60 protein-coding genes (2 of these 60 running past the window's edge) are annotated in these 57,671 nt (G+C 27.9%); 40 read left to right on the forward strand and 20 right to left on the reverse strand.

The features are described 5' to 3' along the window. The 4 genes in view from ACNI3D_RS07040 to ACNI3D_RS07055 are tightly spaced (at most 27 nt apart) and all read right to left on the reverse strand, a layout consistent with a single transcriptional unit that may run on beyond the window. Positions 1-116 carry the 5' portion of a carbohydrate ABC transporter permease gene (locus ACNI3D_RS07040; protein WP_419768774.1) on the reverse strand. 748 nt of this gene lie to the left of the window's left edge, so 116 of the gene's 864 nt are visible here — the first part of the coding sequence; the start codon lies at positions 114-116; the stop codon falls past the left edge of the window. Between the two features lie 8 nt (positions 117-124). Then, a complete protein-coding gene (locus ACNI3D_RS07045; RefSeq protein ID WP_419768775.1) occupies positions 125-1,393 on the reverse strand; it encodes an ABC transporter substrate-binding protein in 1,269 nt (422 codons plus the stop codon). A gap of 27 nt (positions 1,394-1,420) precedes the next feature. Continuing rightward, complete coding sequence (locus ACNI3D_RS07050; RefSeq protein ID WP_419768776.1) at positions 1,421-2,494, reverse strand: ABC transporter ATP-binding protein; 1,074 nt, start codon at positions 2,492-2,494, stop codon at positions 1,421-1,423. Between the two features lie 12 nt (positions 2,495-2,506). Next, positions 2,507-3,271 (reverse strand): DeoR/GlpR family DNA-binding transcription regulator, encoded by a 765-nt coding sequence (locus ACNI3D_RS07055; protein ID WP_419768777.1) that lies wholly within the window; start codon positions 3,269-3,271, stop codon positions 2,507-2,509. A gap of 203 nt (positions 3,272-3,474) precedes the next feature. Between ACNI3D_RS07055 and ACNI3D_RS07060 the strand changes: the two genes are divergently transcribed. The 15 genes from ACNI3D_RS07060 to ACNI3D_RS07130 all read left to right on the forward strand — a co-directional run bounded on the left by ACNI3D_RS07060 (position 3,475) and on the right by ACNI3D_RS07130 (position 23,011). Beyond that, positions 3,475-4,071, forward strand: coding sequence for a TetR/AcrR family transcriptional regulator (locus ACNI3D_RS07060; protein WP_129099839.1), 597 nt, complete (start codon positions 3,475-3,477; stop codon positions 4,069-4,071). Beyond that, positions 4,055-4,990: an NADH-quinone oxidoreductase subunit B family protein gene (locus ACNI3D_RS07065; protein ID WP_419768778.1), complete on the forward strand. Its 936-nt coding sequence runs from the start codon at positions 4,055-4,057 to the stop codon at positions 4,988-4,990. Before ACNI3D_RS07060 ends, ACNI3D_RS07065 begins: the two co-directional genes overlap by 17 nt. Beyond that, a complete protein-coding gene (locus ACNI3D_RS07070; RefSeq protein WP_419768779.1) occupies positions 4,977-6,329 on the forward strand; it encodes a nickel-dependent hydrogenase large subunit in 1,353 nt (450 codons plus the stop codon). Before ACNI3D_RS07065 ends, ACNI3D_RS07070 begins: the two co-directional genes overlap by 14 nt. A 280-nt stretch (positions 6,330-6,609) precedes the next feature. Further along, a complete protein-coding gene (locus ACNI3D_RS07075) occupies positions 6,610-7,857 on the forward strand; it encodes a hydrogenase small subunit (protein ID WP_419768780.1) in 1,248 nt (415 codons plus the stop codon). Continuing rightward, positions 7,857-9,593 (forward strand): nickel-dependent hydrogenase large subunit, encoded by a 1,737-nt coding sequence (locus ACNI3D_RS07080; RefSeq protein ID WP_258238620.1) that lies wholly within the window; start codon positions 7,857-7,859, stop codon positions 9,591-9,593. Before ACNI3D_RS07075 ends, ACNI3D_RS07080 begins: the two co-directional genes overlap by 1 nt. 19 nt (positions 9,594-9,612) lie before the next feature. Then, positions 9,613-10,305, forward strand: a complete 693-nt coding sequence (locus tag ACNI3D_RS07085; protein ID WP_419768781.1) for a cytochrome b/b6 domain-containing protein — start codon at positions 9,613-9,615, stop codon at positions 10,303-10,305. Between the two features lie 104 nt (positions 10,306-10,409). After that, complete coding sequence (locus ACNI3D_RS07090) at positions 10,410-10,985, forward strand: HyaD/HybD family hydrogenase maturation endopeptidase (protein ID WP_419768782.1); 576 nt, start codon at positions 10,410-10,412, stop codon at positions 10,983-10,985. Beyond that, positions 10,982-12,526, forward strand: coding sequence for a Kae1-like domain-containing protein (locus ACNI3D_RS07095; protein ID WP_419768783.1), 1,545 nt, complete (start codon positions 10,982-10,984; stop codon positions 12,524-12,526). Before ACNI3D_RS07090 ends, ACNI3D_RS07095 begins: the two co-directional genes overlap by 4 nt. Positions 12,527-12,849: 323 nt before the next feature. Next, entirely contained in the window at positions 12,850-14,007 is a 1,158-nt protein-coding gene (locus tag ACNI3D_RS07100) for a hydrogenase small subunit (RefSeq protein ID WP_419768784.1), read from the forward strand. Between the two features lie 2 nt (positions 14,008-14,009). Continuing rightward, positions 14,010-15,740 carry a nickel-dependent hydrogenase large subunit gene (locus ACNI3D_RS07105; RefSeq protein WP_419768785.1) on the forward strand — a complete coding sequence of 577 codons (1,731 nt, stop codon included), beginning with the start codon at positions 14,010-14,012 and terminating at the stop codon, positions 15,738-15,740. 10 nt (positions 15,741-15,750) lie between these two features. After that, complete coding sequence (gene cybH / locus ACNI3D_RS07110; RefSeq protein WP_129099849.1) at positions 15,751-16,440, forward strand: Ni/Fe-hydrogenase, b-type cytochrome subunit; 690 nt, start codon at positions 15,751-15,753, stop codon at positions 16,438-16,440. Next, positions 16,437-17,000: a HyaD/HybD family hydrogenase maturation endopeptidase gene (locus tag ACNI3D_RS07115; protein WP_129099850.1), complete on the forward strand. Its 564-nt coding sequence runs from the start codon at positions 16,437-16,439 to the stop codon at positions 16,998-17,000. Before cybH ends, ACNI3D_RS07115 begins: the two co-directional genes overlap by 4 nt. Then, positions 16,984-18,642: a hypothetical protein gene (locus ACNI3D_RS07120; protein ID WP_419768786.1), complete on the forward strand. Its 1,659-nt coding sequence runs from the start codon at positions 16,984-16,986 to the stop codon at positions 18,640-18,642. The genes ACNI3D_RS07115 and ACNI3D_RS07120 overlap by 17 nt, the downstream gene beginning before the upstream one ends. 9 nt (positions 18,643-18,651) lie before the next feature. Continuing rightward, positions 18,652-20,868: a carbamoyltransferase HypF gene (gene hypF, locus ACNI3D_RS07125; protein ID WP_419768787.1), complete on the forward strand. Its 2,217-nt coding sequence runs from the start codon at positions 18,652-18,654 to the stop codon at positions 20,866-20,868. A gap of 175 nt (positions 20,869-21,043) precedes the next feature. Beyond that, positions 21,044-23,011, forward strand: a complete 1,968-nt coding sequence (locus ACNI3D_RS07130; protein WP_419768788.1) for a methyl-accepting chemotaxis protein — start codon at positions 21,044-21,046, stop codon at positions 23,009-23,011. A 14-nt stretch (positions 23,012-23,025) separates the two neighbouring features. Here the strand turns inward: ACNI3D_RS07130 and ACNI3D_RS07135 are convergent, their stop codons facing one another. Both ACNI3D_RS07135 and ACNI3D_RS07140 read right to left on the reverse strand, forming a co-directional pair. Further along, positions 23,026-23,229 carry a YgaP family membrane protein gene (locus ACNI3D_RS07135; protein WP_419768789.1) on the reverse strand — a complete coding sequence of 68 codons (204 nt, stop codon included), beginning with the start codon at positions 23,227-23,229 and terminating at the stop codon, positions 23,026-23,028. A gap of 97 nt (positions 23,230-23,326) precedes the next feature. After that, positions 23,327-23,623 (reverse strand): DUF3817 domain-containing protein, encoded by a 297-nt coding sequence (locus ACNI3D_RS07140; protein WP_129099855.1) that lies wholly within the window; start codon positions 23,621-23,623, stop codon positions 23,327-23,329. A gap of 98 nt (positions 23,624-23,721) precedes the next feature. On the opposite strand from ACNI3D_RS07140, the gene ACNI3D_RS07145 reads away from it, so the two are divergent. After that, positions 23,722-24,255, forward strand: a complete 534-nt coding sequence (locus ACNI3D_RS07145; RefSeq protein ID WP_419768790.1) for a hypothetical protein — start codon at positions 23,722-23,724, stop codon at positions 24,253-24,255. 4 nt (positions 24,256-24,259) lie between these two features. On the opposite strand, the gene ACNI3D_RS07150 is transcribed toward ACNI3D_RS07145, so the two are convergent. Further along, the gene (locus ACNI3D_RS07150) at positions 24,260-24,916 is read right to left on the reverse strand and encodes a hypothetical protein (protein WP_419768791.1); all 657 of its coding nucleotides are present in this window, start codon (positions 24,914-24,916) and stop codon (positions 24,260-24,262) included. Positions 24,917-25,000: 84 nt separating this feature from the next. Here ACNI3D_RS07150 and ACNI3D_RS07155 point away from each other — a divergent pair, with 84 nt between their 5' ends. Continuing rightward, positions 25,001-25,339 (forward strand): DsrE family protein, encoded by a 339-nt coding sequence (locus tag ACNI3D_RS07155; protein ID WP_375723445.1) that lies wholly within the window; start codon positions 25,001-25,003, stop codon positions 25,337-25,339. Here ACNI3D_RS07155 and ACNI3D_RS07160 read toward each other — a convergent pair. Further along, positions 25,326-26,474, reverse strand: a complete 1,149-nt coding sequence (locus ACNI3D_RS07160; protein ID WP_419768792.1) for an MFS transporter — start codon at positions 26,472-26,474, stop codon at positions 25,326-25,328. The genes ACNI3D_RS07155 and ACNI3D_RS07160 overlap by 14 nt on opposite strands. A 115-nt stretch (positions 26,475-26,589) precedes the next feature. Between ACNI3D_RS07160 and ACNI3D_RS07165 the strand changes: the two genes are divergently transcribed. The 15 genes from ACNI3D_RS07165 (at position 26,590) to ACNI3D_RS07235 (ending at position 39,367) form a co-directional block, all read left to right on the forward strand. Beyond that, positions 26,590-26,982 (forward strand): NifB/NifX family molybdenum-iron cluster-binding protein, encoded by a 393-nt coding sequence (locus ACNI3D_RS07165; RefSeq protein ID WP_419768793.1) that lies wholly within the window; start codon positions 26,590-26,592, stop codon positions 26,980-26,982. Between the two features lie 120 nt (positions 26,983-27,102). Further along, positions 27,103-27,882, forward strand: a complete 780-nt coding sequence (gene hypB / locus ACNI3D_RS07170; protein ID WP_375723447.1) for a hydrogenase nickel incorporation protein HypB — start codon at positions 27,103-27,105, stop codon at positions 27,880-27,882. A 1-nt stretch (position 27,883) separates the two neighbouring features. Then, on the forward strand, positions 27,884-28,165 hold the full coding sequence (locus ACNI3D_RS07175; RefSeq protein ID WP_129099862.1) for a HypC/HybG/HupF family hydrogenase formation chaperone: 282 nt from the start codon (positions 27,884-27,886) through the stop codon (positions 28,163-28,165). A 5-nt stretch (positions 28,166-28,170) separates the two neighbouring features. Further along, positions 28,171-29,295, forward strand: a complete 1,125-nt coding sequence (gene hypD / locus ACNI3D_RS07180) for a hydrogenase formation protein HypD (RefSeq protein WP_419768794.1) — start codon at positions 28,171-28,173, stop codon at positions 29,293-29,295. 188 nt (positions 29,296-29,483) lie between these two features. Then, positions 29,484-29,729 (forward strand): VF530 family protein, encoded by a 246-nt coding sequence (locus tag ACNI3D_RS07185; protein WP_419768795.1) that lies wholly within the window; start codon positions 29,484-29,486, stop codon positions 29,727-29,729. A 7-nt stretch (positions 29,730-29,736) separates the two neighbouring features. After that, a complete protein-coding gene (locus ACNI3D_RS07190; RefSeq protein ID WP_419768796.1) occupies positions 29,737-30,732 on the forward strand; it encodes a virulence RhuM family protein/type II toxin-antitoxin system death-on-curing family toxin in 996 nt (331 codons plus the stop codon). Beyond that, entirely contained in the window at positions 30,725-31,723 is a 999-nt protein-coding gene (gene hypE, locus ACNI3D_RS07195; protein ID WP_419768797.1) for a hydrogenase expression/formation protein HypE, read from the forward strand. The genes ACNI3D_RS07190 and hypE overlap by 8 nt, the downstream gene beginning before the upstream one ends. Positions 31,724-31,843: 120 nt before the next feature. Next, the gene (gene hypA / locus ACNI3D_RS07200; RefSeq protein ID WP_129099866.1) at positions 31,844-32,185 is read left to right on the forward strand and encodes a hydrogenase/urease nickel incorporation protein HypA; all 342 of its coding nucleotides are present in this window, start codon (positions 31,844-31,846) and stop codon (positions 32,183-32,185) included. A 91-nt stretch (positions 32,186-32,276) separates the two neighbouring features. Next, positions 32,277-34,172: a sensor domain-containing diguanylate cyclase gene (locus ACNI3D_RS07205; protein WP_419768798.1), complete on the forward strand. Its 1,896-nt coding sequence runs from the start codon at positions 32,277-32,279 to the stop codon at positions 34,170-34,172. Between the two features lie 80 nt (positions 34,173-34,252). After that, entirely contained in the window at positions 34,253-35,374 is a 1,122-nt protein-coding gene (locus ACNI3D_RS07210) for an ABC transporter substrate-binding protein (RefSeq protein ID WP_258238628.1), read from the forward strand. Between the two features lie 123 nt (positions 35,375-35,497). Next, a complete protein-coding gene (locus tag ACNI3D_RS07215) occupies positions 35,498-36,394 on the forward strand; it encodes a branched-chain amino acid ABC transporter permease (protein ID WP_129099869.1) in 897 nt (298 codons plus the stop codon). Between the two features lies 1 nt (position 36,395). After that, a complete protein-coding gene (locus ACNI3D_RS07220) occupies positions 36,396-37,436 on the forward strand; it encodes a branched-chain amino acid ABC transporter permease (RefSeq protein WP_419768799.1) in 1,041 nt (346 codons plus the stop codon). After that, the gene (locus ACNI3D_RS07225; RefSeq protein WP_129099870.1) at positions 37,433-38,200 is read left to right on the forward strand and encodes an ABC transporter ATP-binding protein; all 768 of its coding nucleotides are present in this window, start codon (positions 37,433-37,435) and stop codon (positions 38,198-38,200) included. The genes ACNI3D_RS07220 and ACNI3D_RS07225 overlap by 4 nt, the downstream gene beginning before the upstream one ends. Further along, a complete protein-coding gene (locus tag ACNI3D_RS07230; RefSeq protein WP_129099871.1) occupies positions 38,193-38,891 on the forward strand; it encodes an ABC transporter ATP-binding protein in 699 nt (232 codons plus the stop codon). Before ACNI3D_RS07225 ends, ACNI3D_RS07230 begins: the two co-directional genes overlap by 8 nt. A gap of 74 nt (positions 38,892-38,965) precedes the next feature. Then, on the forward strand, positions 38,966-39,367 hold the full coding sequence (locus ACNI3D_RS07235; protein WP_129099872.1) for a TerB family tellurite resistance protein: 402 nt from the start codon (positions 38,966-38,968) through the stop codon (positions 39,365-39,367). Here the strand turns inward: ACNI3D_RS07235 and ACNI3D_RS07240 are convergent. After that, positions 39,364-39,735: a VOC family protein gene (locus ACNI3D_RS07240; RefSeq protein ID WP_419768800.1), complete on the reverse strand. Its 372-nt coding sequence runs from the start codon at positions 39,733-39,735 to the stop codon at positions 39,364-39,366. The genes ACNI3D_RS07235 and ACNI3D_RS07240 overlap by 4 nt on opposite strands. Before the next feature lie 87 nt (positions 39,736-39,822). Here ACNI3D_RS07240 and ACNI3D_RS07245 point away from each other — a divergent pair, with 87 nt between their 5' ends. From ACNI3D_RS07245 to ACNI3D_RS07265, 5 genes are all read left to right on the forward strand, one after another. Continuing rightward, a complete protein-coding gene (locus ACNI3D_RS07245) occupies positions 39,823-40,023 on the forward strand; it encodes a hypothetical protein (protein ID WP_129099874.1) in 201 nt (66 codons plus the stop codon). Further along, the gene (locus ACNI3D_RS07250; RefSeq protein ID WP_419768801.1) at positions 40,013-40,228 is read left to right on the forward strand and encodes a hypothetical protein; all 216 of its coding nucleotides are present in this window, start codon (positions 40,013-40,015) and stop codon (positions 40,226-40,228) included. The genes ACNI3D_RS07245 and ACNI3D_RS07250 overlap by 11 nt, the downstream gene beginning before the upstream one ends. Next, entirely contained in the window at positions 40,225-40,686 is a 462-nt protein-coding gene (locus ACNI3D_RS07255; RefSeq protein ID WP_419768802.1) for a type II secretion system protein, read from the forward strand. Before ACNI3D_RS07250 ends, ACNI3D_RS07255 begins: the two co-directional genes overlap by 4 nt. After that, entirely contained in the window at positions 40,683-42,533 is a 1,851-nt protein-coding gene (locus tag ACNI3D_RS07260) for a primosomal protein N' (RefSeq protein WP_419768803.1), read from the forward strand. The genes ACNI3D_RS07255 and ACNI3D_RS07260 overlap by 4 nt, the downstream gene beginning before the upstream one ends. A gap of 73 nt (positions 42,534-42,606) precedes the next feature. Beyond that, positions 42,607-43,794, forward strand: a complete 1,188-nt coding sequence (locus ACNI3D_RS07265) for a tetrahydrodipicolinate N-succinyltransferase N-terminal domain-containing protein (protein ID WP_419768804.1) — start codon at positions 42,607-42,609, stop codon at positions 43,792-43,794. A 58-nt stretch (positions 43,795-43,852) separates the two neighbouring features. Here the strand turns inward: ACNI3D_RS07265 and ACNI3D_RS07270 are convergent, their stop codons facing one another. From ACNI3D_RS07270 to ACNI3D_RS07300, 7 genes are read right to left on the reverse strand one after another with little or no spacing between them, the layout of a single operon-like run. Further along, positions 43,853-45,688, reverse strand: a complete 1,836-nt coding sequence (locus ACNI3D_RS07270; protein ID WP_129099878.1) for a GGDEF domain-containing protein — start codon at positions 45,686-45,688, stop codon at positions 43,853-43,855. Positions 45,689-45,732: 44 nt separating this feature from the next. Then, positions 45,733-47,037 carry a murein hydrolase activator EnvC family protein gene (locus ACNI3D_RS07275; RefSeq protein ID WP_419768805.1) on the reverse strand — a complete coding sequence of 435 codons (1,305 nt, stop codon included), beginning with the start codon at positions 47,035-47,037 and terminating at the stop codon, positions 45,733-45,735. Beyond that, positions 47,030-47,848: a cell division protein FtsX gene (locus ACNI3D_RS07280; RefSeq protein ID WP_129099880.1), complete on the reverse strand. Its 819-nt coding sequence runs from the start codon at positions 47,846-47,848 to the stop codon at positions 47,030-47,032. Before ACNI3D_RS07280 ends, ACNI3D_RS07275 begins: the two co-directional genes overlap by 8 nt. Then, positions 47,835-48,497, reverse strand: coding sequence for a cell division ATP-binding protein FtsE (locus tag ACNI3D_RS07285; RefSeq protein ID WP_013135204.1), 663 nt, complete (start codon positions 48,495-48,497; stop codon positions 47,835-47,837). The genes ACNI3D_RS07280 and ACNI3D_RS07285 overlap by 14 nt, the downstream gene beginning before the upstream one ends. Continuing rightward, positions 48,484-49,686 (reverse strand): tRNA (guanosine(46)-N7)-methyltransferase TrmB, encoded by a 1,203-nt coding sequence (gene trmB, locus ACNI3D_RS07290; RefSeq protein WP_419768806.1) that lies wholly within the window; start codon positions 49,684-49,686, stop codon positions 48,484-48,486. Before trmB ends, ACNI3D_RS07285 begins: the two co-directional genes overlap by 14 nt. Position 49,687: 1 nt before the next feature. Continuing rightward, complete coding sequence (locus tag ACNI3D_RS07295; protein ID WP_419768807.1) at positions 49,688-50,962, reverse strand: fibronectin type III domain-containing protein; 1,275 nt, start codon at positions 50,960-50,962, stop codon at positions 49,688-49,690. Continuing rightward, positions 50,910-51,872 carry an RluA family pseudouridine synthase gene (locus ACNI3D_RS07300; RefSeq protein ID WP_419768808.1) on the reverse strand — a complete coding sequence of 321 codons (963 nt, stop codon included), beginning with the start codon at positions 51,870-51,872 and terminating at the stop codon, positions 50,910-50,912. The genes ACNI3D_RS07295 and ACNI3D_RS07300 overlap by 53 nt, the downstream gene beginning before the upstream one ends. A gap of 19 nt (positions 51,873-51,891) precedes the next feature. Here ACNI3D_RS07300 and ACNI3D_RS07305 point away from each other — a divergent pair, with 19 nt between their 5' ends. Both ACNI3D_RS07305 and speB read left to right on the forward strand, forming a co-directional pair. Further along, positions 51,892-52,998 (forward strand): FtsW/RodA/SpoVE family cell cycle protein, encoded by a 1,107-nt coding sequence (locus tag ACNI3D_RS07305; protein ID WP_129099884.1) that lies wholly within the window; start codon positions 51,892-51,894, stop codon positions 52,996-52,998. Then, positions 52,998-53,849 (forward strand): agmatinase, encoded by an 852-nt coding sequence (gene speB, locus ACNI3D_RS07310; RefSeq protein WP_419768809.1) that lies wholly within the window; start codon positions 52,998-53,000, stop codon positions 53,847-53,849. Before ACNI3D_RS07305 ends, speB begins: the two co-directional genes overlap by 1 nt. 13 nt (positions 53,850-53,862) lie before the next feature. Here speB and ACNI3D_RS07315 read toward each other — a convergent pair whose 3' ends face one another. The 4 genes from ACNI3D_RS07315 to ACNI3D_RS07330 form a co-directional block, all read right to left on the reverse strand. Next, positions 53,863-54,870: an alpha/beta fold hydrolase gene (locus ACNI3D_RS07315; RefSeq protein WP_129099886.1), complete on the reverse strand. Its 1,008-nt coding sequence runs from the start codon at positions 54,868-54,870 to the stop codon at positions 53,863-53,865. A 104-nt stretch (positions 54,871-54,974) separates the two neighbouring features. Further along, the gene (locus ACNI3D_RS07320) at positions 54,975-55,574 is read right to left on the reverse strand and encodes a TetR/AcrR family transcriptional regulator (protein ID WP_419768810.1); all 600 of its coding nucleotides are present in this window, start codon (positions 55,572-55,574) and stop codon (positions 54,975-54,977) included. Positions 55,575-55,664: 90 nt separating this feature from the next. Continuing rightward, on the reverse strand, positions 55,665-56,585 hold the full coding sequence (locus ACNI3D_RS07325; protein ID WP_419768811.1) for a methylenetetrahydrofolate reductase: 921 nt from the start codon (positions 56,583-56,585) through the stop codon (positions 55,665-55,667). Between the two features lie 48 nt (positions 56,586-56,633). Further along, positions 56,634-57,440 (reverse strand): energy transducer TonB, encoded by an 807-nt coding sequence (locus tag ACNI3D_RS07330; RefSeq protein WP_419768812.1) that lies wholly within the window; start codon positions 57,438-57,440, stop codon positions 56,634-56,636. A gap of 57 nt (positions 57,441-57,497) precedes the next feature. Between ACNI3D_RS07330 and hemL the strand changes: the two genes are divergently transcribed. Then, positions 57,498-57,671: the beginning of a glutamate-1-semialdehyde 2,1-aminomutase gene (gene hemL / locus ACNI3D_RS07335; protein ID WP_419768813.1), read on the forward strand. It continues 1,107 nt past the right edge of the window; 174 of the gene's 1,281 nt are visible here — the first part of the coding sequence; its start codon is at positions 57,498-57,500; its stop codon lies beyond the right edge, outside the window.

The following is a 57,671-nucleotide window of genomic DNA, read 5'->3' on the forward strand; positions in this document are numbered from 1 at the left end:
ACTGTTTGATTAGAAAAAAATGAATTAATAAATGTTGTTACAGTTGGATAATGAGTAAATGCAACAATTAAAATAAATCCTGGTAATAATAATAACCAACCGTAAACATGTCTCATAATTTTCCTTATTTATAATCTCTTAATAATCTTTTAGCTTGGTTTTGTGCATCATTTAATGCATCTTTAGCACTTTTTTTATCTGTTAATACAGCTTGAATAGAGTCGTCTAATATTTTTCTAACTCTTCCTGTTTGATAAGTAGATAATTCAGCAGTTGCAAAATCTAATTGATCTCTTGCTACTTTTGCAGGAGGGAACTCTTCTACATATTTTTTTAGAGCAGGTGTTTCATAAGCAGCTTTTGAAATACCAATATATCCCGTACCAATTGACCATTTTGCAGAGTTTTCTGGGCTAGTCATAAATTTAATAAGTTTTAAAGATGCCTCTTTTTGTTTTGCTGTAGTATTTTTAAAAATGTAAAAGTTTCCTCCACCTGTTGGAGTTCCTCTCATCTCTTTTGCAGGAAGCATAGCTACTCCAAAATCGAATTTTGCATTCTTTTTAACAGCAGTTAAATTACCAGTTGAGTGCCACATCATAGCAGTCTTACCACTTAAGAAATTTTTTCTAAGTGTTCCCCATTCAATTGTACCTTCTGGCATAATTTTATATTTACTTGATAAATCTTTCCAGTATTGTAATGCCTCAATAACTTTTGGATTATTGAAATAAGTTTTTGTTCCTTCACCATTCATAAGAACTTCACCATTTTCTTTAGCAAGTGCTCCAAACATCCAATATGGATAACCAGTTGAAGGAATCATTAATCCCCATTGTTTATCATTTGTAAGTTTTTTACCCATTGAAACCATTTCATCCCAATTTTTTGGTGGTTTGTTTGGATCTAAACCTGCTTTTTTAAATGCATCTTTGTTATAATACATTACAATGGTAGAACGTTGAAAAGGGATACCCCAAACTTTCCCTAGAGTTGTACCATTTTCCATTAAAGCTGGATAAAAGCTTTTTAGCCATTTTTTATCTTTTTGTGATTTTGCAAGGTCAGTAAAAGAGACAATGGCATCTTGCTCAATTAAGTCGTAAATATCAATTGAGAACATTACGGCTAATTGGGCAGGTTCTCCAGCTTTTAAGGCTGCAAGTGATTTTATTCTTGCATCATTATAATTACCGGCATATATTGCTTTTACAACAATATCTGGATTTTGTTTTTCAAAGTCATCAACCATAGAATCAACTATTTTTGTTAATGGACCACCTACTGATACAGGATAATACATTGTTAGTTTTGTTTTATCTGCATTTGCACTAGTTATCAAACTTGCACCTATAACACTATACATAGCAACTTTTTTCATAAGTTTTAACATTTTATTTCCTATTATTAAAAATACTATTTAAGATAAGATTTCTCTTCTCTCACCAAAAGAATCAAAAAAATTAATCTTTGATTCCTGCCAATTTACCCAAACCCTATCTCCAGATTGATAGTTGTTTTTCTTATCACTTCTTACTAAAATTGGTTTTTCTAAATCATTTTTTAATGTTTGAATGCCTAATATTGTGTCAGAACCATGATAGTCTTGAAAAACAACTTTTGCTTCTATACCTTGATCTTTTTCTACAAAGAAAATATCTTCAGGTCTTATACCAAAGTAATTTGTTTTATTGGAAATACGGTTTGAGTAAGTAGATTTAAACTCTTGGTCATCTATATAGATTTGTGTACCTTCTTTTTTTACTTTTATTATGTTCATAGGTGGAGTTCCTATAAACTTGCCCACAAAAGTAGAAGCAACATTTTCATACAATTCTTGTGGTGTTCCTTGTTGTTCTATTTCTCCTTTATTTAATAAAATAATATGGTCAGCCATACTCATAGCTTCTGTTTGGTCATGGGTTACATATAAAACTGTCATTTTTAGTTGTTGCTGTAGTTTTTTTATCTCTATTCTCATCTCATTTCTTAATTTTGCATCAAGATTTGATAGGGGTTCATCCATAAGGCATATTTTATTTTTTGCTACAAAGGCACGAGCTAATGCAACTCGTTGTTTTTGACCACCTGATAATTGTGAGGGCTTATTATCCAATAATCCTTCAAGACCTACAAGTTTTACAACTTTATTTAATCTTTTTTCTTGGGTTTGCTTAGGTACTTTTCTCACCTTTAATCCAAAAAGAATATTTTCTTTTACACTTAAGTGAGGGAATAAAGCATAAGATTGAAATACCATAGAGATACCTCTTTTAGAAGATTGTAGTTTTGATACATCTTTCCCATCTATTAAAATTTCTCCTGAAGTAATTTCTTCAAGTCCTGCAATCATTCTTAAAGTCGTAGATTTTCCACATCCTGAGGGTCCTAATAAAACTGTAAAACTCTCCTCTTTTATTGTAAAGTTTAGATTTTCTATAATTATTTTTTCTTCATATTTTTTTGTTATATTTTTTAATTGTATTGATGACATTAAATATTTCCTCTATTCTTTTTCATAATTTATCTCTACACTATTTTTTTCTAATAATTTACATATATTTTTAGGAGGTTTTTTATCACAAAAGATAGAATTAACATTTGATATATTTCCACTTCTTATGTAAGCATTTCTTTCAAATTTAGAGTAATCAGCTACTAAAAATACTTTCTTGCTAGATTTACTTATTGCTTCTCTAGCTTGGCACTCTTCTTGTGTAAAATCAAGAAGTGAACCATTCTCTTCAATTGCTCCAACTCCATATATACCAAAATCAACACTGTATGAACTGAAAAATTTTTCAATATCATTTCCTACAATATCCCTATGTTTATTTCTTAATAATCCTCCATGAAGGGTTACTTCAAAAGAGGAATTTTCACAACATACAAGAGCAACATTCAGATTATTTGTAAAGATCTTTAGATTTTTGTGATTGATTAACTCTTTTGCAATTATTTCAGGAGTTGTACCAATTGAGAAAAATAAAGAAGAGTTGTTTGGAATTTGTTTAGCAATTAATCTTGCAATGATTTTTTTTTCATCATAATGAATTATTTTTCTATTATCATATGATATATTATCTTTTTGAAGTGCCATTTCAACACCACCATATATTCTTCTTAAAAGTCCTTCTTCACATAAAAAATTTATATCTTTTCTAATAGATTGTACAGATACAGAAAAAATCTTGCTTAATTTTTCTACTGTTGCAGATTTTTCTTGTCTTACTTTTTCTAAAATATAGGCTTGTCTCTCTTTTGGTTTCATTATAAGCTTTCGTTTATATAGTTTAAAATCTTTCGTTCGAAAGAAATTACGGAAGTATAAATACAAATTATTACATTGTGATTACAAAGAAAAGAGTTTTGATTCTTATGTTTAGATTTAATTATTAGAATATGGTGAATATTCATTTATTATTAACATAGATTTTAATATTATATATCATTATTAAATTAAGGTAAAAAATTATGTCTGTAAAAGAAGAGAAAAAAAATAGTATTATTAGAAATTCGTTGATACTATTCGCTAAAAAAGGTTTTTATAATACAACTATTCCAGATATAGCAAAAGCTATGAGTATGAGTGTTGGTAATATGTATAATTACTTTTCCTCAAAAGAAGAATTAGCAAAAGTTGCTATAAAATATTCTACAAATATTATGGCAGATGATTTGAGAAAAATCAATAATATGGATATTACTTCAAAAGAAAAACTTTATTTATTTATTAAAAACTATTTGAAAAATGTAAAAAATTCACCTGAAGTAATAAATTACTTTTTAAGAGTTTATTTATCAAATAGAGAAGTATTTAAAGAAGGGTGTGAGGGGTTTTTGTGTGTAGGTGAATTTGTAACTGAAGTTATGATTTTACTTGATGATGGTGCACAAAAAAAAGAGTTTAGAGAACAAGAATTTTTCCCAGCATTTGGTATGCTAATGGGAAGTTTAGGTGGATTTGCATTTATGAGTGGAGAAAATGTATTAGAAAAAGATTTACTTGAATATTCTGATTCTATTGCTGAAAATATTTATAGAGCACTAAAATATGATGAAAATGCATAAAACAGCTTTACCAAAAGTTGTTTGGCTTCAAGGTATTACTTGCAATGGTAATACCCACTCTTTTTTATCTGCAAATTCATCAAGATTTGAACAATTTAATAATAATTTTGATTTGATTTATCATCCAAGTTTAACTGTTGATACTACTCTTGATGAGATTTTAGAATCAAAAGATAGAATTGATTATTTGTTAGTTGAAGGTGCAATAACAAATGATGAATTCTATTTTTCTATTTCAAGTAAAAGTTTGGCAAAAGTATTGAATGCACTTGTTTTAAAATCAAATTTTTTAATTGCTGTTGGCTCATGTGCTTCTTATGGTGGGATACATGCAAAGTTTGAACAAAATAGTAAAACTGGTGGATTAAAAGATTATATTTCTGCTGAAAATCAAGCTTTACTTTCCCATGAAATTATAAACCTTACTGGTTGTCCTGTACATCCAGAATGGATATTACAAACTCTTTTCACACTAAAGTTTAGTGGTTCAATTACCCTTGATAATAAATCAAGACCAATAGAGATGTATGGAGGTCTTGCTCATCATGGTTGTACTAGAAATGAATATTTTGAGTGGAAAGTAGAAGCTAAAAGTTTTGGATTAAAAGAGGGCTGTTTATTTTATAATGAAGGGTGTCGTGGACCTATGACCCACTCAAATTGTAATAAGATTTTATGGAACGATGTTAGTAGTAAAACAAGGGTTGGTATGCCCTGTATTGGTTGTACAGAATATGATTTTCCTAGACTTAATATGTTTGAAACTAAAAAACATATAGGTATACCTTTTGAGCCACCACTTGGGATTCCTAAAAGAGCATATTTATCAATTTCAGGTGTTGCTAAAACATTTACGATTCCTAGATTAAACCAAAAATTAAATCACTTTTATGAAAGTAAAAATAATGAAAACAGTTAATATTGTTGAGCGAATTGAGGGTGAAGCAAAACTTAATTTAACATGGAAAGATAAGAAAGTAAGTGATGCATCAATTGACTTTTTAAATTTTAGAGGTTTTGAATATATTTTAGAGAATAAGCCTATTTTAGATGCTTTAGTTTACACTCCAAGAATTTGTGGAATATGTGGACAAGCTCACCTTTTAGCAACTGTTAATGCAATAGAAAATTTATACAAAAATTCTGGTAATGAATTATATATTACTAACAAAGCTAAAATACTTAGGGAATTAGGACTTATTATTGAAATAATTGATTCTCATATCAAATGGTTTTATATGTTTATTATGCCAGATGTTATTGAAATATCTAAAAAACAATATGATGGATATACTCCTTTAAAAGGAGAAAAATGGTTAGGAGCACAAAAAGGTGCTAGTGAAATAATAAAGGCACTAGCAATTTATGCAGGACAATGGCCTCATACATCTTACATGCTTCCTGGTGGAGTTGTAAGTGATCCAACGCTATTAGATATTGTAACTTGCGAAAACTATATTGATCAAACAATAAAGTATTTTGAAAAAGATATAGCAGGAATAAGTATTGATAATTATTTGTCTTTAAATAGTTTTGAAGAACTGACTTCACTATCTTCATCTTTACGAGATTTTATTAATATCTCTTTTGAAACAAAACTAGAGCAAGTGGGAAAGGCACACAATAGACATTTAGTTTTATCAGACATGATAGATGTAAAACCTGGACTTTATAATAAAAAGATATCTAATAATATTGATTTAGCAAAGATAAAAGAGAGTGAAGAATATACTTTTAATATAAATAAAAAAGATAATAAAAAAGCTCATACATGGTCTAAAAGTGTTCAATATAATAAACATTTTTATGAAGTAGGGCCCTTATCAAGAGCTGTTATAAATGAAAGAGAGTTTATAACAAACTTACATAATAAGTATGATGATTCAACATTTACAAGAGTAATGTCAAGGGTTGATGAAATAGCACATCTTTTAATCTACAGTAAAAAACTTATAAAACAAATAGATATAAGTGAAGAGTCATATATTAAACCAAAAGTTGATTTAAAAAGTTTAGAAAACATAACTGCAACTTCTACTGTTGAAGCATGTAGAGGTTCACTTGTTCATACGCTTAGTGTAAATAAAGGGCTTATTACAAAATATGATGTAATTACACCTACAGTTTGGAATTTAGGTCCAAAAAATAACATAGAATTAGGCGTTGCACAAAATGCAATTATAGGCTCAAAATCACTAAATGAAGCAAAAATTATATTAAGATCATTTGATGTATGTTCTGTCTGTACAACACATTAATGAATGTTTATTCAAAAAAGTAGAGTAGTTTTGTAACAAACTTTAAAAATTGTTAAAATTCTCAATACTTATGTATTCTTAGAACTAAAGTAAAATTAAGTGCCGACTTTTCGTATTATTTGAATTGGTTATAATAATAAAGCATAATTGTATTAATAGAAATGCTACTTTATTGCTATTCTAGACCTATTCCTTGGATATTGAATTAAGTCTTAATTAAGTTACCAAAAGTTAAATTACGATAATAAATGAATATTCATTTTTAATTTAAGGAGAACAAATGGCTTACGATTCTCAAGAGATGGTTAAAAAAGTTTTTAATCAAAACTCTGCAAGGGTGGATACGAATAAAGGTGAAGAGTTTTACAATAATCTGTTTGAAAAAACAAAAGCTAGATTAAGTAAACTTAGAAAACAACCAGCTCTTAAAGATATCGATATTATTGATATAGTTGAGAGTGAAGGCGTAAATAGAAGAGATTTTATGAAGTGGGCAAGTGCAACAACTGCAACACTTATGTTACCTCCTATGTTTACTCCTTTAGTGGCAGAAGCTGCTGAACTTATGAATAGACTTCCTGTAATTTGGATTGAATTACAAGACTGTGCTGGAAATTCAGAGGCATTATTAAGATCTTCAACACCTACTGTTGATGATTTGATTTTTGATGTATTATCATTGGAATTTCATGAAACTATTATGGCGGCATCTGGTCATCAAGCTGATGCTCAACTTGAAGATGCAATTGAACACTTCAAAGGTAAATATTTATTATTTGTAGAAGGTGCAATTCCTACAGCTATGAATGGTCAATATGGGACTATTGGAGCTTCAGGTGAGACTTTCCAAGAACACTTGATGAGACTATCAAAAGATGCAGCAGCTGTGGTTGCTGTTGGTTCATGTGCTACTTTTGGTGGTATTCCAGCTGCTGCTCCAAATCCAACAGGTGCAGTTGGTGTTATGGATTTAGTTAAAGGTAAACCTGTAATTAATATTCCTGCCTGTCCCGCAAACCCTGCAAATATGGTTGGGGTTGTACTTCATTATGTGTTAACAGGCCAAGTTCCAGAACTTGATTCATTACTTAGACCAAAATTTGCATTTGGATATAGAATTCATGATAATTGTGAAAGAAGAGCACATTTTGATGCAGGTGAATATGTAGAAGAGTGGGGTGATGAAGGTGCTAAAAATAACTGGTGTCTATACAAAATGGGATGTAAAGGTCCAATGACATTTAATAATTGTTCAATTATAAGATACAATGATGGAGCAAACTGGCCAATTGGTGTTGGAAGAGGGTGTATTGGATGTTCTGAACCTGATTTCTGGGATAAGTATGCATATGAAAGACCTATGGCCGATGCACATATAAAAGCTCCAACAGGTGGAGTTGAAAAAACTGTTGATGAATTTGGATTAGGCTTGTTAACAGCAACTACAATAGGTATAGGAGTTCATGCAATTGCTTCAGCAGTTGTTGGTAAAAGATCAGTAAATAATGGCGAAAGTGAGGAGGCATAATGAGCAAGCATATCGTAATAGATCCTATTACAAGAATTGAAGGACACTTAAGAATTGAAGCAGTAATTGATGAAAACAATGTAGTTACTGATGCATATAGTTCTTCAACAATGTTTAGGGGAATAGAAGAGATTCTAAAGGGAAGAGATCCAAGAGACTGTGGACTTTTGGCAATGAGAATTTGTGGTGTTTGTACTGGTACTCATTACCAAAGAAGTATTGAAGCAGTTGAGCATGCATTTAAAGTAACTATTCCTAAAAATGCAAGATTAGTACGTAATATGATGCAAGGTGCTTTATACATCCATGACCATGTTGTACATTTTTATCATCTTCATGCACTTGATTGGGTTGATATTACAAAAGCACTTGAAGCTGATCCCAAAAAAGCAGTTGAAGAAGCACAAAAATGGGCGAAACTTTCAGGTCAAAGACCTTGGAATGCAAGTGAAGATGTATTTGCTGAAGTTCAAGAAAGAGTTACAAAATATGTAAAACAAGGAAGACTTGGTGTATTTGGTAATGCTTATTGGGGAAGCAAAGCTTATAAACTAACTCCTGAGCAAAACCTAATAGGTCTTTCTCATTATTTAGATGCATTAGAGTTACAAAGAGAGATTGCAAAAGCACAAGCTATTTTTGGAGGTAAAAATCCTCATCCCCAATCAATTGTTGTAGGTGGTGTTACTTGTGTTCAAGATATTAAAAATCCAGCTAGAATAGCAGAATTTAAAGATATTATTCAAAAAGCACAAAAATTTTCTAAACAAGCATATCTTCCTGATGTTTATATGGCAGGAACTATGTATGCTGATGAAGCCCTTGATGGAACAGGTGGTGGTTTAGGTAACTATATGTCTTATGGTGATTTCAATTTAGATGATACATCTTTTTATGAAGCTGCTAAACTTTTCCCTTCTGGAATAGTTATGAATAAAGATTTATCAAAAGTTTATGACTTAGACCAAACAAAAATATCAGAAGATGTGACTCACTCTTGGTATGAAGGTAAAACAAATTTACACCCATATGAAGGTGAAACAAAACCAAACTATACAGGTTTTAAAGAGAAAAAAGATGGTATTGCATATTTAGATATTAAAAATAAATATTCTTGGATTAAATCACCTTTATACAATGACAATAGAATGGAAGTTGGACCACTAGCTAGAATGATAGTAGGGGTTGCAAAAGGTGATGAAAGAATTAGTAAATATGTTACAACATTCTTAAAAAATGGAAACTTACCAACAAAAGTTTTATTTTCAACTGTAGGAAGAACAGCTGCAAGAGCAATTGAGACAGAAATGATGTGTGATGTTGTAATTGAATGGGCAGATGAATTAGCTAAAAATGCAGCAGGTGGTGATTTATCTACTTGGACTGAATTTGATTTTGATAAAGTATCTAAAGATGCTCAAGGTTTTGGTATGGCTGAAGCTCCAAGAGGTGCTTTAGGACATTGGATTAAAATTAAAGATGGAAAAGTTTTAAATTATCAAGCAGTTGTTCCTTCAACATGGAATGCAGCACCAAAAGATTATAAAAACAGAATGGGTGCTTATGAAGCTTCTTTAGTAGGTACTAAAGTTGTAGACCCTGATATGCCACTAGAGATTTTACGAACTATTCATAGTTTTGATCCTTGTATTGCATGTGCTGTGCATATTATTGATACTAATGGAAAAGAATTAGGTGTATATAAAATAGATCCAACAGGTGTTTGCCGTGCGTAATTTTAAAAGGGTTGAAAGAATGACTCCAGTCATGCGAATAATACATTGGACAAATGCTATTTGTATGATTGTTGCAGTTGCAACCGGGCTTTATATAGGTCATCCATATTATCAAACATTTATTGCAGATCCAGCTGTTGATAAATATGTTATGGCATGGAATAGATGGGGACACTTTATTGTGGCAATTATTTTTGATGTAACAGCTATCTTGATTGGTTATTTATATCTTTTTTCTAGATTTGAAAAACCGTATAGAAAGATTTTACCAACAAAGAAAAACTTTATAGAATTTTGTGAAGTTTTTTTTAACCTTATAACTTTTAATAGAAGAAAAAAGTTTGATTCAACATATAGTGATAGTTATAATATTATGTTTTTTACACTTTTTCATATATTATTAGTATTTATGCTTTTAACTGGACTTCAAATGTATGTTCATGGTTTAGCATCAGGGCAAAGTTCTATTGGAGCATGGTGGCCATGGCTTTTACATTTTTCAACTGATTGGACACTTTGGGTGTTTGGTGGAAATATGGGAGTTAGAATTGCTCATCATACAGCTATGTATCTTTTATTGATGTGGGTTTTATCACATATTTATTACCAAATTTGGAGAACAATTTTTTGGAGAGAAGGGGATATAAATATTGTATTTGGTGGAACAAAATTCATAAATGATGAAGTTAACTCGAAAAATCTAGATAAATAGAAGTTATGAGCTATGCTCATAACTTTTATCACTTATATAATAATATATCCACAAGTAAAAGTTATTTTGTTTTTGAATGTATTAAATAAATGTGAAGGTTATATATGAAGAATATAGTAATAGGAGTGGGGAACTTACTTTTTAAAGATGAGGGAGTAGGTATTTTAGCTGCTAAATATTTAGATGAAAATTATAAATTTGAAGGTGATATAGAGATTATTGATGGGGGAACTTTAGGTTTTAAATTGATGACTTATTTTCAAGAGTATGATAATGTTATTATTTTAGATACTGTCTCTATTGAAGATAAAGTAGGGGATATTTATAGACTTCCTTCTGATGTTTTGTTGGGGCTTGGTCAGTATAGAAAAACAGCCCATGAAGTTGAAATTGTAGAGATGTTAGAGATATGTTCTGTATTAGATAAACATGCAGAAGTAACAATAATTGGTATTATTCCTGAAGATATTGTTAGTGTTCAAATTGGACTTACAAAAACTATTGAAGATAAGTTTATAGGATTAATAAATCAGGCTCTTACTGATATTGAAAACTTAGGAATAAAAGTAGAAAAGAATGAAGAACAAAAATCTATTTCTCAAATTTGTAAAGGAATCTTGGGATCATATAACGATGAATATGATGAACGAATACCAAATGAAGAGGATACTACAAGATGAAACTATTTTACAAAATAGAATTTAACAGTACAAACTTATATTATAAACATATTTTAGAAAATCTAATAGAAGAGTATGACATCAATGCAAATGTGAAACAATACATCGGTTTTATTTTAATAACATGCAATGATAGTGAAGAAAAAATTGAAGGCTTTTTCAAATATTTAGGTGAAACCTTACCTTTATCAGTATTTTTAAAAAATTCATATGTTGTTAATGATTTTGATGAATCCATAGAAGAGATTGAAGATAAAAATATACTTCAAAATGTCCTTACTTTTACTAATAAAGATATTAAAAATATAATAAACGAAAATACAAATATTGATTTTTCAAATGATATTAAAAGAATAAAAGAGGGAAAGATTTCTAAAATAGAAACACACAATGGGCTTAAGAATATATTTTTGCCTTCAAAAGCTTTAAGAGAAGAGTTTGAATCTAAAAATTGTGAAGTAAAACTTTTCATTTGTAACATAAATAAATTATCAGAATTATTTTCTTTGAATCAAAAGGACTTACAACTTCTTTGTTCTATTGAAAGACCTTTAGTAAAATTAAAATTCAATATTTTAGAAAATAAAGAAAAAGAGTATTCAAAAAGTAATTTTATATATGCAAAATTGCCAGATGATAAAGAGACTATACTTTTTGCAAATGCTTTACAAAAAGAAGGCATTGATTATTTACTTTATGTAAAAGAAGAGAGTTTACAAGATGGGCTAAAAGTTACTTATTTTAATAATGACAATATAATTATAAATGGTGAAAAATCTCTGTTCCCAAAATATGATTATAATTTAAATAAAAAGTATAATAATTCAAAGGAATTTTTTGATGATAATGGGGGAGTTATAAAAGCTACACTTGCAACAAATAATAAGAGAATAAAACCAAGTGTATCTATTTATTTTTCATATAATAGTGATAATAGTTCTATTTCATTAAATATTCCTGGAAAAGGACTGCGAGATATTATTACAATTCCAAATATTATTTATGATATTAATAATGCGATGGAAGAGATATCTTTAATTGATGAAAATACAGCTAGATTGATAACAAATTATAAAAATAAATTTTCACAAAATTTTAATAAAGAATTCAAAAATAAAGATGTAAATGGATTTGAAGCAATCTTAAATCTCACATCTTATGTACTTGGATTAGGTGATTATTTAGATTTTGAAAATGCTGCTTTTAATTGTAATGTTAAAAGTGGACTTCAAATTGATATGAAATTAATAAAAATCGAAGGAATAAATTATTTAGACTATAGACGGATTATTCAAAGCATAATGAGTTATAAAATGGCAGATGTGACAAATGAAATATTGGCTTATTCTTTCTATGAGAGTTTAAGTGAATTTATTGTTAATCAAGTAGAAGCTCTTAAAAAAGAGTTAAGTTTTGATGATATTATTTTATGTGGAAATATGTTTTCAAATTCTCTTCTTTTAGAAAAGTCTTATAAAACTTTTACTAAAACATTTAATACAATTATTCCAAAAGAGTATTCCTTGGATAAAGAGTTTTAAAAAATTATTTTCTCAAAAGTACCAATAAGTAACATATGACCAAAATAATTTTATAAAACTAAATTTTATTATAAAGTTAAGATTAAGTTAAGATTTTTACTTGTAATATTCCCTTAGATGAACAGTCGTTCATTAAAATAATAAAGATTTAAAGTTAAAAACCAACTTCTTTTAGAAGCTGGTTTTTTTATTATTTTAGAAGTGAATAGTTATTCATTTAATTTATATATGCCAACCACATTTTGGGTTGGTTTTTTTATACAAAAAATAATGAATAACTATTCATTATTTCAACTTTATTAATAAAAGGATTAATTTTGGATATGTCAAAATTATTTAACAAATTATCAAAAAGATTAGAGAACTTAGAAAAACTTCCTAAATTAGATGATAATAAATCAATCCCTGATGTTTTAATAGAAAAAGGGATTAATCGTAGAGATTTTATGAAATGGGCAAGTGCAATGACTGCAATGCTAGCTCTTCCTGGGTCATTTTCACCATTAGTTGCAAAAGCAGCAGAATTAAGTGATAGATTACCAATTATATGGCTTCATATGGCTGAGTGTACAGGATGCTCTGAATCACTGTTAAGAACAGATGCTCCTACAATCGATTCATTGATTTTTGATTATATATCTTTAGAATACCATGAAACACTTATGGCAGCAGCTGGTTGGCAGGCTGAACATAATTTGGAAGAGGCAATAAGAAGATATAAAGGTCAATATATATTGATGGTTGAAGGTGGAATCCCCCATGGAGAAAGTGCACACTTTTTGACTATTGGTGGACATGGAAAAACTGGTGAAGAGAATGCACAAGCTGCCTGTGAAGATGCAGCTGCAATTTTTGCTATTGGTACATGTTCATCTTTTGGTGGAGTGCAAGCTGCTATTCCTAATCCAACTGGTGCAGTAGGACTTTCAAAAATTACAAATAAACCAGTAATTAATGTACCGGGTTGTCCTCCTAGTGAGAAAAATATTGTAGGTACTCTGATGCATTATATTTTATATGGAAGCTTACCTGCACTTGATGCTTATAATAGACCAAAATGGGCTTATGGAATGCGTATTCATGACTTATGTGAGAGAAGAGGTCATTTTGATGCTGGTGAGTTTGTAGAAGAGTTTGGAGATGAAGGTGCTAAAAAAGGTTATTGTTTGTATAAAGTAGGATGTAAAGGTCCTTATACTTTCAATAACTGTTCTAAAAATAAGTTTAATTCACATATGTCTTGGCCAATACAAGCAGGTCATGGATGTATTGGTTGTAGTGAACCAGATTTTTGGGATACTATGGGGCCATTTGAAGAACCAGTTGCAGATAAACTTTATAACACAGTTTTTGGTGGAGGTGGTGCTGATGCAACTGCTGATAAGATAGGTATTGGATTATTAAGTGTTACAGCAGTTGGTATCGCAGCGCATGCAGTTATAGCAAATTTTAAAAATCCAAAAAGTGATGATGAGGAATAACAATGTCAAATAAAAGAATAATAGTAGATCCAATTACTAGAATTGAAGGACACTTAAGAATAGAAGTTGAAATTGATGAAAATAATGTTATAAAAAATGCTTTTGCTTCATCTACTCTATGGAGAGGTTTAGAAACAATAGTTAAAAATAGAGATCCAAGAGATGCTGGATTTTTGATGCAAAGAATCTGTGGAGTATGTACTTTTTCACATTATAGAGCTGGTATTGAAGCAGTAGAAGATGCCCTTAATATTACTCCTCCTTTAAATGCAAAACTAACTAGAAGTTTGATGAATCAAGCATTATTTATGCATGATCATTTAGTACATTTTTATCATTTACATGGTTTAGATTGGGTTGATATTACATCTGCATTAAAAGCGGATCCTGCAAAAGCTAGTAAAGAGGCTTTTAAATATACAAAGTATCCAATTGCAACTGGTGAAAATGATTTAGTAAAAGTAAAAGATAGAGTAAAAGAATTTGCTGCAAGAGGTGAACTTGGACCATTTGCCAATGCATATTGGGGACATGAAACTTTTAGATTAACTCCTGAACAAAACCTAATAGCTTTAAGTCACTATTTAAAAGCTTTAGAAGTTCAAAGAACTGCTGCTCAACTTATGGCAATGTTTGGAGGAAAGCAACCACATCCTCAAAGTTTAACAGTAGGTGGGGTTACTTGTGTAATGGATTTATTAGATCCTTCAAGAATGGCAGAATATTTAACAAAATACAAAGAAGTTTCAAATTTCATTGAACATGCTTATTGTGCTGATATTTTAATGGCAGGACAAGCTTATGCAAAAGAGCCAAGTGTTACTGCAAAAGCTGGAACTATGAATTTTATGTCTCATAAAGAAATGCAACTAAATAGAACTGAATTTCTTTTTGACACAGGAATTATTTTAAATGGTGATTTATCAAAAGTTCATCCTATAAATGAAGACTTAATTACAGAAGAAGCAACACACTCTTGGTATAAAGATGATGAGCCTTTACATCCTTATGATGGAAAAACAAATCCAAATTATACAGGTATGAGTGAAGCCATGACAATAGGAGCTGAAGGAAAAGAAGTTCACTCTAAAGTTATTGATGAAAAGGGTAAATATTCTTGGATAAAATCACCTAGATATGATGGAAAAGCTATGGAAGTTGGACCTTTAGCTTCTGTTTTAGTTTCATATGCAAGTGGAAATAAAAGAATAGTTAAAATAGTAGATGAATTTTTAGAACAAACAGGACTTCCAACGGAAGCTTTATTTACTACTTTGGGAAGAACAGCGGCAAGAGCTTTACAAGTAAAAGCTATCATTGAAAATGGATTAGAAACATTTGACACTTTAATTGAAAATTTAAAAGTTGATCAAGAAACATATACTACTTATAAAATCGATAAAGATAAAGAGTACAAAGGTAGATTTATAGGTGATGTTCCAAGAGGAATGTTAAGCCATTGGATAAGAATCAAAAATGGCGTAGTTGAAAACTATCAAGCTGTTGTTCCTTCAACTTGGAATGCTGGACCTGAGGATTCAACTGGGTTAAAAGGCCCTTATGAATCAAATCTTATTGGATTAAAAGTAAAAGATATAACACAACCTTTAGAGATTATTCGTGTAATTCATAGCTTTGATCCATGTATTGCTTGTGCTGTTCATGTTATGGATACAAAAGGCAATGAACTAGGAAGTTATAAAGTTGATCCAACTTATGGCACTTCGTGTTAAAGGCTAAAAAATGATTGAAAGAAAATATGAGTTTTCCGGTGTTTTAAGATTAAATCACTGGATTAGAGTAGTTACTTTATTAATATTAGTTGTGACAGGTTTTTACCTTGCAAAACCTTTTTTAACACCATATATTACTGATGAACCAGTAAATTTCATGAATGCATTGTGGAGATTCTGGCACTTGGTTTTTGGATTTGTATTAATTGCAACAACAATATTTAAAGTATATTTATTTATTTTTGATAGACAAAGTAGAAATGAAAGAGTTTCCTTTTTTGATTTTATTAGTCCAAGAGTATGGATTAAACAAATTAAATATTATATGTTAATTGGTACTCATCCAGAAGGAAAAGGTATATATAATCCTTTGCAGTTTATTGCATATTTTATGATATTTATGACTCTGTTTTTAGTATCTCTAACAGGATTAATATTATATATACATGTTTATCATGATGGATTAGCTGGATTACTTTTCCCACTACTGCGACCAATAGAAGTACTTATGGGTGGATTGGCTAATGTAAGAGAATTGCATCACCTTACAATGTGGATATTTTTGATATTTATTCCTATTCATATTTATATGGCAGTGTTTAATTCTGTGTATGGTAAAAGTGGTTCTATGGACACTATTTTTAGTGGATATAGTTGGCATAAAAAACATGAAAAAAAAGAGAGTAAAGCAAAAAAATGAATATTTTAATATTAGGAATAGGAAATATTCTTTTTCAAGATGAAGGGATAGGTGCACATTTTGTGCACTATTTAGATGAAAAATATACTTTTAAATCTAAAAAATCAAAGGTTACAATCATAGATGGTGGAACTTTGGCTCAAAGATTGATCCCCGAAATTATAAAATATGATGAAGTAATTATAATTGATTGTATCGATGCAAATAATGCAAGTGCAGGTGATGTTTATTTTTTTGATTATAATGCTATTCCAAATTGTGTTAATTGGCAAGGAAGTGCCCATGAAGTTGAGATGCTTCAAACACTTAAAATGATAGATATGAATCAAGACTTACCCTTTACTAAAATACTTGGAGTTATTCCAAAAAGAGTCGCAGATGATACTACTTTTGAATTAAGTGAAGAGATTCAATCTTCAATTATAACTATGGAAAATAGTGTTAGAAATCATTTAAAACTATTTGATGTAGAAATGTGTGTCAAAAAAGCTGATACATATATTACAAATATTGCAGAGATAAGTTATAAAAGGGATATCCTAAATGGTCCTTATTTATAAGTTTGAATACTTTTCAAATAATTTTACACTTATACATAATATAAAAGCATGCCTAAAAGATTTTGAAATTAATTATAAAATTTCAAAAGCTAATAATCACATAAATTTATTTGTTGAAAGTACAAAAGAGATACTAGACGAATTTTCTAAGATTTTATCAACATTTCTTCCAATGTCTATTTTTCTAAAAAATGTCGAAGTTGAAAGTGTTGATAAATTTCCTACTTTTCCAGATATTAATCATTTGGACTGTTCTGTTTTAACTTTTTGTACTAAATGCTTAAAAGCAGTTGAAGAAAAAGGTAATAAAAACTATTATGATCCTTTTATTTTTTGTGAAGATTGTGGGCAAGATTTAGAGGCAAAAGCTTTAATTTTATTTGATGGAAAAAAAGAGATAAAAAAATCAAATTATATTGAGTATTTTGAATATACCTCTAAACTTATAAATGATGGGAAAAGAGTTAAAATAAAAACTTTAAGTGGTGAGTTCGTTTTTTCAAAACTAGAAGCTATAGATAAAAATAAAAAAGATAAGATAAAGTTATTATGTACAAATTTAAATAATATCTCAGATGTTCTTATTGCATCTAAGCAAGAGATAATAGCCCTAGCATCTATTGAAAAGCCAAGAATAAATTTAAAAATAAATGAAGTCTTTAAATCTAAAAAAATTTTGATAAATGAAAATATTGATGTTAGATATGCAAGTGACATGATTTTGTATTTATTATGTTTGGAGTTAGAGAAATATAATATTAACTTTTTGGCATATTGGAAGAGTGATACTTTTGATTCATCTTTAACTTTTATTAGTAGTACTTTATATAAAAAGATTGAGATTCCTAAAATCTCTATTTTAGATAATGGACAAGTAATAGTTTTAAAATCAAAAAATTATGATAAAAGTTTAGATGATGTATATAAAGAGTTTGATGAAAAAAATAAGTCACAATTTATGGTTTTGTTAAGTGAAAATTATTTATTTGATAAAACTATTTTAAATACCTATGCAAGTACAAAACATGAAGATGGCTTGACACTTTATTCTACAAAAATAGATGGGATGATAGATATATTTAAATATGAATTACCAATTAGTATGAGTGAATTATTTGATGAAATAAAAAAAGATACTAATGGTGCAAAACTTATTTTAAATTATGAAAAGTCTTTTCCAGATATTTATAAAACGGCACTTAGTTTTGATTTGTCTTCTATAAATGAAAACTCTGTTTATAGTATATGGAAAATTGTATCAGTAATTTTAGGTTTTGAAGTGGATTTATTAACTGGTGCACATAATGCTTTGGGTGATAAAGGTCCTAGAATAGATTATAAATTAGATGAAAGTGATAAAATATATAAAAGAAGATTTAATATTTATAAATTAATACAAAGTGGTATAAGTTATAAACTAGCTGGAACAAATGATAATCTAATATGTTTAGGATATATTGAGAGTTTTGCCCATTTTGTATCTTCTTGTGTTGATATGGTAAATGATGAAATGAAACTTGATGGAATAAGTCTTTGTGGAGACTTATTTGCTAATAAACTTATTTCTTCTTTTGTACATAAAAGCATTACAAAAAATTATAAAATATATTATAATAAGGACTTTCCTATACAAATTGATTAAAGAGAGTGAATGAGTAAGTTTATAATTGAAGTTCAAGGTATTGTTCAAGGTGTTGGATTTCGTCCATTTGTATATAATCTTGCCCTAAAACTCAATCTAAATGGATATGTTAACAATGATGATAAAGGTGTAAACATCTTACTTCAAGGTAAGAAGAATAGTATTGATACTTTTTTAAATGAACTAAAAAATAACCCTCCTATTTTGTCAAAGATAGATAATATTTCCATACTAGAAGATACTTCTTTAGATGACTTTGAAGACTTTAAAATTATTCAAAGTGCTAATCAAAACAATAAATCTACTTTAGTTTCACCTGATATTGCCATATGTGATGATTGTATAAAAGATATTGAAAATATTGAAAATAGAAGATACAAATATGCTTTTACAAATTGTACAAATTGTGGTCCTAGATACTCTATAATTAATACTGTGCCTTATGATAGAATCAATACTTCTATGAATGATTTTGTTATGTGCGAAGAGTGTAAAGAAGAATATGAAGACCCAACAAACAGACGCTACCATGCTCAACCAATTTGTTGCCCTAACTGTGGACCACAAATAAAATTATATGATAATTTCAAAAATGAAATAAGTAATAATGATAGTATTAAAGAAATAGCTCAAAAAATAAATTCTGGATTTATAGTTGCTATAAAAGGAATAGGGGGCTTTCATATAATCTGCGATGCAACAAATGAAAATGCAGTTAAAAAACTAAGAGAAAAAAAGAATCGCCCATCAAAACCTTTTGCTGTAATGTTTAAAAATATAGATGAAATAAAAAAATATACAAATATTTCAAATAAAGAAGAAAAGACAATTCTTTGCAAAGAAAAACCAATTGTAATAGTAAATAAAAATTCTAATTGCAAAATTAGTGAACTAATAGCTCCTAATATAGATAGACTTGGTGTTTTTTTGCCATATACTCCTTTGCATATTTTACTTTTTGAATATCTTAATAATCCAATAATAGCCACAAGTGCAAACTTGAAAGATGAACCAATAATAAAAGATGTAAAAGATATTTTTAGTAAATTGTCTAATGTGGTTGATTATGTATTAGATTTCAATAGGGACATAATAAATGCCTGTGATGACTCTATAGTGCAAGTTATAAATGATGAGATTCAAATATTAAGACTAGCAAGGGGATATGCTCCATTTTCATATAAGACTAGTAACAAGTTTAATAAAAATACTTTAGCTATTGGTGCTAATCAAAAAAGTTCTATTTCTTTAGGTTTTAATAATAATATGATTTCTTCAGCATATATTGGAGATATGAATTCTATTGTTTCTATGGAATATTTTAAAAGAAGTGTAAGTACCTTTGAAAAGTTTTATGACTTTAAAACACAATTAATTGTTTGTGACAAACACCCCGCTTATGAAACAACAAAGTGGGCGATGAATCAAGGCAAAGAGATAAAACAAATTCAACATCACTATGCACATGCATTAGCCACTATGGCTGAATATGATTTAGATGAAGATGTTTTAGCTTTTGTATTTGATGGAACAGGATATGGAGATGATGGTAATATCTGGGGTGGAGAAGTCTTTATTTCAAATAGAAGCTCATATAAAAGAATCAATCATTTAAAATATTTTAAACTCCTAGGTGGAGAAAAAGCAGTAAAAGAGCCAAGACGGATTGCCTTGTCTTTGTTGTTTGATAATTTTACCATTGAAGAAGTTTTAACTTTAGATAATGCTTGTGTAAACTCTTTTACTAAAAATGAGATTGAATTACTATACAAAATGTGGCAAAAAAATCTAAATACTCCACTTACTAGTTCTTTTGGAAGAGTATTTGATGCCATAGCTTCATTTTCTAATATTTTACAATTACAAACATATGAAGGTGAAACAGGGCTTCAAATAGAAAAAGAGTATGATGAAAATTTAAATGAATCATACTCTTATGAAATAATAAATACTCAAATTGATTTATCAAAAGCAATATTAGAAATACTAAAAGATAAAGATAAAAAAGTTATTTGTTCAAAGTTTATAAATATGATTGTAAATATCATAAGTGAAATATCTTTAGAAAATAAGAACTTAAAAATTGTCTTAGCAGGTGGAGTTTTTCAAAATAAAACACTATTAGAACAATTATCTAAAAAATTAAAAAGAAAGTTTTATTTTTCTAAAACTATTCCTTTAAATGATCAAGGAATTTCCTTTGGTCAACTATACTTCCAAAACTAATTCTTTAAACATAAACCAATAAAATTTTTATTCTAAAATCACTAATTAACTATCAATTTAAGATTAAATTAATTTATTATATAAAAAATAAAGTATTAATTTAAATATATTGGAATAATATTATTGAAAATAATTAATTATTTTTTAGTTTTAAATAGTAATTTAGGAGTAGATTATGAGTATCAAAAATAAAATTGTTGGATCTTTTGTTATTTTAATTATTTTGTCAGTATTATCAAGTATTTATGTTTCCTCAAATATAAAAAGCATAAAAGATAACTTTTTAAATCTTTGTTATAAAGAATTTGCAGGGATTGTTGTATTATTAGAAGGAGATAGGGATTCTTATCAATCAAATATTTCATTGTTACAGATTATGAATTTAAAAGATGGCATTGAAATCAAGAATAAAATTGATGAAGGAGTAAATGGAAATCTGTTGCAAGTAAAAGAAAGATTTGATAAGTTTAGAAATCTTTTGGGCAATGAAATAGAAGAACAAAAATTTAATCAATTTGAAGATTTATATGATAAAACAAAAATCAATACTGATAAATTAATTCAATTAGTAAATTTAAATAAAATTGAAGAGGCAAAGGATTTTTATTTTCAGTTATATATACCTACTTATGAAAAAATGAGAACATTACTTGATGCTTTTTCTACAGAAGTGTATACAATCATAAAGAAAAATGAGGAATATACTTCTAGTTTAATCTCTTCTTCTCTTTTTATTTTTATTACTATAACAAGTACAATTATCTTTACAACAATTTTCTTATCATTTTTATTAAGAAGAAATATTGATAAATCAATAAGTAGTTTTGAAGATGGTTTATTAAATTTCTTTAAATTTTTAAATAGGGAAAGTAATGATGCAATATTGATTAGTGAAAAGGGGAAAGATGAATTTTCACAAATGGCTAAAGTAGTAAATAAAAATATCGAATTGACTAAAAAAGGTGTTATAGAAGATAGAAAATTAATCGATGAAACTATTGCTGTACTTTCAGAATTTGAACAAGGGGATTTATGTCAAAGACTAGATATAAATGTTTCTAATCCCGCATTAATGCAATTAAAAGATGTATTGAATAAAATGGCTGAGAATCTTGAAAGCAATGTTGATAAAATACTTAATATTATAGAAGAGTACTCCGCATATAATTATCTTAATAAAGTTTCAACAAAAGACTTAAAAGAACATATTCTAAAATTGGCAAATGGAATTAACTCTCTTGGTGATTCTGCAACAAGCATGCTAATCGAAAATAAAAGTACAGGATTAAGATTAGGACAGAGTTCAGATATATTATTAAAAAATGTTGATAAATTAAATAAAAGTACAACAACCGCTGCAAGTTCATTAGAAGAGACAGCCGCAGCAATAGAAGAGATTACAAGTAATGTTAGAAATAATACTGAAAATATTGCAAAAATGGCAAGTTTTTCAAATAATGTAACAGATTCCGTAAATAAAGGTGAAAATTTAGCAAATGAAACAACAAAAGCAGTAGAGGAAATAAATGCAGAAGTTACAGCTATAAGTGAAGCAATTACTGTGATTGATCAAATAGCATTTCAAACAAATATATTATCATTAAATGCAGCAGTAGAAGCAGCAACAGCCGGAGAAGCAGGGAAAGGATTTGCTGTAGTTGCAGGGGAAGTAAGAAATCTAGCATCAAGAAGTGCAGAAGCTGCAAAAGAGATAAAAAATTTAGTTGAAAAAGCTACCATAAAAGCAAATCAAGGAAAAAATATTGCGGCAGAAATGATAAATGGATATAAAAATTTAAATGATAATGTTTATAAAACAATAAATTTAATTTCAGACATAAAAAATGCTTCTAATGAACAATTATTAGGAATAGAGCAAATAAATGATGCTGTCTCACAACTTGATAGACAAACACAAGAAAATGCTATGGTAGCAGCAGAAACAGATCATGTGGCAATGGTAACTGATGAAATAGCAAAATTAATTATTAGTGACACCCAATCAAAAAATTTTCTTGGAAAAGATAATGTAAAAGCAAAGGTTATTGGTAAAAAAGATACATCAAGTAATAATTCAAAAAGTGTAAAAATTAAAGAAATAAAAAAAGTAAATGAAGATAAAGATAGTTGGGAAAGTTTTTAAAAGACTAGCCAAAGCTAGTCTTTTTTAGAATTATCTTTATCACAAGTTGTATTTATTTTTAAAGGACAATATAATGGGCACCATCCAATGAGTGCTGTACCTAATGGAATCAATCCAATTACACCTAACCAACTATTTGTCATAAAACCATATGCTATAATGGCTACTCCTACAATAATTCTAACTATCTTGTCTATTTTGCCTATATTTTTGTTCATACAATTCCTTTAAATATTAGTTTTACTAATGATACTATAAATATAATATATTTGTATGAAAAGAAATTAAATAATATAAAATTAGATTTACTTATAATTATGCTAATGCTAGTTTTTTGATTTTTCTTTCAATAAAAAACAAACCAAATGGAATAATTGAGTATATAAAAAGTTCTATTGTTAATCGTATATTCCAATTATATTTTTTCATTGATTCATATAATAATATTAAAAATATAATGAATAAAATTCCATGTGTCATACCTATAATTTTTACTGGATAAGGATTCTCAGCGATATATTTTATAGGCATTGCTATAAAAAGTAATGTCAAATAAGATAATCCTTCTATTATTGAAATAATTCTAAATCTATACAAAGCTGTTTTAATCATTTTTGTTCCTTTATTTTGACAAATATTAACTAATTTGCTTTAACCTAAAATTAATAAAATTGGCTATAATCTATAATTAAATTAATAGAGGAATTTTAATGGATAAAAGATTACATGAAATTATGGCACAGTGTGCAATTATTCATGAAACTAATATAAAAACAAATATAATAGATGATTTAGACAAAATAGAAGAGAATTTAAGTGAAGGTGATAGTGATGTAAAAGATCATTATTTATCACTTTTGATGCAATATTATTTTCAAAAGAATAAATTAGAACAGTTAAAACAGTTACTTTTAGAAGGCTATAAATTTGATATGAGATTTATTGATGTAGTTGAAGCCTTTTGTCATTTAAAAGACGATGAAGATAATGTTATTGAATTTTTAGGAGATAATGTTGTAATGCTAAAAGATAGTATTACAGACAATGATTTAAAAAAGATGTATGATTATTATCAATCGAATTTAGAGTATAAAAACTTTATAGATGAATCTTTAGATCTTATTAAAAAAAATAGATATGTATGTGCTCAAGCATATAAGAGTAAAGAAGAGTTTGCAAAGTTCTTTTTAAATGAAGATTTACTTGAATCACTTAAAAGAGATATGCCTTTTATCTTAAAATAAGAGTTTAATCTTTGAAATATAAATCTTTCAAAATACTTATTTGCTTATTTTGCAAGTAGTTAAATTTGAATTCACACTCTTTTAAGTAATAAAAGAAATTTTTTTCATCAACTCCTTTGTATTTTTTCAAGTTTTCTTCTAGATATTTCCAAAAGATACTTAAAGGAGTTTTATAAGAGTTTATAGAGTAGAGTTTATGCCATTTTAAATAATACTCATAATCTTTTGTACTACTCTCAATACTATGTTTAGGTAGCTTTGGCATAAGAAGGGTATATATTTTTTTACTTGAATAAAAACCAATAATATTAATAGCATCAAAAAGTGAGCGATTTTTTTTATTATGTTCTCTTGTTGTAAAGTAATAATACTCTTGATAAGAGCTATTATCTTTTATACTATTATTATACTCTTCATCCAAAAAGTTTGCTATAAGTCTTCTAAAAAGCATATATCTATTTTGAACAGTTCTATAGTTTAGCTCTAATATTTGTGCTGTTTTATTTGCATTTATGTTATTGCAAAAATAGTTTATTATAGTTATATCTGTTTCTAATTTTTTTAATGAGAATTTTCTTTTGCAAGATTTACATTTTTTATAGTTATCTTGTAAGTTATAGAGTAAGTGATGATTACAAAAAGGGCAATTAGTTAAATTCATAAAAAATTATAGCTAAAATAGAATTTATATAAATTGATAAGTAAAAAAGCATATAATCAATAAAATTAAATTATGGAGAGATTTATGAATAATACTGCAAAAATATTATGGGCAAGTGATAATAAAGAGACAGCATTAAGTATGGTATGTTTATATGCACATAATGCAAAACTAAAAGGTTGGATTGAAAATGTTCAGGTTTTAGTTTGGGGAGCTTCTCAAAAACTTATAAGTGAAGATAAAGAAGTACAAGAGAAAGTAAAAGCAATGATAGCTGATGGTGTAGAAGTAATTGCTTGTCAAAAATGTTCTGAAGATTTGGGTGTAAAAGATGAATTACAAGCTTGTAATATGCAAGTTTATTACACAGGTGAATTATTAAGCTCTTGGATTAAAAGTGGAGAGAGTATTATCTCTGTATAACTTTTTTTATAATTACTACTAATAGAACAATTACAAATAGTGAAGCACCTATTATAGAGAAGAACTTTTGTATTTCAAAAATAGCAACTAATGGGTGAAAAACTATAGGTGAAAGAAACTGTCCTAAAAAAATAGATGAAGTGAAGTATCCTGAACTTTTGACTCTTTTTTTAGGATTTGTTTTACTTAACATCCATGCAACTGCATTTGTCATCATAAATCCACCAGAAAAACCCAATATTGGTGCTGATATAAAAAAGAAATGAACATTTGTTATTATTCCTACTAAACTTAGACCAAAAGCGATAAGTGCTAATCCTATGATATAAATAGTAGAGTATGAATATATCTTTTTTAATTTTGAAAAGACAATAGCCCCTAAAGCATTAAAAAAGAATGCAGTAGCAATTATAGTCCCAGCATAAGAACCACTTACTTTAAATTTTTCTATAAGTAAAAAAGGAAATTGAGTTGGTAAAATAAAAAATAAAAGCATATAAAAAAAAGCAAGAAAATATACAAATAAAATATTTTTACTTATGTTTACAGTCTCATCTTCTTGCATATCTTCTATTTTTATCTCTTTTATATTTTTTAGAACAAAAGGTATTAGAAGTATTCCAATAAAATAAATGCCAAAAGGAAATCTCCAATTCATATCAGATAACATTCCTCCCCCGACGACAAAAAAGACTCCACCTAAAGCCATAAATGCACTTTGATAAGCCATGAATTGATGTCTTTCTTCTTCTTTAAAATAATCTCCAACAAGAGATGTTGAAACAATCATCAAAGTAGCAACACATAATCCAAACAATGCCCGTGATGCTAAAAGTGTCTCTATGCTATCAAGATATAATCCAGCTGTTCCAAAAAATGAAAAGAAAAAAAGTGCTATAAGAACTGATTTCTTTTTTCCAAATCTAAAAATAATATGTCCTAAAACGGGAGCTAATAGTGCAATAGCAAGGGAAGGTAGAGTAAGCATCAATCTTGAATAAAATTCTATATTAGCTGTATGTTTAAAATACTCTTTTAAGTGTGGCAAAGATGTAACTATGGCTACATTTGACATGACAGTTGTCATTGCCAATAAAAGAAGAGTAAGGAGGGTAAATTTGTTTATATTTTTCATTTGTGGCAGTGTATCATCATTTAAATTAAAAATTTAATTGTTTATGGAGTAAAAATTGCATAATATTATAATATAAGAGTATGATGCTCGTATAAATAAATAAAAGGTGAATATAATGAAAATAGCAATTCCCGTAAAAGACGATAAATTAAGTTTCTTTAGCAATGCAGGACATACTCCAAAGTTTGCAATATATGATTTAAGTGGAACAGGGATGTTCCGTTCTTTTAATTTAAACTCTGTAATAAATAACCCAAGAAGTGACCTAGACCATGACCATCCAGAAGAAGAGCATGCTTGTGATCATGCACATGATGATGAAGAGCATATAGCACAACATGCCAAAATGGGTGTAACACTTAACGGTTGTGATTATGTTGTAGTTAAAAAAGCTTGTAAAAATACAGCTAAATCTTTTACTTCACAAGGTATAAAGATAGTTAAGTACAATGGTGAATCACTAGATGTAAATGATATATTAAAAGAGACATCTGCGAACTTTGCGTAATAAATGCTTTTTTAGTTCTAAAAGTACATAAGAAAATAAAATTTTAGTTTGGTTTTATATTACTTGCATTACACTACAGTAAATGAACAAGTATTCATAAACTAAACTAAAAGGCAAAACATGTGTAAAGATTGCGGTTGTAGTATAACAGACCATCATCATCACGACCATGAGCATAGCCATTCTCATGATAGTCACTCTCATCAAGCGGCACACGAAACACTTCATCATAATCCACAGTTAAATGATTCAAAAACAATCTCAGTAATCAAAAAAATTCTTGATAAAAATGATCATGAAGCAGCTCACAATAGAGCTCACTTTGAAGAAAACAAAGTATTAGGTATAAACCTTATGTCAAGTCCAGGAAGTGGTAAAACAACACTATTGGAAAAGTTTGCTGATATGGTTGATTTTAAATTTGCAGTTGTAGAAGGCGATTTAGAAACATCAAGGGATGCAGATAGACTAACAGCTAAAGGTATAAAAGCAGTTCAAATACAAACAGGAAGTGCTTGTCACTTAGATGCTTTTATGGTACACAAAGGATTACATGATATTCCATTAGATGATATAGATGTTTGTTTTGTGGAAAATGTAGGAAACCTTGTATGTCCAGCATCATATGATGTGGGAACTCATTTAAATATAGTATTAGTATCAGTTCCAGAAGGTGAAGACAAAATAGAAAAATATCCTGTGATGTTTAGATGTGCTGATTTAATACTTATCACTAAAACAGATTTACTACCATACTTTGAATATGATATTCAAAAAGAAAAAGAGTATGCAAGAAAACTAAATCCAAGTGTTGATATATTAGAAGTATCAACGAAAGATGAAGAGAGTATTAAAAAAGTAATAGAGTGGATAAATTTTAAGAGAAGTATGAGAAAATAAAATGTGCCTATCAATACCATCAAAAATAAAAAGTATAAACAAAGAGACTAATACTTGTGTAGTAGATACTATGGGAGTAGAGCGAAGTGCAAGTTTAGACTTAATAGACCAAGAGGTTGTTATTGGAGATTATGTACTTATTCATATAGGTTTTGCTATGAATAAAATAGATGAAGAAGATGCTTTGGCGTCACTTGAAGTTTATAAAGAGATAATAGAAAAGATGGAAGAACAAGATAGACTGCGAGAAATTGAAAATGCAGAAAATTGTCCTTCTAGGTAGAGTTTATGAGTGAACTAAAATTAAAAGACTTATATGATGGATTTAGAGATCCAAAAACAATAAAAGCACTTAAAAAGCTAATAGACAAAGAGGCACAAAAACTAAATAGAGATATAAACATTATGGAAGTATGTGGTGGTCATACCCATACTATTATGAAGTATGGACTTCCTCAACTTCTTCCTTCAAATATAAACTTTGTACATGGTCCGGGTTGTCCTGTATGCGTTATGCCAAAAGAGAGAATAGACCATGCTTATATACTAAGCTTACAAGAAGATGTAATACTTGTAACACTAGGTGATATGATAAAGGTACCAGGAAGTCGTGGAAGCTTACAAGATGCTAGAAGTAAAGGTGCAGATGTAAGATTTGTATATTCACCTTTAGATACTATAAAAATAGCAAATGAAAATCCAAATAAAAAGATTATCTTTTTTGCAATAGGCTTTGAAACAACTACTCCAATGACAGCAGCACTATTGGAGCATGTAACTAAGAGTGAAGTAAAGAATATATTATTTCATATAAACCATATAACAGTACCAGAACCTATGAGGGCATTACTTGATAGTAGTGATTGTAAAATAGATGCATTTATAGGACCTTCACATGTAAGTGTAATAACTGGCTCTAAGATATATGAAGAGTTTGTAGTGGATTATAAAAAGCCAGTAGTAGTAAGTGGCTTTGAACCAGTAGATGTAATGCAATCAATTCTATCTATTATAAAACAGTTCAACGAAAACAGATGTGACTTAGAACTACAATACTCAAGAGCAGTAACATATGATGGAAACTTAAGAGCTCAAGAGTTAAATAATAAGTTCTTTACAAAAGCAGAACAGTTTAGATGGAGAGGTTTAGGGGATATCAAAGATTCATCATATAAGTTAAGAGATGAGTATGCTTCTATAGATGCAGAATTAATATATAAAGATATCTTACCAAATGAAAAGATAGATGACCATAAGCTTTGTATCTGTGGAAGTATTATGAGAGGTGTAGCCAAACCAAATGATTGTAAAGTATTTGGAACAGCCTGTAAGCCAAGTAGCCCGTTAGGGTCTTGTATGGTGAGCTCAGAAGGTGCATGTAGTGCATACTACAAATACGGAAATCTACTATAGGGATATTAGGATTCATCTTTTGTTCAATTTCATCGTTGAATCTAAAAATTTAGATACTCACTTACTATTGTAAGCTCCTACCTAAATTTTTATCTCCGCCTTGAACTAGAACAAAATCTAAAACCTAATATCCCTATAGTTTGTAAGTATAATTAATAAGAAGTAAAAATATATAGCAGGAAATATAAATGGCGACTACATCAGAAAATAGGAATGAAAACAAAAATAATCCACTTCATGGCGTAAAACTACAAGATATCTTAGAATATCTTGTGAAGAATTTTGGATTTAATAGTTTAGGTAATCGTATTAATATTAAATGCTTTTTAGTAGACCCATCTATTAACTCAAGTTTGAAGTTTCTTAGAAAAACTCCATGGGCAAGAACAAAAGTAGAAGAATTATATTTAAAAACTAAAGCAGATAATAAGTAGGGCTATGATGAATAACATAATAATCTATGAAGATGGTAATGTTGAGTTATCAACTAAAGTTGAGAATGATACTTTATGGTTATCTCAAAAACAATTATGTGAACTATTTGAAAGAGATAAATCTGTTATTTCAAGACATATTAGAAATATTTTTAAAGATGAAGAACTTGATAAAGATTTAACTGTTGCAAAAAATGCAACAGTTCAAAAAGAAGGAACAAGAGAAGTCTTACGGGAGGTAGAATATTATAACCTTGATATGATTATATCTGTTGGGTATAGAATAAATTCAAAAAAAGCAACTCAATTTAGACAGTGGGCAACAAAAGTATTAAAACAATACTTGATAAATGGCTATGCTTTAAATAAAGATAGATTACAAAAACAAAAACTTGATGAACTAGATAAAACACTTCAACTTATAAAAAGTAATATAGAATCTAAAGAGTTAAATAGTGAAGTATCTAAAGGGTTTGTTGAGATTATTTCAACTTATGCAAAGAGTTGGGCTTTACTTCAAGGATATGATGAAGAAAGTTTACAAGAAGTTGTTGCAGATAAAGAGCAAAAATTTATACTTGATTATGAAGAAGTAAAAGAGGCAATAGTAGAGTTTAAAAAAGCTTTAATATTAAAAGGTGAAGCTACTGAGCTTTTTGGAAAAGAAAAAGCAGATGAATTAAAAGGAAATCTTTTAAGTATTTATCAAACTTTTGGTGGAGTTGAACTCTTACCATCAATAGAGCAAAAAGCTTCAAATTTACTTTACTATATTATAAAAGGGCATCCCTTTAACGATGGTAATAAAAGAATAGGTGCATATTTATTTATACTGTTCTTATCTAAAAATAACTCTCTATATAAATCAAATGGCGAATTGAAAATAAATGATAATGCTTTGGCTTCTTTAGCACTTTTAGTGGCTACAAGTAAACCTGAACAAAAAGATATTATTATAAAACTAATTATGAATATACTTTATGAGGAAAATATTAATGACTAAAACAATAACACTAGCACATGGTAATGGTGGGCAAGAGAATAATGAGCTTATTACTGAAGTTTTTTATAAGGCTTTTAAAAATGATATTCTAAGTAAGAGTGAAGACGCTGCTGTTATTCAAGATGGTACTTTGGCTTTTTCTACTGATAGTTTTACGGTTAGTCCTATAGAGTTTCCAGGGGCTGATATTGGTAAACTTGCTATTTGTGGTACTTGTAATGATTTAGCCATGATGGGTGCCAAGCCTAAGTATCTTACTTGCTCTGTTATTCTTGAAGAGGGTTTTGATGTTGATACTTTGAATAGAATAGTAAGTAGTATGCAAAAAGAGCTTGAGGTAAATGGTGCTATTGTTGTAAGTGGAGATACTAAAGTTGTGCCAAGAGGAAGTGTTGATAAGATATTTATAAATACTACTGGTATTGGACAGATAGAACAAAAAGGTATCTCTTCTAATAGTATTCAAGAAGAAGATGTAATTATCGTATCAAATTCTATAGGAAAACATGGAGCGACTATTTTTGCAGCTAGGGAAGGAATTGACTTTTCTACTAGTTTAAAATCTGATTGTGCTTCTCTTTGGCCTGTTGTTAAGAAGCTGATTGATTCTGGTATTAAAATTAGAGCTTTAAGAGATGCTACTAGAGGTGGTGTTAGTGCTGTATTAAATGAGTGGGCAAAACAATCTGATATTTGTATCGAAATAGAAGAAGAAAAAATACCTGTATGCGATGAGGTAAGTGGTATTTGTGAAATGTTAGGTTTTGAAGCTCTAAGTTTAGCAAATGAAGGTACTTTTGTGATGGCTATTTCAAAAGATCAAGTTGATAGTGCTTTAGAAGTTTTAAAATTGTGTGAGACTTCAACTGAGGCAGCTGTAATTGGAAAAGTTACTTCTAGACATAAGCATAAAGTAGTTTTAAATACGGCTTGGGGAACACAAAGATTTATTGATTTACCAACTGGTGAATTGTTACCAAGAATCTGTTAAGTACAACTCGTTGTACTCTTTAGGGTTTGCTTCTTTAAAAGGAATTTATTCCCTTTGTTAAAAGAAGTTAAAAAATATATAGGTCCCTTTTTAAATGGGACATTTAAAAAGGAATAAAAATTGCATGAATATTCAATTGTTCAATCACTCTTAGAAAGTTGTGAAGAACACGCAAAAGCTAATAATGCCACAAAAGTTACTAAAGTAATAGTAAAAATAGGTATTCTAAGTGGAGTTGAACCTGATTTACTTCAAACTGCATTTGATACATTTAAAGAAAAAACAATATGTGATGAATGTGAGTTTATTATAAATAAACAAAAAATAGTCATAGAATGTCAAGACTGTAAAGAAGAATCAATTTTGAAAAAAAATGAATTTACTTGTCCTAAATGTGATTCTTCGAATATACGAATATTAGATGGAGAAGATATGTACTTAATGTCCCTTGAAATGAATTAACTTAAAACTAAAAATTAATTTTCAGTAATAGATAAAAATTAAAAATTAAAATAATAATATAGTGATATTAACCTTAGTCTAAGGCATATTAATGAAAAAGACAACATTAAAAGAGATAATTTATAAAAATTATCTTAAAACAACTTTATCCTCTATCTTTTTTATTGAGTTAGTTTTGTTAATTTTATATTTTTATGCTAATAATAATATTTTAGAAAAAAGTAAAAACTTAGTTTTAAAAGATCTCAAAGAGAGTGTTAATGAAAGAATTATTTTTATTAAAAAGGATATTAATACTTCTTTTAAAAATATAGAAACCAATCTAAAATATTTGCAAAATGAACAACAAAATTTTTTTGAAGAAATTAATAATATAAAAAATGATAATAATGTTGAATTTAAACATACTACAAATGGTGCTTACTATAAAAGTATTGATAATGGAGGCTCTTCGGTTTGGGTTAAAAAAATAGCAAATCTAACAGATAATCTAAAAATTGAACTAAATAAAACTGAATTATTAGATAATAATTTAAAAACAAGTGTTGTAAATAATGAACTAGTAGTAGCTGCATACTATAATTCAAGATATAATTATTCAAGATATTACCCTTTTATAAAAGATGTATATAATGTTATTTCAGATGATACAAAAGTAGAAGATTACACTTTTTATTATAATGCAGATTTAAAAAATAATCCCCAAAAAAAAGTTGTTTGGACAGATGTATATTTAGACCCGGCAGGATTAGGCTGGATGATCAGTGCACTTGTTCCTATTTATAGAGATAATATATTAGAAGGAGTAACTGGACTTGATATAACTATTAATAAAATTATTGAGAATTTTCTTAATTTTAAAATTCCATATAATGGTTCAACTTTTTTGATTGACAAAGATTTAAATATTATTGCAATGGATGAAAAAATAAAAAATGAGTTTAAGATTGAAAACTTTAATGAGTATAAATACTTAAAAAATAAAAAGATATTACATACAATCTTTAGAAAAGAAAAAGAGTCTTTATTTTTTAAAGACAAAGATTTATGTAATATTTTAGAAAATATTGTTACTAATAAAAAATATAAATATGAATTTAATAAAAATGGTGAAAAGTATTTTATTTTTTCAAATAAAGTTGATAAGTTGCCTTGGTATACGATCACATTAGTTAAAGAATCCAATGTGTTGAAGGGTGTAGAAAATTTAAAAGAAGAATATATTCATTTAGGTATTATAATTATTGCATTTATTGTAGTATTTTATTTTTTATTTTTTATTTATTTATATAAAAAAGCAAATGATTTTGTTTTATTGGTAAATTCTCCAATATTAAAAATAATTAATATGACAAAATTTCTTGGAAGTAAAAAAACTGAAGTATCTCTAGAAAATTGTGGAATTATTGAAATTGATAAATTGAGTGAAAATTTTAATAATCTTGCAAAAGAGTTAGACATAAGAACAAAAGAGTTAATAAATGCAGAAGCTAGTAGGGCTTTTCATGAAAAACTATCAAATACAGATGCTTTGACAAAAGTTTATAATAGAAGATTCTTAGAAGATTTTTCAAAAAAATATTTTGAAATAATTAAAAGAGAAAAAACTACTTTGTCTATATTAATAATTGATATTGATGATTTTAAAAGTATAAATGATAATTATGGACATGAAGCAGGTGATGAAGTATTATTAGGCTTAGTAGAAATTTTACAAAATAAAATTAGAGAAAACGATTTTATCGTAAGGCTTGGTGGTGATGAGTTTTTAGTGCTTTTACCAAATTCTGATATTCAAGGAGCAAAAATAGTAGCAGAAAAATTAATTAAATCTATATGTGAATCTAAAAATGAGTATAAACGATTTACAGTAAGTATTGGTAGTGCTGAATATAATTTTGAAGATAAAGATATTAATTGTCTAATACGAAGAGCTGATGAAGAATTATACAAAGCAAAAAAATCTGGTAAAAATCAATTATCTTAGATTTTTAATTATGTATATTTATATATTTAAACTATAATATAGTATAGTAATCAATTAAAAAATGGGAGAGTAATATGAATATATCGAAAAAAATTTTAGGTCTTAGTGTTGCTACACTTTTATCTTGTAGTTCACTTTTAAGTGCTAAAGAGATTAAAATTGGAGCGGTTATGCCTATGTCTGGACCTCTTGCAGCTTATGGGCAAGTTACAGATCTTGGCGTTAAATTAGCACATAAACTACAACCAAAATTAAAAAATGGTGATACTATAAAAATAGTATTATTAGATAATAAAGGTGATAAAGTTGAAACGGCAAATGCTACAACTAGATTAATTTCATCTGATAAGGTTGTTGCTATTTTAGGAGCTTTAACTTCTACTAACACTGCACAAACAATTGCTATTGCTGATAAGAAAAAAGTACCAGTTATTGCAGCAGTTGCAACAAATGATAAATTAACTGCAAAAAGAGAATTTGCAAATAGAGTTTGTTTTACTGACTCTTTTCAAGGTGAAGTTGTTGCAAATTATGCAATATCACAAGGATATAAAACTGCTGTTGTAGTTGTGGACCAAGCACAAGTTTATTCTTTAGGTCTTTCTAAAGCTTTCCAAAATGCATTTAAAGCAAAAGGTGGAAAAATTGTTAAAAAAATCAAAATTACTTCAGGTGACAAAGATTTTAAAGCTGTAGTTTCACAAATCAAACAAATAAACCCAGACTTTATGTTTTTACCTTTATATCATCCAGAAGCTTCTATGATTGCTAGACAATCTAAACAATTAGGATTAGATAAACCAATGTTTAGTGGAGATGGTGTTGCAAATCAAACATTTATTGATTTAGGTGGAGATTCTATTGAAGGGTATATGTTTACAGACTTTTTTGATTATGCAAATCCTCCATCAAAAACTTCAGCTGATTTTGTAGCTTTTCATACAAAAGAGACTGGTGATAAAGAAATGAACTCTTTTTCTGCTTTAGGTGCAGATACATACAATATTTTAATTGATGCAATGAATAGATGTGAAGACCCTACAGATTCTATTTGTATTAATAATGAAATTAAAAAAACAACTGATTTTGATGGTGTATCTGGAAAAATTACAATTGATAAAGATGGTAATGCAACTAGATCTGCTGTTATTAAAGAGATTAAAAATGGAAAAGCTGTATTTAAAGCAACTGTAAATCCATAATTAAAATAAAAAGAAAATTAAAAAAGTTTAGTCATAAGGCTAAACTTTTTTTGTAATAGTAAAATTAATTGGTGTTATTTTTATTATTGCAAAAAAAAGTATTAATATGAATTGGGAGATTTAATGGATATATTAACGTTTATGCAGCAGATGGTAAACGGTTTTAGTTTGGGTAGTATGTATGCCCTTATTGCGATTGGTTATACGATGGTTTATGGTGTGTTAAGATTGATAAATTTTGCACATGGTGATATTATGATGGTTGGAGCTTTTTTAGCTTATACTTTTATGGCAGTATTTGATTTACCTTTTCCTCTTACAGTACTTTTGGCAGTTACTTTATCTGCTGTACTTGGAATGCTAATGGACAAAATTGCATATAAGCCATTAAGAGAAGCTCCAAAAATATCTTTACTTATTACTGCTATTGGAATATCTTTCTTTTTAGAAAATGCCTTTACTGTATTTGTAGGTGGAGTTCCTCGAGCTTTTCCTGTTCCTTCTTATATGGAACAAATATTTACAGTAGCTAATGTTACTTTTTCAGTTTCATCTATTACTGTTCCCCTTGTAACTTTGGTATTGCTTTTAGGGATTTTGTATGTTTTATATAGAACAAAATATGGTATGGCAATTAGAGCTTTATCTTTTGATATAAAAACAGTCAACTTAATGGGTATTGATGCTAATATGATTATATCTTTGGTATTTGCATTAGGTTCTGCTTTGGCTGCTGTTGGTGGAATATTTTGGGCTATAAATTATCCTTCTGTTGAACCTATGATGGGGGTATTGGTTGGATTAAAAGCTTTTGCTGCTGCAGTTGTAGGAGGAATTGGCTCTGTTACGGGTGCTGTTTTAGGTGGATTTATTATTGGATTTACAGAAGTTGTAGTAATCGCATTTTTTCCTGAAATGGGTGGATATAAAGATGCTTTTGCTTTTGTATTTTTGATATTAGTATTATTATTTAAACCTACTGGTATTATGGGTGAAGATTTAGAAAAGAGTAGGTTTTAATATGATAAACAATTCAATTTTTACAAAACAAAGAATTATTAACCTAGGTATAATTATTACTGCCATTTGGTTTACTTGGTTTGCTCAACAGGTATTTGATGAATATACAGTAAGAATTATAAATAATGTTGCTATTTTTATTATTCTTGCAGTTTCTTATAATTTAATAAATGGTGTTACTGGACAATTTTCATTAGAACCAAATGGTTTTGTTGCAATTGGTGCTTATGTTACAGCAATATTATTAGTTGATAGTGAGGGTATGTTATATCAATATGATATTTCTGATCCATACCCATGGGTTCTAGCATTGCAAACTAATTTTCTCTGGGCTTTGATTTTATCAGGTATTATTTCAGCACTTTTAGCGTTATCTTTATCTTTTCCTGTATTTAGAGTAAGAGGTGATTATCTTGCAATTGTTACTCTTGGATTTGGTTTTATTATTAGAATTTTGGCTATTAATTCACCAGAAATTACAAATGGTTCTTTAGGAATAAATGATATTCCTCAATTCTCAAATTTATATTGGACAGGTGGAATCGCTATTTTTGCAGTTTTAGCTATTTTAAATATAATTTATTCAAAATATGGTCGAGCTATGAAAGCAATTCGAGATGATGAAGATGCAGCAAGTGCTATGGGTATTAATACTTTTAAAATAAAAACATTGGCTTTTACTACATCAGCATTTTTTGAAGGTGTTGGTGGTGGACTATTAGCTGCACTATTAACATCAATCAGTCCAGATTTATTTACTTTCTTTTTTACTTTCCAATTATTAATTATCATAGTAATAGGTGGACTTGGAAGTACTACAGGAGCAATAATTGGTACGGTTATGGTTATGGCTGGATTAGAATGGATGAGATTCTTAGATGAACCAATTAATTTTATGGGAATACATACAGATGGATTACCAGGGATGAGAATGGTTGTATTTGCCTTGATTTTAATTGTTGTAATGCTTTTTGCAAGAGAAGGTTTAATGGGAAAAAAAGAGTTAAAAGATTTATTTAAAAAGAAAAAGGCAAACAAATGATTTTAGAAGTTTGCAATGTAACTAAAAACTTTGGTGGAGTAACTGCTATAAAAGATACTTCATTTCAAGTAAAAGCAAAAGAAATATATGGACTTATAGGTCCAAATGGTGCTGGTAAAACTACTATGTTTAATATTATTACTGGAAACTATGAACCAACACATGGAGATATAAAGTTTCATGGTCAAAAAATAAATGGAATAAAACCTTATAAAATAGTTCATAGAGGAATAGCAAGAACTTTTCAAAATATTAGACTTTTTACTTCAATGACAGTTTTAGATAATGTACTTATTGGATTTGATTATCAAGCTTCATATTCATATTTAGAAACAATTTTTAGATTGCCAAGATTTTTTAAAGAAGAAAAAAGAGTAAAACAAAGAGCTTTGGAAATTATGGAAGTGTTAGGAATCGCTGATTATGCAGATGAATTGGCAACATCACTTTCATATGGAAGTCAACGAAAAGTTGAGATTGCAAGAGCATTAGCAGCAAACCCTCAACTGCTTTTATTAGATGAACCAGCAGCAGGAATGAACCCACAAGAAACACATGAATTGGCAAAACTATTTTTTAAAATAAGAGATCAATTTGATATAACTATTTTATTAATAGAACATGATATGAAATTTGTAAATCATTTATGTGATAGGGTTATGGTATTAGATTATGGAAAAACTATATTTGAAGGTAAAATAGAAGATGCCATCAAAGACGAAGAAGTAATTAAGGCTTATTTAGGAGATTTCAAACATGCTTAAAGTGAAAAATTTAGAAGTCTTTTATGGTCTTATAAAAGGTGTAAAAGGAATTGATTTTGAAGTTCAAGAGGGGAAAATCGTCTCTTTAATTGGCTCAAATGGAGCAGGTAAAACTTCAACATTACAATCAATTGTAAATGATGTTAAAAAAACTGGAAGTATTTTTTTTAATGATTTAGACATTTCAAAACTTCCAACACATAAAATAATCCAAAAAGGTATTTCTTTAGTTCCAGAAGGGCGAAGGGTATTTCAAAATCTCACTATTGAAGAAAATATGAGAATGGGATCTTTTAATCAAAGTGAAGCTTTTTATGAAGAACATCAAGAAAAAATGTTCAAGTTATTTCCAAGGTTAATTGACAAGAAGGGACAATTAGGCGGTACTATGAGTGGTGGAGAGCAACAAATGCTAGCAATCGCTAGAGCATTGATGAGCTCTCCAAAACTTCTTATGTTGGATGAACCATCACTAGGTCTTGCTCCAAAGATTATTGGAGAACTTTTTGAGACGATTATTAAATTAAAAGAAGATGGAATTACAATATTATTAATAGAACAAAATGCATATGCAGCCTTAGAAATTTCTGATTATAGTTATGTATTAGAAAATGGGCAAGTTGCATTAGAGGGTATAGGAAATGAGCTTTTAAAATCAAATGATATCAAAGCAAAATATTTAGGTGCTTGAAATATTTTACTGTTTACCATTGATTAATAGTTAAATAGTAAAGTGCATTATATAAAAATCGGGGAAGATAATATATGTTATTAATGAAATTAGAAACTAAAGAAAAGTTTGCTTTTTTGCAGTTAGCTCAACATTTAGCAAGAGTTGATGGTGAGTATGGAAATAGAGAACAAGATGTTATAGATGAATATTGTGTTGAAATGGGAATTGATAAACCAAGATTTTTCAATGAGGCAGATTTTAATTTAGATGAAATACTTTGTTCTTTTAAATCAAAAAAGAGTAAAAAAATTGTTATTTTGGAACTTATGATTTTAGTTCACATTGATGATAAATTTGATAAAAAAGAACATGAATTGACTAAAAAAATAGTCGATTCTTTTCAAATTAATGATAAAGATTTAAAATATTTTTCTTTTTGGGGGAAAGCTGTTTCTTCTTTATATGAACAAGGTAAACTTTTTATCGAAGATTAATAGGAAATTTTTGTATAGATCTGAAATAGGTGACTATTTGGATCTATAAAAAATATCTCTTTTTTAGAAGAGTTTTGTCTTACTTTCTTATTATTTAATTCATTTATATTGTCACCAAATAATAATTTTTCTTTTCTAATATTTGCAATTAATTCATCAAAAGAAATTTCATCTACTTCAAAAACATAATGATTATTTGTATATTCTTGAATCTCTTCTAATTCAAATTTTAATTTTTCGTTTACAGTTACAATAAAATTTTTATTTTCAGCTTTAATAGACTTAAAATTAAAAATTCTTTTATAAAAGTTTTTAGCAATTACAGCATCGATACATGGGACAATAAAATGTACAAGATTGATATTCATAGAATAACCCTTATTTATTTCTTTATTATTATACATCATATGTATAAAATTTATTGTAATAGTTATAAAATTTAGATAAAATCACGCATGGAAATAACTGAAATACTTAATACACAAATAGACAAACTATTAGAAGATTATGAATTATTAAAGTCTAAAAATCAATACCTTACAATAGAACTTGAAAAGTTAAAAAATAAAAATGATGAATTAATTAGAAATAATCAAGATATGCTTTTAAAAATTGATAGTACTTTAACTTTAACAAAGGCAAAGAATGGAGAATAAAAAACTAACCTTTCACATTGATAATATGGCATATAGTATTAATGTAGACCCAAAACTAGAGATGGAACTAACAAAATTTTTATCTCCTGATAGATCACACACAACAAAAGAACTTTTATATGCTTACCTTTGTAAATCCCAAGAACATTTTACTTTTAAAGAAGAAGTAGAAAAGATTTCAAACAAACTTCCAAAACTTTCATGAAAAAAGCTTTTTCCTTATTAGAAATAATAATTGTTGTCTTAATAGTTGGATTATTAGGGACATTTGCTATTAACAAACTTTTTTATTCAATTGGTAAATCAAATATATTTAAAATTAAATCAGAAGTTATACTTATAAATAATGCAATAAATAAGCTATATTCAGATCAAGTTTTATTAGCTAATTCATCCTTTACCTTAGATAGGTTAGATGATGCTTCATCAAATACAAGTGGAGAATCATTGTTTATAGGTTACAATGAATATATTTTGTTAGATATTGTTATTTTGTCAAGTTCTGATAATAATAAAGAGATAGGAAAGTGGATAAAGAGTTCTGAAACAACATATAAAACTTATATTTCAAAAGATAAGCTTATAACTTTTGAGTTTGATAGAGATGAAGGTACTTTCTCTTGTAAAAAAAGTGATGAAACTTGTAAAGAATTTATGCAATGAGTTTTTATTATGAATTGGCACTATTAAAATCTCCTTTAGATCCTTTGACTTATTGTAGTGATGAAAAAATAGAAATTGGAACACTAGTAGAAGTCTCTTTGCAAAGAAGAAAGGTATTGTCTAAAGCAGTAGTTGTAAAAGAGGTTGAAAAACCAACTTTCAAATGTACAACAATTCAAACAATTACAAATCTCTTTTACTCTACTGATATGATAAAAATAGCTACTTTTACTTCTATGTATTATGTTTCTTCACTTGGTGAAGCTTTATCTTTATTTATTCCTTTTGATAAAGATATAATTGAAAATAAAGATGAAAATAGATTTGAGTCAAATATTCTGTTATCAAAAGAACAAGAAGAAGCATATAAATTTTGTTTAGAACACAAACAATCTTTACTTTTTGCAAATACTGGTGCAGGTAAAACAGAAATTTATATTAAAACTATAGAAAAATATTTAAATGAAAATAAACAAGCAATTCTGCTTATGCCTGAGATCTCTTTAACTCCTCAAATGCAAAAAAGACTAGAATTAGTATTTAAAGAAAAAGTTGCTATTTGGCACTCTAAAATTACTAAAAAAAGAAAAGAAGAGATTATCAAAAAGGTTTTATACGGTGAAATAAAACTAGTTGCAGGTGCAAGGTCTGCTTTGTTTTTGCCCTTAAAAAACTTAGGATTAATTATAGTTGATGAAGAGCATGATGAATCATATAAAAGTGATAGTAAACCAAGATATAATACAAAAGATTTGGCTTTGTACATTTCAAAGACTTTAAATATACAAGCTATATTAGGAAGTGCAACACCATCCTTAAATACTTATCATAAAATACCTTTTTACAGATTATCTAAAACATATTTTGATACTAAAAAAAGTATAAATTATGATGATAGTACATCAAATTTAAGTCCTAAGATTGTAAATAAAATAAAAAGTATAATAGAACAAAATCATCAAGTAATTATTTTCCTTCCCACAAGAGCTAATTATAAATATCAAGTTTGTACATCTTGTGGAAGCTCAGTGGAATGTCCTTTTTGTTCTGTATCAATGAGTTTACATAAAAATTCTCTTGCCTTAAAGTGCCATTATTGTGGATATACTCAAAAAATACCTAAATCTTGTCCTTCATGTAAAACAGGTGTTCTTCATAATCTAAGAGTTGGAACTGCTCAAATAGAAGAAGAATTAAATTTTATATTTCCTCAAAAAAAAATAAAAAGATTTGATAGGGATGAAGTAAAAACAGATACACAATTACGAAAAGTATTAGATGAGTTTAATACTAATAAAATCGATATTTTAGTTGGTACTCAAATGCTTTCTAAAGGTCATGATTATCATAATGTAAAACTAGCAGTTGTTCTTGGGATTGATTCTGTTTTAAAAATGAATTCATATAAAGCAAGAGAAAGAGCACTATCTTTATTAATTCAAATTTCTGGAAGAAGTGGAAGAAGAGGTGAGGGTGAAGTTATTATTCAAACCCAAAATAAAGATTTCTTTGATTTTTATTTAGAAAACAAAGATTATAAAGAGTTTTTAGATGAAGAACTTACATTTAGAGAAGATTTATATCCTCCTTTTTATAAATTAGCAAAAATTATTTTTGCTAATACAAATGGATTAAAAGTAAAAGATGAGTTTGACAAATATACAAATATTTTAAAATTAAATGAAAAGATTGAAGTTGTAGGTGCAAATCAATCTCCTATTTTCAAGTTATCAAATAAATATAGATATGAAATTTTACTTCGTTCTAAAAATATAAAAGCTTTAATTGAAGTTCTTCATAGTATAAAATCACCAATGGCAATCATTGATATGGATACAATATATTAGAAAATATATTTAATTTTCTCTTAGTAAAGTTTATAGTATAATCCAAAAAAAAAATAAAATAGGACAGAATAATATGATTTATACGGCAGATGAATTTAAAAAATTAGTTGAAGAAGTTCAATCAAAAGATTGGTATAGAAATCCAATAGGATTTGGAATAGCTAGAGTTGACAGGGGACAATTAAATCCAGAAAAAATCTTACAAGCAACATACCCAGTTGTAAATTGGAATGAGAATTTTGGAAGTGCAGCTGTATTTTTAAATGCATTAAAACAATCAGGAGCAGATGTAGACACAACTAAATCAGAATTAGTATGTAATGTTACAGATGATTTTTTAACTTCTTGTATTGAAGCTTTTAGACCATTTAATCCAGAAGCAAAAGGTGATGCACATAGAAATGTACAAGTTATCTCATCACTTGCTACTTTACCTTTGGATTCAGGTTTAAGTCCTGATGACTTTAAAGTGGTGTTTATATTTGAAGATACAAATCCTGTAAGTATTGAATCTGTTTATTTAAAACTTTATGCACTATCACTTGGAAAAGCAAAATTAAGAAGTCTTAATTTAAATGGTGCCTTTGGTGTATTAGAAAATTGTGCATGGACTGGAAGCCAACCAATTGAATTAGATTGGTTAAGAGCAAATGAAATTTCATTAAAAATAACTAATCAATACCCAGAAATCACTATGGTAGACAAATTTCCAAGATTTTTATCTCATGTTATCCCTGCTGATAATACAAGAATTTTGGAAACTTCAAAAGTTAGATTTGGAGCACAATTAGCAGCTGGAACAACTGTTATGCCAGGAGCTGCTTATATTAACTTCAATGCAGGAACCCAAGGTGCTGTTATGGTTGAGGGAAGAATTTCTTCAAGTGCGGTAGTTGGAGCTGGTTCTGATGTTGGTGGAGGAGCTTCTATTCTTGGAGTTTTATCTGGAACTGATGGTGTTCCTGTTTCTATTGGTGAGAATACTCTTCTTGGAGCAAACTCTTGTACAGGTACAGCAATTGGTGATAGTTGTATTTTAGATGCTGGTGTAACAATTTTACCTGGAACAAAAGTTACATTATCAGAAAAAGCAGTTGCTGCATTAAAAGAGATTAACCCAGATAAAGAAATTACTACAGTTATGAAAGGTAGTGATTTTATTGGAGTTAATGGAGTTCACTTTAGAGTAAATTCTCAAACTGGTCAAACAGTTGCTATGAGAAGTACTAGAGAAGTAAAACTTAATTCAGATTTACATTAATAAAAAAGGGGATGAGTTTTAACTCATCCCCTTTTTTTATAGCTATTAAAATATAATGTTAAAATAATTCTACACTAGTTTTCTGTTCTTTACTAAATCTTACAACCTTATCTCTACCACTACTTTTTGCTTCATATAAAGCAATATCAGCATTTTTTGCCACAGTATCAAATAGATTTGAATCATCTGGATACATTGATAACCCTATACTTACTGTCTTTTTAATTGTAGTACCTGCATAAACATCTATCTCATTTTCTCTTACTTTTGTTCCAATTTTATGTGCTATATTCATGGCATTTTCTTCTGAGTCAACACCAATAAGAAGAACCATAAATTCTTCCCCACCATATCTAACTATAATATCTGAATCTCTTACACTATCTTCTAGAACTCTTGATAAACTTTTTAATACTCTATCTCCAATATCATGTCCATATTCATCGTTAACTGCTTTAAAATGATCCATATCTAGCATTAATAAACCAATTTTTTTCTTGTCTCTTTTTATTTGAGGAAGAAGTTTTTTCAAATGTTCTTCAATAAATTTTCTATTATACAGTTGAGTCAATCCATCTTTAAATGCAGAGTCTTCTAATGCTTGCATTAAAAGTTTTACTTCAACAGCTGGTCTGGCTTCTTTTAAAAATCTATTTATAAATAAACTTTTATTTTTAAGTTCATCAAGTTCTTTTTCTGTGTCCACAACAAAATGTATAATTAAATATAGGTTTTCAACAATATCAATATTTAAACAATAATAAAATTTATCTTTTTTAGTAAAGTATGGGCAACTTTCATGAAAATCTATTGAAATAACATCACTTTTTGTTCTTGCTGCTCTACAAAGATGAGGATTATCTTTTATTGCATCATGACAATAAAATGATTCTCCTTCACTAATTACTTTTTGCATTTTTTGTTTTTTTATATCTATTTCGAAAAAAGTGAAGTTTTTTAAATGAAACTTATTTTTAAAAACTTGAGAAATTCTCTGATAAATCTCTTCTTTTGTACTATCTAGTTCCACTTGCTTTTTGAATTGATATAAATTTGATAAGTTATCGATTATATCTTTTGATTCATTGAGTGGATTTGTATTTAGATTAGTTCTATCTCTATACCCTACAAAGCCTTGAAGTTTTTTATCAATATCAAGGGAAGTATCTTTAAATATGGTAATTAAGTTATTATAATCATTAGTTACCTGTACTACATCAGTTGTTAAACCATTTGGAATATCTATTCTTTTAAATTTACCAACTTTAGCTTGATTGATATTATCTCTTAATTTCATATATAATGAAAGATAAGGATTAAATACTTTTTTAGAAAATAAAAATACAATAATTACCGCTAATAAAATAATAGTTAGTATGACATAGATTGACCTAACTCCAATCTCTTTTAAAGTACTAACATCTAATACTATACTAATAGCACCTAAAGTATCACCTTCTTGAACATTATTATGGCATGCTAAACAGCTAATCTCTGCTTTATAAGGAATTGTAACTCTTACATTAGTATTAATAAAGCCTTCTTTTACAATATATTTTGTTTCACCACTTCTAATAACTTCTTTATCTAAGTTATCTTTTGGATTTTTAAAACTTCTTGTTTCAAATTCTGGATTTTTGATATTATCACTTCTCACAAGCCATAACTCTTTTATATTCCGAATAGCTGACACATTTTTCAAAAATTCATCTACATTAGAATCGTTACTTACATGCAAGGCTAAGCCACTTTTTATCACTTCAGATATTGATTCTGCTGTGCTAACTGAAGATTTAATTGACACTGTTCTTAGATTATAAAGTGAAATTCCTGTAATAAAAATAGCAACTAATATAAGTAGAATTAAAAATTGTACGATAATATTTTTTTTCATATTTGCCTTTCAAAAAATGTATTTTAATATATTTATTATTAATGTTATTGAAATATGTCTGCAGGGTCTATATATTTATTATTTATAATTGCTTCGAAGGTTAAAGTTTCATCAACTCTACCTACTACATAACCTTTTTTTATCCATTTTCCAACTTTTAGTGTCGGAGAAATTTGATCCAAATGTGAATAAATAGTATATAAACCATTTTTATGTTGAATAATTACAAGGTTTTCCAACATACCAGAATTTTGTTTTGAATATACAACTTTCCCATCAAGTACAGAAAAAACTTTTGCATCGGGTTCATTTGTTTTTAATAGAATTGATTCGTTAAATAACTTTATTTTATAAACAGGATCATAATATTTACCAAATTTCTTTAAAACTGAATATGATTTTAAAGGAGCAATTGTTTTACTACCTCTATATTTACCAATTTTAACACCTTTAGTAGAAGAACCTAAAATTCTAACATCTAAATCAATTTCTTCTGCATTGTCTTTTTGTACTGATTCTTGTGTTTTTTGTACATTATTAGATTTGTTTTTTGCAGCTGTTGCTAATCTTTGTTCTTCTTTTTTCTTTTTAAGTGCTAATAATTTATCTCTTTTTCTTTTTTCTTCTTCTTTTTTTATCTCTTTTTCTTTTAAAATATTAAGTGTTGAAAGTAAGTTCGTTAAAGAGTTTTGCTTTTTTATTATTGTTTTCAATTCATTTTGATAAAGTTTGTGTTTTTCTTCAATTGAAGCTAATGATTCAGAGTGTTTATTAAGTAAATAATTTAATATTTTCTTTTTCTTTTCTCTTTTTTCAATATAAACATTTAGTTTTCTAATTTCTCTTTCATTGTCACTTTTATTTTGGGTTATTTGCATATATTGATTATCAATTTTTAACATATTATCTTTTGCTTCTGAAGATAATATTTCGTAAATTTCACTTTGTGTTAATTCTTGTAATGAGTCTTTATTTGCAAGTTTCATAGCAACACCAGAAGAATAATCTTCAATAATAGTATTTATTAATTCCTCTTCGTAATCTTTTTTCTGGTTTTGAAGTATTTTACCTTTGATGCTTAGTTCATCTAAGTTTTTTCTGGAAGCATTTAACATTTCTTTGTGCTCATTAATATCTTTTGTTACAAGATTAATTTCTTTTTCTAATTTTTTTAACTCTTCATTTTGATCTTCAATTTGAGTAGCTAAGGACTGTATTTTTTGTTCAGTTCTATTTTTTACATTTTTATTTTTAGATAATATTGTTTTATTATTTTGTATTTTATCATCAATAGAGCTAGCGTGAATGATAAGAGTGATAAATAAAGTTAAGTATAATAGTCTATGCATTTTTGATTTTATATCTAAAAAGTACTCCAAAAATTGTAACTATTGATATACCAAAAGATAATAAAAATAGCTTTAAAACCTCTAATTCAACAAAAATTTTTGTGTTTAAAATATCATTTAATTCAGCAGGCAAAAGCATGTTTAAATTATATGAAACAAATACGAATAATGATGCTGCAATAATAAAAGATAAAAAAGCACCATAAATAGCATGTTTTATAACAGGTGATGCACTATATAAAATAGAAGCACCATGTAATTGAAAAATCATAATTCTTTGATTATGTGCAAAAAACCAAATAGTAACTTGTTTTGAAAGAATAATTACTACAAATATTAGTATCAATCCAAACAATACGATTATTATATTATTTATCATTAAAAGCAAAAGATAAATCTGATTATGGTTTTTTGAAAATATTTCTATTCTTTTTATATTTTTGTCATTGAGAAGTGAGGCTCGTATTTTCTTTAATTCAGTTGATGTGGGAAAAGAGTTCAAATGTATTTCATAAAAGTGTGGTAATCTTTTGTTTAATAAATCAATTGAACTATTTGATAAAGTACTTTTAACATTGTCTATAATACTTCTATTTGATAAAGTATTTATTTTATCAACTTTTATTCCAGCTATTGTGTCAAAGTTTTCTTTTATCAAGGGAGTATGAGTAATTATTACTATAGAATAGTCACTTGATATCTTTTTTTTATAAGTGTTAACAACATTATTTGTTAAAAGATATATAGAAAATGTTATTAGCATCACTGTTAAAGGAATGACAAAAGTAAGAGTATTTTTAAGAGACTTCATATATTATTCCATCTTCAATTGATAATTGTCTAAATCTTATTCCAAAGTTTTTAGGTACTCTGTGAGTTACTACAACTACAGTGATTCCTAGTTGTTCATTTGCACCTTTTAGTAAGTTCCAGACTACATCAGCTGAATAATCATCAAGGTTACCTGTTGGCTCATCTGCAATTATTATTTTTGGATTATGTGCTAAAGCTCGTGCTACTGCAACTCTTTGTTGTTCTCCACCACTTAGCTCATTTGGATAATAACCTTTTCTATGAGAAAGTTTTACATGGTTTAGTAGTTTATTTGCTTGTTCAGCTGATATTTCATGAGAGTAACCATTTATTTTAAGAGGTAACATTATGTTTTCTTCTATTGTCCACTCTTGAATTAATTTATAATCTTGAAATATAACACCTACATCTTTTCTTAGATCTCTTAGGTTTCTATTTCCTATGTGTGCTAATTCAAAATTATCAATTATAAAACTTCCATGTTTTAATGCAATATCCCCATACATTGCTTTTATTAGAGTTGACTTTCCACTTCCACTAGCTCCTCCTATAAATATAAACTCTTTATGCCCTATGTGAAAAGTTCCTTTTTTTATGACAAATTTATTTTCGTCATAAGCTAAATATATATTTTTAGCAGTAATCATTAGTTAATATCTCTTTCATTTTATTGTGAGCTTTTATATTACTACTTGTTGGAATTGGTTCACCTTGATAGTAAGATATAATTCCATCTCTTATTATTAAATATTTTGATAAGGGTCGGTTAAAAGAACCAAAGGTTATTTGAATAAGTCCAGAGTTTTTTTCATTTTCGATAAGGTAAAAATCTTCAATGTGGTAAAAATAATCATCAAAAATTACAGCTTTTTGTGATATGTTTTCAAAGGTTTTTATTAAGTTATTTATCTTTCCAAAAGAGAAATCTTTATTTGGTTCAATCTCTTCATCAATAGTAAAAGAGTGCAAAGTTACATCATAAATATTTTTATTTTGCTTTTTCCATCTATCTTCATACTTACTAGATATTGGCAAGTCTTTATTTATATCAATTTCAATTTTTCCACTGCTTAGGTTTGTCAATAATTCAACACAAAAATCAAAATATTTTCTACTATCAGTTCTAAGTTCTAATGTTCCTGTAAACTTTAATACTCTTTTTGCTTCATATATGAAATCATTGCTATAAACTCTTCTGTGAGGTTTTTTGTCCCAAGGTACAGGGAAATGAACAAATATTTTACCAACTGAATTTGATTTAATAAACTCCATAAAAAGTCTAGCATCATAATTTACAATTATTATATTTCTGATATTAAGAATTTTTATTTGTTTAAGTACTTGTTCTATAGAAGGAGTATGAATCTCTAAACCTATAAATTGAACATCAGGATTATTTTGTGCTTGATATAATAGGTGTCTTCCTGAACCAAATCCAATCTCTATTTGAATTTCATTGCTTGTTTCAAATTCATTTACAAAATATTCTATATCTTTTAAGTACTCTTTTTGAGGTTCAGCTTTTTGTGAAAAATTACTTGTATTTGAAAACAGTACATTTGCGTTTGTATGTTTTACATAAGTATTTAAAGCATCTTTTACAATTGTAACAGGAGTAACTCTTGTTACTTTATCTGCTTTTACTATTTTATTTTCTTTATTATCTTTTAATGTTAATAAAAAATCTTTTGTCTGATTTGAAACACCTATTTTATACTCTGTTTTTTTAGGTTTTTCACTTACATTATAAGATTTTGCAATAAACTTAAAATCAACACCATCTTTATTTGATGGTGTTACTAATTCACCATTATTATTAAATACTATGTGAGGCATGTTATTTATCTAATAGTTTAGGTAATACTAATAGTGTTTCATCTGTTCTTTCTGAAACAATACCATTTTCATCAACTGCTTCAACAGAATAGTTATATTCAACACCTCTTACGATATCTTTGTCTTCAAATCTTAAGTCTGTAATATTTGTATACTTTTGTTTTCTTACTTTAAAAAAACCATCTTTTATAGTTTTATATACATTGTAAGATACAGCTCTATTATCTCCTGGTTGCCAATTTAATATAGCTTTTTCACCTTGAATTTGTGCAAGAGTTAAAATAGGTTTATTAAGTTTTGTAAGTGTTATTCCCATTACTGGATTTACTTCTTTACTACTTTCTAATCCATCCTTATCAATAGTCGTTATTTTATAAAAGTATCTTTTTCCATCTTCATTTGTAAAATCTTCATAACTAGTTGTATTTGTATTAAGTTGTTTTAATTCACTAAATGAACCATCAGGGGATGTATTTCTATATATTTTATATCTTACAACATCTACAGAAGCTGAAGGTTGCCAGTTTAATGTTATTTTTTTAGGTTGATTATTTGTAGCTGTTAAATTTTGAACACCTGCTGGTAAAGCTTTTGTTTGTGCTTTTACTATTTGACTATCTTCTGATGGTATATCTTGAAATGTATATGCAATTACTTTATATAAATAAACTACATTATCTTTTAAATCAGTATCAATATATTCAGCCTGTAGTCTACCATCTAATGTTTCTAATTTTTCCCAATCAGGGTCTTGAGGCGTTGATCTAAATATCTTATAATATTTAATTGCTTCATTTTCATGTGGTCTCCAGATTATTTTTATTTGTCTTGGAAGATTAGAAATTGCTTGAATAAATGCAATTGCTTCAGGTCTTGGTAAAGTCATAACTTGAAACATTTTTGAAGGTCTTGACTCTATGTCATTAGCTGTACCACTTGAAAAAGTATATGCATATTTTGTGTTTGGCTTTAATTCACTGTCTAAATAATGAGATGAGTATCTATTTTCAATAAATTTTATTAGTTTTAGTTTTGTACTTTCTTCATTTAAATTTGCTCTGTAAAGATTATATCCAGTAACTCTTGAATCATCAACTTTTTGCCATTCAAAGGCAACTGATGTCATTCCTGAAATAGTTCTAATAGAATTTGAATCAATTACTTCTAATGTTTCATCAATTTTAGGCTTATTCCCTTCACCTAAATTTTTAGTGCTACAACCACTAATCAATAAAATTAAAAGTAGAGCTGATGAAATTTTTATCCATTTTGTCATTTATAGTCTCCATATTAAAGTTTTCATTTAAAAATTTATTTATATCGTTTGTTATGTTTGCTTTAAAATCCATTTTTTCATTTGTGATAGGATGGATTAAATATAAGTTAAAAGCATGTAGATAAAACCGATTTATTTTATTTAATTCGCCCTTAAAGCCATATAAATTATCACCTAATATATGTCGATTGATACTATTTAAATGAACTCTAATTTGATGTGTTCTTCCAGTAAAAAGTTTACAACAAATTAGTTCATATTTTTCATCTTTACTAATATCAATTTTTGCAAAGGCAGTTTTTGCATTTTTGCCTTTTTCAACAATTCCCATTTTTAATCTATTATTTGGATTTCTAGCTATTGGTCTATCAATTACAATATTATCTTTTAAGGGCATATCAATTATTGCTAAATAATATCTTCCCATAGTTTTGTCTTCAAGTTGTTTTGATAAAGCCACATGTGCTTCATTTGTTTTTGCAACAACCATAACTCCACTTGTTCCCTTATCTAATCTATGTACAATACCATGTCTTTCTTCTCCACTAATAGTAGAAAGTGATATATCTTTAGTCTTTAGCCAATCTACTAAAGTAGGTTCTTTTACACTTGCAGCTGGATGAACAACTAAATTGTAAGGTTTATTTACAACTAAAATATGTTCATCTTCATATATAATTTCAACATCAAAGTCAACATCAAAGTTAATGCTTTCTTCAACTTCTGGAAGTTCCACTAAAATCTCTTGATTTTCTTTTAATTTATAACCTGTTTTTGTGATGATTTTATCATCAACTTTCACATACTCTTTTTTTATTAGTTGTTCTATTTGATTTCTTGACTCACCAAGCTTTTCAGACAAAAATTTATCTAATCTTGATTCTTCAAAAACAATAAAGTTTTTATACATATTTTGATACTCTTTCATTATGAGATTTATTGACAAAAGAATTATTTCGCAATTTGATTATCCCTTGATTGCTTTTATTATACCATTAATAGCATTATCTTACCAATTAGTTAGTGAAATAAATGAAAATTTAGCCCAAAGACAGCTTGGATATTATGCACTTTCTATATTTTTATTCTTAGGTGTTTTTATTTTACCCTTAAGAAGAAACTTAAGAATTATTCCATTTCTTTATTGGCTTGGAGTTGGTCTATTATTATGTGTTAATTTATTTGGTATATCAAAACTTGGTGCTCAAAGATGGATAGAAATACCTTTTATTGATATGACAATCCAACCCTCAGAATTAATAAAACCTATATTTTTATTAATGATTGGATATTTAGTTAAAAATAGACCACCACCAATAGGGGGATATAATTTAAAAGACTTTTTGTACTTTTCAATATATATTTTAATTCCCTTTGTTTCAATAGCAAAAGAGCCAGATTTAGGTACTGCTTTGATACTTTTATTAGTAGGATATGGAGTATTATTTATTATTGGAGTTAATTGGCGAATATGGGCAACAATAATAGTAGTTTTAGGTATTGCATCTCCTTTTATTTATAATAACATGATAAAAGATTATCAAAAGCAAAGAATTAAAGACTTTATATCAGAAGAACCTAGTTACCATGTCCAACAATCAATAATAGCAATTGGTTCAGGGGGGCTTACTGGTAAATCATCTGAAGATGCAACTCAGGCACAATTAAAATTTTTACCAATTGCAACAAGTGATTTTATATTTGCATATTTAGTTGAAAGACATGGATACATAGGAGCAATATTTCTTATATTGATTTATATCTTACTTGTATTGCATCTGTTATCCATGAATTACTACTTTTCAGATGATTATGTAATTCGCTGTTTTGCCTCCGGAATAGCTTTATTAGTATTTTTAGATATGAGTGTAAATATTTTTATGGTTATTGGTTTTGCACCCGTTGTAGGACTGCCATTACCTTTGGTTTCATATGGTGGTAGTTCTTTTATTAATTTTATTGTAATATTCGCAATTTTAGAAAACCTATTAGCATTTAGGTTTATGGATTTATATAATTTTGAAAGGAAACTTTAATGGAAGCACAAAACAGTAGTTTTATTGGCTTTGAAAATGATTACGAAGAATCAAAAGCAGTTTTATTTGGAGCACCATTTGATGGAACTACTTCATTTAAACCAGGAGCTAGATTCGCACCCCCTGCGATGAGACAAGATTCTTGGGCAATAGAGAGTTATAGCCCATATTTTGACAGTGATTTAGAAGATTTAAAATTATTTGATTATGGAGATTTAGAATTACCCTTTGGAGATAAAAAAAATGCCTTAAGAATGATTCAAGAACATGTTCAAGAAATCATTGATGCAAATAAAATCCCAATTATGATTGGTGGGGAACATTTAGTTTCACTGGCTCCTGTAAAAGCTTTAAGTAAAAAGTATGATGATTTAAATATTATACACTTTGATGCACACACAGATTTAAGAGAAGATTATCTTGGAGAAGCTTTAAGTCATGCAACAGTTATTAGAAGAATTTATGATCAAGTAGGTGATGGAAAAGTAAATCAATTCTGTATTCGTTCTGGATTAAAAGAGGAATTTGAATGGGCAAAAAAACACACTCATTTAGAAAAATTCACCTTTAATACTTTACCATCTTGTGTGAAAAGATTAAAAGACAAACCTGTCTATATTACTATTGATTTAGATGTTTTAGACCCTTCTGTGATGCCAGGAACAGGAACTCCAGAACCAGGTGGAATAGATTTTCATGATATGATGAATATAATAAAAGAGTTAAGTAAACTAAATAATGTAGTTGGGATGGATATTGTAGAATTAAGTCCTAAATACGATGCAAGTGGAATATCTACAGCAGTTGCATGTAAAACTTTGAGAGAACTTGTTTTAGCAACTGTAAAATAAAAGATAGAAAATTCTATCTTTTATTTATAAGTTTTCTTAATGCATATACAAAACTTTCAGGACTATCTTCTTGACTATAATGATTTACATTTGTTAATAGCTGAACATTTCCTTGTGGATAAATAGATCTCCACTTTGCAACATTTTGAGATGTACCAAACCAAGGATCTTTCTCTCCAAAAATAAACTCTACAGGCTTATCTTTCAGTAAAGGTAATTTTGATTCTAAGTTATTTAACCAAGGTGTTGCATTTGTAATTTCTTGGGGAAAAACTAAAGTTGGGATTCTACTTTTGAGAGTAGGGAAGGGCATTTTATATGCATCTGTAATTTTTTTATTATTTTTGGATGTTTCATTTAGAATACTTGGCATTAATGAAGCTGAAAAATGGTTTTTTTCTAAAACTAATTTTTTCATTTTTTCTGTTTTCATAAGTTCAGAGAATTCTTTTAATTTTCCACTAGCTTCCCATGCCCAAGTATTTGAGATTACTAACCCTAATATTTTTTCTGGATTATCAGTTGCTATGGTAAGCCCAATAGGTCCACCCCAGTCTTGCACAACCAGAATATATTTATCAAGTTTTAAATGATTATTTATTAAAGCTTTAACCCATTTCGTATGTTCTTGAGGTGTAAAATTAAAGTTTTTTGGAGTATCTGAAAAACCAAAACCTGGTAAGTCAAAAGCAATAACTCTTGCTTCCTTTGACAAGGCTTTTATAATTTTTCTATTTATAAATGACCAATCAGGGTTTCCATGGGTTAAAACAATTGGAATCCCTTCCCCTTCATCAATATAATGCATTGAAGTTCCATCTTTTTCAAACCAATTACTTTTAAAAGGGTATTCTTCCTTATCTACAATAAAAGGTCTTTGTTTTTTATTTTTTGTATCTTTATTAAAAATAATTGGGTCAGCTTTTTGTTTATATATGTCAGTTTGCCCATAACTATTACTTGGTAAAGTTAATATTGAAATACTTGCCACTAGAAGTGATGAAAAAAGTTTTTTCTTCATATTTTGTCCTTTTTTTTAATTAAAATATAATACCAGCTAGTATTTTAATATTTACTTAAATTTAATACCGATTAGTATCTTAATTAAAAGTTATAAGGAAGTTTTTATTTAAAATTCGAAAAAGCAAGAGTTAGCATATCTTTTACCATTAGAACATCCATTCCATTATATACTCTTGTCATGGCTATACTTACTTGTGCATCAATATAATTAACAGCAAGTTCTGTGGAGATATTTTTAGAAAATTCATTTTTATTTTTTGATTTCTCTATCCATTTTGTAAAAGAGTTTATGTATTCATTTTGCATAAGTTCAATTTGTTTTTTACTATCTTTTCCTAATGGATAGTTTAAATCCCTTGATCTTAAAAAAAGGCAACCATTTAGATTTTGACTTTTAGTTGTTAATATTAAAATAAACTCATCTAGAATTTTTCTAAAAGGTTTATTTTGTAAAAAAATTTTGTGGATCTCTCTTATTACTTGATTATGATAATGTTTTAGTACAGCAGTAATTAACCCATCATCGCTTCCAAATTCACGATAAATTCCCGGTTTAGAAACTTTTGCTCTTTTGCAAATCTCATTTAAAGAAATATTTTCTATTCCTTCTTCCCAGTAAGCATTCATTCCTATATTTAAAATATTGTCTTTATTAAGTGTTTTGGGACGACCTCTTGTCCTCTTTTTTTCTTCTATACTCATTTTTATACCTTCAAGTATAATTATATTTTTTTGCAGGTTAAGGTGAGTTTAAAGTAAGACTTAAGTTAAAATAGTTAAGCCTTATTCTTATTAGTTTTCTTCCATTATTTTTTTTACTTCATGAAGTAATTCAATCGAAGCCTCAATCTCTTCTTTTCTGATTGCTACACTTTCAACATTACAGCCAATTGGAATACCTCTATCTCTTCCAAAAGCATAAAGTTCTCTAAAGATATCAACACAAAGTTTCATAGAATCATGTAAGATATTTCCAGAAGCTTTCAAATCCTCTTCTAAATAGTTTGGAATACTAATACCAAGCCATTTCATAAAATCAAGTGTTTTTGCACTTCCACAAGGTGTTAATGTAAATATGATTGGTACAACTTCTTTTTCATTATCTTTTGCATACTTTGCATAATCAGTTAAAAATATTTTTGATGCTTCAAGGTTATATACACATTGTGTTATGAAGTATTCACAAGAGTTATCAATTTTTGAAAATACTCTTAAATGCTCATCATGTTTTACCATGTGTCGTTCTGGAATAGCAATTCCACCCATACAAAGGTTATTATTAACTTCTTTTTTTAATCTATATGCTTCTTTTAGAGTCATTGGCTTTTTTTGCTCTCTTGAAGCAGCTCCTACAAAGACTGAATGAACTTGATTCTCTTTTGTTAATTCTAACCAAACTGGGAAAGTTTTTTCATCATAATTCCCTACAGCTCTATAAACAACCCTTGGAATAATTAAATCTTTTAAATAAGTTCTTGAATACTCACAAGGGTCTAATGTCTTAATAAAAGGAAAAGGTCTTTTTTCATCTGTTCTATCTGATTCATCTTGGATATCATAAAGGACTAAGCCATCAATTGGAAGATTGGAAATCCTTTCAATATGTTTTTGGGCTATTGCTTGTATTTCTTCTTCAGTATGTTTTATTTTTGGGGGAGTAATACCATATAATAGTATTCCACTGTTTTTATTTCGTATTTTATCAGTTAACATAATTCTCTTTTAAATAAATAATTTTTGCATATTCTACAAAGATTTTTATTAATAAATGGTATAAGTTACATAGATTCTAATTTTTGTGGGTTCTTTTGGTCTAGGATAATCTTTATAGGCTATTTCTATAGTTTTAATGGTATTTGCATCTAATGCTTCATATCCTGATGAGCTTGTAATTATAGGATGAGTTATGTCACCATTTGGGTATAAAGTAAACTCAATTATATTCATGCCACTTTGTCTTGTTCTTACAGAGATATCTGGATATCTTAAGTATTTTTCAGTAATTTTTCCTATATCTTTTAGGTTTTTTTGTAAAAATACTTTTTGAATTTTTGTAAATGAATTATACTCTTCTCCATATAGCTTTATATAACTTTGGGTGAGTTCATCTAACATTTTTACATCTTTTACAGGTGTTAATAAATAATCTTCTAAAGTATCTTTTTGAAGTTTTGTAGGGTTTAGTTTTGTGTAGTTTGGAGTAACTTCACTTTTTTTAGTTGGTTTGGGAATTGTTTTTTTTACTTCTTCTTTTTTTGCTTCTCTTTTTTTTGCAACATTAATATTATTCTTTTTAACTTTTTTATAAATGGGTTTCTCTTTTAGAAGCTTTTTTATAGGCTCTTTCTTTTCAACTTTTTCTTTAGCGATTTCTTTTTTAGGTTCAGTTTTTTTAGGTTCTACTTTTTTTGCTATTGATTTTAAAACTACATATTTAATATCTGATTTTTTTGGATTTTTAGTACTCGAAGGATTGTCTTTAACTACATCATCTTTTATCTTATATGTTTTAAAAATTAACAGATGTAAAAAGATTGATAAAATTAACGCAGGAATAATGTACTTCATAATTGTATTGTAGTATAATGTTGCTTTTAATTTAAAATAAAATATTTAGGAATGTACATGTTTGAAAAATCAATAAATGCTTATGAAGATGCAAAAAAAGTAATCCCTGGTGGAGTTGATTCTCCCGTTCGTGCTTTTAATAGTGTAGGTGGAACTCCTCCTTTTATAGCAAGAGGTGAGGGCGCTTATTTAATTGATATTGATGGTAATAAGTATTTAGATTTTATTCAA

This window comes from Arcobacter siniprincipis (SeqCode), from assembly GCF_048571125.1.
In the GTDB taxonomy this organism is placed as follows: domain Bacteria; phylum Campylobacterota; class Campylobacteria; order Campylobacterales; family Arcobacteraceae; genus Arcobacter; species Arcobacter siniprincipis.

Coding starts and splice junctions, on each gene's coding strand:
- ACNI3D_RS07045 (WP_419768775.1), bottom strand. CDS start 1,393: ATGTTAAAACTTATGAAAAAAGTTGCTATGTATAGTGTTATAGGTGCA.
- ACNI3D_RS07050 (WP_419768776.1), bottom strand. CDS start 2,494: ATGTCATCAATACAATTAAAAAATATAACAAAAAAATATGAAGAAAAA.
- ACNI3D_RS07055 (WP_419768777.1), bottom strand. CDS start 3,271: ATGAAACCAAAAGAGAGACAAGCCTATATTTTAGAAAAAGTAAGACAA.
- ACNI3D_RS07060 (WP_129099839.1), top strand. CDS start 3,475: ATGTCTGTAAAAGAAGAGAAAAAAAATAGTATTATTAGAAATTCGTTG.
- ACNI3D_RS07065 (WP_419768778.1), top strand. CDS start 4,055: ATGATGAAAATGCATAAAACAGCTTTACCAAAAGTTGTTTGGCTTCAA.
- ACNI3D_RS07070 (WP_419768779.1), top strand. CDS start 4,977: ATGAAAACAGTTAATATTGTTGAGCGAATTGAGGGTGAAGCAAAACTT.
- ACNI3D_RS07075 (WP_419768780.1), top strand. CDS start 6,610: ATGGCTTACGATTCTCAAGAGATGGTTAAAAAAGTTTTTAATCAAAAC.
- ACNI3D_RS07080 (WP_258238620.1), top strand. CDS start 7,857: ATGAGCAAGCATATCGTAATAGATCCTATTACAAGAATTGAAGGACAC.
- ACNI3D_RS07085 (WP_419768781.1), top strand. CDS start 9,613: ATGACTCCAGTCATGCGAATAATACATTGGACAAATGCTATTTGTATG.
- ACNI3D_RS07090 (WP_419768782.1), top strand. CDS start 10,410: ATGAAGAATATAGTAATAGGAGTGGGGAACTTACTTTTTAAAGATGAG.
- ACNI3D_RS07095 (WP_419768783.1), top strand. CDS start 10,982: ATGAAACTATTTTACAAAATAGAATTTAACAGTACAAACTTATATTAT.
- ACNI3D_RS07100 (WP_419768784.1), top strand. CDS start 12,850: ATGTCAAAATTATTTAACAAATTATCAAAAAGATTAGAGAACTTAGAA.
- ACNI3D_RS07105 (WP_419768785.1), top strand. CDS start 14,010: ATGTCAAATAAAAGAATAATAGTAGATCCAATTACTAGAATTGAAGGA.
- cybH (WP_129099849.1), top strand. CDS start 15,751: ATGATTGAAAGAAAATATGAGTTTTCCGGTGTTTTAAGATTAAATCAC.
- ACNI3D_RS07115 (WP_129099850.1), top strand. CDS start 16,437: ATGAATATTTTAATATTAGGAATAGGAAATATTCTTTTTCAAGATGAA.
- ACNI3D_RS07120 (WP_419768786.1), top strand. CDS start 16,984: ATGGTCCTTATTTATAAGTTTGAATACTTTTCAAATAATTTTACACTT.
- hypF (WP_419768787.1), top strand. CDS start 18,652: ATGAGTAAGTTTATAATTGAAGTTCAAGGTATTGTTCAAGGTGTTGGA.
- ACNI3D_RS07130 (WP_419768788.1), top strand. CDS start 21,044: ATGAGTATCAAAAATAAAATTGTTGGATCTTTTGTTATTTTAATTATT.
- ACNI3D_RS07135 (WP_419768789.1), bottom strand. CDS start 23,229: ATGAACAAAAATATAGGCAAAATAGACAAGATAGTTAGAATTATTGTA.
- ACNI3D_RS07140 (WP_129099855.1), bottom strand. CDS start 23,623: ATGATTAAAACAGCTTTGTATAGATTTAGAATTATTTCAATAATAGAA.
- ACNI3D_RS07145 (WP_419768790.1), top strand. CDS start 23,722: ATGGATAAAAGATTACATGAAATTATGGCACAGTGTGCAATTATTCAT.
- ACNI3D_RS07150 (WP_419768791.1), bottom strand. CDS start 24,916: ATGAATTTAACTAATTGCCCTTTTTGTAATCATCACTTACTCTATAAC.
- ACNI3D_RS07155 (WP_375723445.1), top strand. CDS start 25,001: ATGAATAATACTGCAAAAATATTATGGGCAAGTGATAATAAAGAGACA.
- ACNI3D_RS07160 (WP_419768792.1), bottom strand. CDS start 26,474: ATGAAAAATATAAACAAATTTACCCTCCTTACTCTTCTTTTATTGGCA.
- ACNI3D_RS07165 (WP_419768793.1), top strand. CDS start 26,590: ATGAAAATAGCAATTCCCGTAAAAGACGATAAATTAAGTTTCTTTAGC.
- hypB (WP_375723447.1), top strand. CDS start 27,103: ATGTGTAAAGATTGCGGTTGTAGTATAACAGACCATCATCATCACGAC.
- ACNI3D_RS07175 (WP_129099862.1), top strand. CDS start 27,884: ATGTGCCTATCAATACCATCAAAAATAAAAAGTATAAACAAAGAGACT.
- hypD (WP_419768794.1), top strand. CDS start 28,171: ATGAGTGAACTAAAATTAAAAGACTTATATGATGGATTTAGAGATCCA.
- ACNI3D_RS07185 (WP_419768795.1), top strand. CDS start 29,484: ATGGCGACTACATCAGAAAATAGGAATGAAAACAAAAATAATCCACTT.
- ACNI3D_RS07190 (WP_419768796.1), top strand. CDS start 29,737: ATGAATAACATAATAATCTATGAAGATGGTAATGTTGAGTTATCAACT.
- hypE (WP_419768797.1), top strand. CDS start 30,725: ATGACTAAAACAATAACACTAGCACATGGTAATGGTGGGCAAGAGAAT.
- ACNI3D_RS07205 (WP_419768798.1), top strand. CDS start 32,277: ATGAAAAAGACAACATTAAAAGAGATAATTTATAAAAATTATCTTAAA.
- ACNI3D_RS07215 (WP_129099869.1), top strand. CDS start 35,498: ATGGATATATTAACGTTTATGCAGCAGATGGTAAACGGTTTTAGTTTG.
- ACNI3D_RS07220 (WP_419768799.1), top strand. CDS start 36,396: ATGATAAACAATTCAATTTTTACAAAACAAAGAATTATTAACCTAGGT.
- ACNI3D_RS07225 (WP_129099870.1), top strand. CDS start 37,433: ATGATTTTAGAAGTTTGCAATGTAACTAAAAACTTTGGTGGAGTAACT.
- ACNI3D_RS07230 (WP_129099871.1), top strand. CDS start 38,193: ATGCTTAAAGTGAAAAATTTAGAAGTCTTTTATGGTCTTATAAAAGGT.
- ACNI3D_RS07235 (WP_129099872.1), top strand. CDS start 38,966: ATGTTATTAATGAAATTAGAAACTAAAGAAAAGTTTGCTTTTTTGCAG.
- ACNI3D_RS07240 (WP_419768800.1), bottom strand. CDS start 39,735: ATGAATATCAATCTTGTACATTTTATTGTCCCATGTATCGATGCTGTA.
- ACNI3D_RS07245 (WP_129099874.1), top strand. CDS start 39,823: ATGGAAATAACTGAAATACTTAATACACAAATAGACAAACTATTAGAA.
- ACNI3D_RS07250 (WP_419768801.1), top strand. CDS start 40,013: ATGGAGAATAAAAAACTAACCTTTCACATTGATAATATGGCATATAGT.
- ACNI3D_RS07255 (WP_419768802.1), top strand. CDS start 40,225: ATGAAAAAAGCTTTTTCCTTATTAGAAATAATAATTGTTGTCTTAATA.
- ACNI3D_RS07260 (WP_419768803.1), top strand. CDS start 40,683: ATGAGTTTTTATTATGAATTGGCACTATTAAAATCTCCTTTAGATCCT.
- ACNI3D_RS07265 (WP_419768804.1), top strand. CDS start 42,607: ATGATTTATACGGCAGATGAATTTAAAAAATTAGTTGAAGAAGTTCAA.
- ACNI3D_RS07270 (WP_129099878.1), bottom strand. CDS start 45,688: ATGAAAAAAAATATTATCGTACAATTTTTAATTCTACTTATATTAGTT.
- ACNI3D_RS07275 (WP_419768805.1), bottom strand. CDS start 47,037: ATGCATAGACTATTATACTTAACTTTATTTATCACTCTTATCATTCAC.
- ACNI3D_RS07280 (WP_129099880.1), bottom strand. CDS start 47,848: ATGAAGTCTCTTAAAAATACTCTTACTTTTGTCATTCCTTTAACAGTG.
- ACNI3D_RS07285 (WP_013135204.1), bottom strand. CDS start 48,497: ATGATTACTGCTAAAAATATATATTTAGCTTATGACGAAAATAAATTT.
- trmB (WP_419768806.1), bottom strand. CDS start 49,686: ATGCCTCACATAGTATTTAATAATAATGGTGAATTAGTAACACCATCA.
- ACNI3D_RS07295 (WP_419768807.1), bottom strand. CDS start 50,962: ATGACAAAATGGATAAAAATTTCATCAGCTCTACTTTTAATTTTATTG.
- ACNI3D_RS07300 (WP_419768808.1), bottom strand. CDS start 51,872: ATGTATAAAAACTTTATTGTTTTTGAAGAATCAAGATTAGATAAATTT.
- ACNI3D_RS07305 (WP_129099884.1), top strand. CDS start 51,892: ATGAGATTTATTGACAAAAGAATTATTTCGCAATTTGATTATCCCTTG.
- speB (WP_419768809.1), top strand. CDS start 52,998: ATGGAAGCACAAAACAGTAGTTTTATTGGCTTTGAAAATGATTACGAA.
- ACNI3D_RS07315 (WP_129099886.1), bottom strand. CDS start 54,870: ATGAAGAAAAAACTTTTTTCATCACTTCTAGTGGCAAGTATTTCAATA.
- ACNI3D_RS07320 (WP_419768810.1), bottom strand. CDS start 55,574: ATGAGTATAGAAGAAAAAAAGAGGACAAGAGGTCGTCCCAAAACACTT.
- ACNI3D_RS07325 (WP_419768811.1), bottom strand. CDS start 56,585: ATGTTAACTGATAAAATACGAAATAAAAACAGTGGAATACTATTATAT.
- ACNI3D_RS07330 (WP_419768812.1), bottom strand. CDS start 57,440: ATGAAGTACATTATTCCTGCGTTAATTTTATCAATCTTTTTACATCTG.